Below are 54,331 nucleotides of genomic sequence, written 5' to 3' on the forward strand. Positions count from 1 at the left end.
CGCACCACAATCCCGGCGATGTGCAGGAGGAGGCCGAGACCGATCAGGGGCAGGGAAGCTGTGGCCAGGCCCTGGTTTCCAGTGGTGTTGCCGATCAGGTTCAGGATAATCCCGACGCCGATGAGGCCCATGGCGCCGAACACCAGGACTTTGTACGAGGTGGGCGCTGACTCCCAGAATTCTTTGAGCACCGTGACAGTCTACCGAGCAGGTTCAGAACAACGATTCCTGCACGGCCGGCACCTCCGAGTCAAAGTCCCCCAGGAGGATGGTCCGGGCAGCCAGCCGGCCAAGGTTCACCACAAACGCCGCGTCCGTTCCGGCCAGGCTGGCAAGGGCGTTTGTACCGCTCAGCGCGGTGATTCCGAAGCCGTGCTTTCCCTGCTCCAACGGATGGGGGTAGGTGTGGCGCGGCGTTGGGGCACAGAGCCCTGCCGCCTGCGCCGGCCGCACCCAGAGTTCGTCCACAATGCTGAAACCCTCGACGGCGGCCTGGCCCAGCAGCGTGCGGACCACGGCCGCGTGCCGCTCATTCACGGAGTCCACCACGGCCGCGGGCAACGGACCCGCGAGGGCTTCGGCCTTGGCGGCGGAGCGGACCTGCTGCGCCAGCCCGGCCTCGCGCGTCACCATATCCTCAAGGAGCCGCACCACCCGGCCGTCCTCCGCCCTGGCAACGTACCGCGCCACCACCGCTCCCTGTTCCGCGAGCCGGTTCCATTTCCTCAGGTGGGACGCTGTGCCCACCTTGCTGGCCCCACCGGCGAATGTGGCCACGTAAAGCCAGTGGTCCTGCAGAAGGTACGTGCGCAGCCCGTCCGGAACGCGGCCGCCCCGGTGGAAATCATGGATGAGGCGGGAATCGTCCAGCACAAAGCAGCGTTCGCACTGCTTGCCCTTCAGAGCCGGGGCGCTGGCCGGGCACAGGATGTGGTCGCGGCTGCTGGCTGAGTGGACCTTGTAGTGCCCCAGGCAGAACCTGCCGTGATCGGCCACCGCGAAACCGAGCCTGGCGCCCGCCGCGAGGCTGACCTCGCGGCGTTCCCCTGAAGGTGACTGGAGGCGCAGATCCGGGCTGCCACCGTCGTGCCCTGCCGTCCGCGCCGGGGCGCCATCCCAAAAGACCCCGTGAACCAGATAACGCGTATCGGTCACGGGGTCTCCTGTGCTTTGCGTAAACGGTGGCGCTACAGCGCCGGCTGCACGCCGAACGCCACGGCGAGCTTCATGATCTTTTCGGCGCGGCCCAGGCGGGGCAGGTCCGAGCCGTCACGGATGACACGGCCGTTGGCCTCGAAGTCGGCCATAAAGTCCGTGGCCCAGGCGACGTCCGACGGCGTGGGGCTGATGACCTCGTTGATGACGTTGGTCTGATCGATGGCCAGGCACAGCTTGCCGGTCATGCCCATCATCACGGTGATGCCGGTCTGCTCACGCAGGATGGGGTGGTTGGTGCCGACGGTGGGGCCGTCGATGGGGCCCGGCAGGTTGCCGACGCGGCTGGCAACTACCAGTTTCGCGCGCGGGTAGGCCATGGCCTCCGCGGTGGCGGCCATGCCGGTGTCGCGGCGGAAGTCGCCGGAACCGAAGGCCAGGCGGAACGCACCCTGGGCCTTGGCAATGTTGTTGGCTTCTTCGATGCCGAGCGCCGATTCGACCAGCGGGATGACGGGCGTCTTGCCGTCCATCCGGTGGAAGCTTTCGGTCACCTGGTCAGCTGATTCGGTCTTCGCGAGCATCACGCCGAGCAGCCCCGGAGTACCGCGAAGCCCTGCAAGGTCATCGGCCCAGAACGGGCTGGTGGCATCGTTGATGCGGACCCAGGCCTGGCCGCCGCCGCTGAGCCAGTTAATCACGTGACCGCGCGCCTCGTCCTTTTGCGACGGGTCCACGGCGTCCTCGATGTCCAGGATGATCGAGTCCGCGCGCGAAACAGCCGACTGGTCAAAAAGGTCGGTTTTCATCGCGTTGACCAGAAGCCACGAACGGGCGATCTCTGCTGGGATGTTGCGCTTGGGGCGTAGGGTCTCGGTGGCGGTGGGTGACGTCATGCTACTACCGTATCTGCCCGGGCACCGCCAGCGCTAAGCAATAGTGCCGGACGTGCCGAACAATACAGATGCGACCGGGTTACAACAGGCTCGGTTGCCGGGGTCGGGCCAGGTCAGTTGCCGGTGAGTTCCGCATAGAGCTTCCGGACGCGGGTGTTGATGTCGTCTCGGACAAGGCGCATACGTTCCTTGCCTTCGATGCCCCGGGTGGAAGGTTCGTCGGTTTCCCAGGTTTCGAAGCGGGTGCCCTCGCGGGGTTCAAGTTTGGCTTCGGTGCCCAAGACGATGACCACGTCGGCGGCGTCAAGCACGTCATCAGTGACGGGCTTGGGGTGCTCCCCCGTAATGTCGATGCCAAGTTCGTTGAGGGAGTCCACGGCCTCATTGTTCAGGCAGCTGCCCGGCTTGGTGCCCGCCGAGTGAACGGTGACACCGTCCCCGGCGAGGTCCCGCATGAGACCGGCCGCCAGTTGGGACTTGCCGCCGTTCTTGCTGCACACGAACAGGATACGGGGAGTCTTGGTGGTTTCGGTCATGAGTTGGTGGCTTCTTTCTGTTCTGCGGCCAGGAGGGAGCCGACAAGGGTTTTGATGCGCGCATGGATTTCGTCGCGGATGACCCGGACAGTGTCGAGGGTTTGTCCGGCGGGGTCGGTGAGGTCCCAGTCTTCGTAGCGTTTCCCGGGGTAAATGGGGCAGGAGTCCCCGCAGCCCATGGTGATGACGACGTCGGATGCCCGCACGACGTCGTCCGTGAGCGGCTTCGGATAGTCCTTGCCCAGGTCCAGACCCATTTCGGACATCACAGTCACCACGGTCGGATCCAGCTCAGATGCCGGCATGGACCCGGCGGAGCGAACCCGGATCCTGCCTTTGGCTTCAACGTTGAGCAGCGCGGCAGCCATCTGTGAACGGCCGGCGTTCTGCACGCAAACGAACAGGACCTCGGGAACCTCGGAAACGACCGACCCCTTGGATTTGGCCAGGGCGGACAGACGGTCGTTGGCGAAGTGCTCAGTGGTGGCCGGCAGATAGGCGCTGATCTTCGCGGTCCGGGCCAAGGCCGCGTAGGACTCGAAGACATAGCGTTCGACGGTTTCGACGGCGAAGATTCCGGTGAATCGCTCGGCGAGGCGGTCGCTGATCCGGTGCAGGATTGCAGTATTGTCCTGCAGTCCCAGTGCCGTTTTCTGGTGTTCGGTCATGGCAGTACTCCCTCGGCGTGCATCCGGAACGGTGAGTCGTGATGGTTGGTCAGTGTTCGCCGGAGCGGCCATGGACCAGCCCCGTGGGAAATCCAACGAGGACCGGTTCCGGTGCGGCGCAGCAGCCGCCCTCGGCCGAGCCCTCGAGGTCCACTGTTGAGGCCGCGGGGACGTCGCAGCTGGTGCCGCCGTCGGTGGAACATACCCCGGTTTCGGGAAGTTCCAGGTGAACAGTGTCCGCCGCGGCCTGGTCGCCGGCGAGGGCCGCTGCGACGGACCTGACCTGTTCGTAGCCAGTGGCCAGCAGGAAGGTCGGGGCACGTCCATAGGACTTCATGCCCACGATGTAGAAGTTTTTCTCCGGGTGGGCGAGCATCCTGGCGCCGTGCGGGGCGACCGTGCCGCACGAGTGGAATTCGGCGTCAATCAGGGGGCCCAGCTCGACAGGTGCTTCGACGGCTGGGTCAAGGTTGAGCCGGAGTTCGCGCAGGATGCCCAGGTCCGGGCGGAAGCCTGTGCAAGGGACGATGATGTCCGCCTCCAAGGTGCGCCCATCGACGGCTTCGACGCTCAGGTGCGTGTCCAGGGTCTTCAGCGAGGAGATGCCGAAACCGGTGTGCAGTCCGATGCTTCCGGCCTCCACGAGCCGGCGAAGCCGGGATCCGAGTTGGCCGCGGGCGGGCAGGCCATCGGCGTCTCCGCCGCCGTAGACCTTCTCGGCAGAGGCACCGCGCACGGCCCACAGGATGGTGGTTCCGGGTTCGTCCTTGGCGAGGTCTGCCAGATTGATCAGAGTGTTCGCGGCCGAGTGCCCGGCGCCGACCACAAGCACCCGGCGGTTCGCGAAGGAAGCGCGGTCCCGTCCCGTGACATCCGGCAGCGGAGAGGAGATCCGCGCCGCGGCCGTGTCCTCCCCGATGGCGGGCAGGCCGGAGGTTCCCAACGGATTGCGGGTGGACCAGGTGCCGGACGCGTCGACGACGGCTGCCACCGTGTGGTCGCGGATTTCGCCGCCGTCGTGTTCGACCCGGACGATGAAGGGCGCGGCGTCGCGGTCCCGGACGTGGGTTTTGTCCATGCCCTGGCGTGTCACTGCGAGGACCCGTGCACTTGTCTGGAGCCGGGAGGAAATCTCCGGTGTCGCGGCCAGCGGGGCGAGGTAGTGATCGATCAGTTCCCCGCCGTAAGCGAGCGCCGTCAGGCGGGGGGTCTCCCAGCCTGTGGGTTCCAGCAAACGCACGGCCGCGGCGTCGAGGTTGAACCGCCAGGGTGAGAACAGCCGGATGTGGCGCCACTGTTCAATGGCGGATCCCGCCGTCGGGCCGGCTTCGAAGATCAGTGGCTCGAGGCCGCGTTCGAGCAGGTGGGCCGCCGTGGCCAGTCCGATGGGACCGGCGCCAATGACTGCGACGGGAAGGTTCGTCACTGATTCCATGCTGTCCTCTTTTCATCCGTTGGTGTGCGGTTTGGGCGGGGTGCCTGCCGGTCCTCGTGGGACCGGCAGGCCGGGGCGGTGCTGTTCAGCAGCAGCCCAGATCGTCCTCGTCGCAGCAGCCCGTATCGGTGCAGCAATCCGTGTCCATCCAGCTCACCCCCTCCCCTGTCCCGGTGGTCAGGCGTGAATTGGTTCTTCGACCAGCGCCGTGGCGATGCTGTCCGCATCCTCGAGGGCGGCGAGGTAGCGTTCGGCGTCGAGGGCGGCTGCGCAGCCGGTGCCGGCGGCGGTGATCGCTTGGCGGTAGCGGTGGTCCACGGCGTCGCCGCAGGCGAAGACGCCGGTGAGGTTGGTGACAGTGGTGGGCGAGTCAACCTTGATGTAGCCCTCCGCGTCCAGGTCGACCTGCCCGGCGACGAGTTCGGTGCGGGGCAGGTGACCGATAGCAACGAAGATCCCCGTGGCAGCCTGCTCGCGGGTCTCCCCGGTGCGGGTGTCGGTGAGGGTGACGCCAGTGACCTTGGCATCGCCGTGAATGGCCGTGATGGCAGAGTTCCAGGCGAAGCTGATCTTGGGGTTGTCCTTGGCGCGCTGGGCCATGATGCGGGACGCGCGGAGTTCGCCCTTGCGTACGACGACGGTCACAGACCTTCCGAAGCGGGTCAGGAAGGTGGCCTCCTCCATGGCAGAATCTCCGCCGCCGACCACCATGATGTCCTGTTCGCGGAAGAAGAACCCGTCACAGGTGGCGCACCAGGACACGCCATGTCCGCTGAATTTCTTCTCCTCCGGCAGGCCCAGTTCTTTATAGGCAGAGCCGGTGGCCAGGATGACGGCGGGCGCCTCGTGTGTCTCGCCGGCTCCGGTGACCACTCGTTTCCGGTGACCTGCCAGGGAGACTTCAGTGACGTCGTCGAACACTATGCGGGCGCCGAACTTTTCGGCCTGCTCCTGCAGCCCGTCCATCAACTCGGGGCCCTGGACGCCGCCCGGGAAACCCGGGAAGTTCTCCACCTCGGTGGTGTTCATCAGCGCACCGCCAGCGGTGACCGAGCCGGCCAGGACCAGCGGGTTGAGTCCCGCGCGCGCGGCGTAAATGGCGGCCGTGTAGCCGGCAGGGCCAGAGCCGATGATGATCAACTGTTCGGTGCTCACTTAGGTCTCTCCTGTTGCTTGAAAATGCGCGGTATGGGTTACGTGGCGGCCGGGATCAGGGACTCGATGAGGCCTTCGATGCGGGTCTTGATCTCGTCCCGGATGGGGCGGACAGATTCGACGCCCTGACCGGCCGGATCCTCCAGGACCCAGTCTTCGTAGCGCTTGCCGGGAAAGTACGGGCATTCATCACCGCAGCCCATGGTGATCACCACGTCGGACTCCTTGACGGCCTCGGTGGTGAGGACCTTGGGGATCTCGGCAGACATGTCGATGCCAAGCTCGGCCATGGCCTCGACGGCTGACGGGTTGACCTTGTCCGCGGGCTGGGATCCGGCCGATCGGACCTCAATATCGCCCTTGCCCAGGGTGGTGAGGAAGGCGGCGGCCATCTGGGAGCGGCCGGCGTTGTGGACGCAGACGAACAGGACGGAGGGCTTCTTGGCGGTTTCGGTGCTCACGTGGTTTCTCCTGGATCAGCACATTGATAGCGATCGATATAGTGAGTATCGGGCTATAGATTGATGTTTGTCAATATTTGCATGGGGCGCATTAGGCAGCATGCAGGCGGGGTGCGAGCTCGCTGACGCGGAGAGCGATGTCCCCGAAGGCGTCCTCGAAGGCGTCCTCCGTGTTCAGCCTCAGTGGATCCGGAACGGACCAGTGGATCCCGCCGAGATTGGGGAGTTCCTCGTGCGCGTTGTCGCACACGGTGACAATGAAGTCTTCATCACTCGCCACCGCGTCCAGCCGGCGCGGGGCCAGGTCCGCCAGAGCAATGCCGTGGCGGCTGGCGACGTGAATGGCCCCAGGGGCTATGCGGTCCGCCGGATGCGTGCCCGCCGAGACGGAGGGAATCTCGCTGACCTGGCTCCAGAGTGCGGCAGCCAGCTGGGACCTGGCACTGTTCCGCGTGCAGACAAAAAGGAGGCGGCGGGCTCCGTGTTCGCGCCCGGGAGCCAGACCCTCCAGCGCCCCGGCGGCGAGCCGGATATAGCTGCGGCGCCTGTCCGCCTCTGAGCGGTGGCGGGTCGCCAGGCCAGCTCCTTCCAGAGTGCGCAGATGATGGGACAGCAGGTTCGACGGCATCCCAAGCTCTGCCTGCAGTTCCGTGGGGGAAAGATCCCCCAACGTCAGCAGGTCCACGATGCGCAACCGCGCAGGATCCGCCAGGGCCGCATGTTTGGCGACCCGCGCCCGAAAGACTTCAACTGGGTCAGTATTCATTGATTCAATTTTGACTGAGTTAAATTCTTGCGTCAAGCTGTTGGCATGACTTCTCAACAGCCGCCGTTGTGGCGCCGCGCCGTGGCCGAACTGCTCGGCACGGGCTTACTCGTTTCCATCGTGGTCGGTTCCGGAATTGCGGCACAACAGCTCTCCCCCCATGACGTCGGCCTGCAGCTGCTGCAGAACAGCACCGCCACGGTGTTAGGCCTGACGGTCCTGATCCTCATCTTCGGTCCCGTCAGCGGCGCACACTTCAACCCCGTGGTCTCGCTCGTGGACTGGCTCCTGGGCCGGCGCCGCGGAACCGGGTTGACCCTGCCTGAGCTGGGCACCTATGCGGTTGCACAAACCGTGGGTGCCATAGGCGGCAGCGTGCTCGCAAATGCCATGTTTGAGGTGGGCACTTCCATCTCCACCAAAGACCGCGCCACCACCGGACACCTCCTCGGTGAAGTGGTCGCGACCGCAGGTCTCGTCCTCCTGATCTTCGCCCTTGCCGCCACCAAACGGGGCGCTCTCGCGGCTCCGGCGGTGGGTGCCTACATCGGCGCTGCGTACTGGTTCACGTCCTCGACGTCGTTCGCGAACCCGTCCGTGACGATCGGCCGCATCTTCTCTGACACCTTCGCCGGCATCGCGCCGGGATCCGTTCCCGGCTTCGTCCTGGCGCAGCTGCTCGGGGCGGCCGCGGGCCTGGGGCTGCTGCTCATCCTGTTCCCTTCCGCCGCAAACAATGCGGACGACGTCGTTCTTCCGCACTCGTCGGAATCGGCCAACTCCTAAGACGTCGCCCGGCTGGCCGGGCGAGCCGGCCGTGCTGGGCAGGTAGGCGGGCAGGCAGGGCGGCCGGGCGGCAATTCAACCCTGTTGCCAACATATTGATGATGGTCAATATTCGGGCATAATGAATACATGAAACTGACTCCCGTACTCGACCAGGCCACGGATGACGCCTGCTGCACCCCGGCAGGGCCGCCTGCGCTGGGGGCCGAGGAGGCGAAGCAGAAAGCCCTGGTCTTCAAGGCGCTGGCCGATCCGAACCGGCTGCGGCTGCTCTCCATTGTCAAGGCCGACGCCTCCGGTGAAACCTGCGTGTGCGATCTGACGGCACCGCTGGACCTGGGCCAGCCCACGGTCTCCCACCACCTGAAAATCCTGGTCGGGGCCGGGCTGCTGCACCGCGAAAAGCGCGGCACATGGGCCTACTACTCCCTGGTACCCGGGGCCCTGGAGGAGACGGCAAGACTCGTGGCAACCCTGTGAGCGCGCCGGTACAGTCCTCCGTCACGCTACGTCCCATGCGCGACGGCGATTGGCCGGACGTCCAAAGGATCTACGGTGAAGGAATCGCCACCGGCCATGCCACCTTCGAATCGGAGGCACCCGGCTGGGAACAGTTCAACGACTCGAGACTTCCCGGCCACCGGCTCGTCGCCGAAACCGCAGAAGGCAGGATCCTCGCCTGGGCCGTAGTGTCCCCTGTCTCTGCCCGGCCCGTCTACTCCGGCGTGGTTGAACACTCCATCTATGTCTCAGCCGAAGCCCGCGGGCTCGGCCTGGGAGCCGCGCTGCTGCGTGCCTTGGCAGAATCCACAGAAGCAGCCGGAATCTGGACCATCCAGGCCAGCATTTTCCCGGAGAACGAGGCCAGCCTCAAACTCCACCTCGCGAACGGCTATGCAGTCGTCGGGCGCAGAGACCGCATCGCCAGGATGACCCACGGACCGCTGAGCGGGCAGTGGCGGGACACCATCCTGATCGAACGCCGCTCCTCCGCCACGTGAACGGCGGGACTGAACGGCCGGACTGAACGACGGCGGGGAGGCTGGGCCAACCAGATAAGACACATGTGGGACCCTGCGATGATAAATCCGTGACTATCGCTAAAACCGTTCTGCTCTTCATCCTCGCCGCAGCGGCAGAAATTGGTGGGGCCTGGCTCGTCTGGCAGTCCGTCCGCGAGGGCAAGGACTGGTGGTGGGCGGGCCTGGGAGTACTGGCCCTGGGAATCTACGGCTTCGCCGCGACCCTGCAGCCGGACGCCCACTTTGGCCGGATCCTCGCCGCCTACGGCGGCGTGTTCGTGGCGGGGTCGCTGGTCTGGGGCATGATCTTCGACGGGTTCCGGCCCGACCGGTGGGACGTCACCGGCTCCGTGATCTGCCTGCTGGGCGTGGCCGTAATCATGTTCGCACCGCGCAACGCGGCCTGAATCCCCGTTTGAAGACACACGCCAGACTGCCTTGCCGGCACCCCCACCCGTCGGTCTGTCGGGCGGGGATGCCGGGTTTCGACAAGCTCAACCATCGGGGTCAGGGGAGGTTACTGCCCCGCGCCGCAATCCACAGCCCGTACCAGTCGGCCCGGGTCATGACCTTCGCAACCCTGGCTGCGTCCGCGCATGCCGCGATCCTCGCCGGATTCACGGTGCCGATCACGGGCGCGATGCCGGCCGGGTGCTTCATCAGCCACCCCAGGAGGACAGCCTCCCCGGTGGTGTCGTACTGCCCGGCAAGCTCCGCAACCAACGCGGCCGCGGCAGTCTCCGCCGCCGTCGGGCTTTCCGGAACTGCCCCGGTGTACAGCCCCTGCGCCAGCGCACCGTAAGCCTGCACGGTGACGCCGTTGCTGCCGCAGTATTCCAGGGTCGCGTGCGGGAAGCTGTCGTCCGCCGACTCCGGATGGTTTACCAGGACCTGGCTCTCCAGCCAGGCCCGCTTCAGCAGGCTCATCTCCAGCTGGTTGGCCACCACCGGCACCTCCAGCCGTTCCTGCAAAGCCTCGATCTGCGCGCCGGACATGTTGGACACCCCAAGCGCCCGCACCTTGCCGTCGGCCAGCAGTTGCCCGACGGCGGACGCCACCTCCGCCAGGGCCGTCAGGGGATCCGGGCGGTGCAGCAGGAGGACGTCCACGTAGTCCGTCTGCAGCCTCTTCAGGCTGCCGTCCACCCGTTCCAGGATGGCTTCCTGGCTGAGGTCATAGTGGGTGGCCAGTCCGCGTTCATTGAGCCGGATCCCGCACTTGGTCTGAAGCCGGATCCGGTCACGCAAGCCCGGCGTTGACGCGAGGACTTCGCCGAACACCGCCTCGGACTTGCCGCTGCGGTAGATGTCAGCGTGGTCGAACAGCGTGATGCCGGCGTCCAGCGCGGCCTCGACGGCGGCAGCGGCTTCATCCACGTGTTGCACGTTATGCGGCTCATCGGTCCAGCTGCCTCCCAGTCCCATGCAGCCGTAGATGAGTTCCTGCATCAGCGCAGCCAGACGGTGCTGTTGGCGCCCAGTTTGCCGTCCACCAGCGGGGAGCTGCTCACCAGGACGGTACCTGCCGGCAGCTCGACAGCGGTGTCCCCGAAGTTGGTAACGGATTGCCAGCCTCCGGGGCGGCGGAAGTGCAGGACGTCAGGGGTACCGGTCTCCACCCATTCCAGCTCCTCCCCGGCCTGGAGTTCCCGGCGCAGCTTGAGGGCTGTGCGGTACAGCTCCAGGGTGGAGTTTTCGGTACCGTCCTGTGCCTCCACCGCGTACTGGCTGAACCAGTCCGGCTGCGGCAGGTGTGCACCGCCGTCGCCAAAGCCGAAGGAGGTCCCTTCAACCTTCCACGGCAGCGGCACGCGGCAGCCGTCGCGGCCCACTTCAACGCCCCTGTTGCGGAAGAACGCGGGGTCCTGGCGTTCGGCGTCCGGAATCTCCGCCACTTCCTGCAGGCCCAGTTCCTCGCCCTGGTACAGGTAGGCCGAGCCGGGCACAGCCAGCATGAGCAGGGTTGCGGCGCGGGCACGGCGCTCGCCAAGCTCTACGTCGAGTTCCTCCTTGGGGCCACCGGCCAGCAGCCAACCTTTGCCGTCCTGGCCTTTGGCGTGCTTCTTGCCAGCGGCTCCCTTCGATGCCTTGGGCAGGCCGTAGCGGGTGGCATGCCGGACGACGTCGTGGTTGGAGAATACCCAGGTGGAGGAAGCCCCCGTCGCGGCCGCCTCGGCGAGGTTGCGGGTGATGATTTCGCGGAAATCCTCGGCATCGAAGTCAGCCTGGAGCAGGTCGAAGTTGAAGGCCTGGCCCAGGCCCTCAGGGCTGGCGTAGCGGGCGCGGCGGGTGGCATGCACCCACGCTTCGGCGACGGCGGTGCGTGGCGGGTTGTACTCGTTGAAGACTTCGCGCCATTCGAGGTAGATGTCGTGGACATCGTCCCGGTCCCAGAAGGGGTGCGAACCGTCGTCGAACCCGTCCGTCCCCGAGTTGGCCTCGGTCAGCTCCACCTTGGAGAGCAGCGGCTCGGTGAGGTCCTTGGTGAGGGCGTGGGCCACATCCACGCGGAAGCCGTCCACGCCGCGGTCGGACCAGAAGCGCAGGGTCTTGAGGAAGTCGTCGCGGACCTCCCGGCTGGCCCAGTTCAGGTCCGGCTGTTCCTTGGCGAAGATGTGCATGTACCACTGGCCCGGCGTTCCGTCAGGTTCGGTGATGCGTTCCCAGGCCGGGCCGCCGAAGACGGAGTCCCAGTTCGAGGGCGGGAATTCGCCGTCGGGTCCCTTGCCGTCACGGAAGATGTAGCGCTCACGCGCGGCGGAGCCCTTCGGCGAGGCGAGCGCCTCCTTGAACCATTCGTGCCGGTTCGAGGAGTGGTTGGGGACGATATCAGCGATCAGCTTGATGCCGGCTGCGTGCAGCGCCGTCGCCATCTCGTCGAAGTCCGCCAGTGTGCCCAGCTTGGGGTCCACGTCGCGGTAGTCGTCCACATCGTAGCCGCCGTCAGCGAGGGCTGACGGGTAGAACGGGCTGAGCCATACGGCGTCGATCCCCAGTTCCTTCAGGTACGGGACCTTGGCCGTGATGCCCTTGATGTCACCCATGCCGTCACCGTTTGAATCGGAGAAGCTGCGCGGATAGATCTGGTAGACCGCGGCCTGGCGCCACCAGTTGGGATCGGCCAGACGGTCGGAATCGGACAGGGTTGCCAGAGTGGCAGTGGTGGACAAAGGATGATCCTTTTCTCTTGTTTGGATTGTTGTTTCTGAGTGGATTTATCTGGCTACTTAACAGCCCCGCGCATGACTCCGGACAGTACCCAACGTTGGGCCAGGATGTAAACCACCAGGGTGGGTGCCATGGCCATCAGGTAGGACGCGAACGCGAGGCTGTAGTTGGTGTTGAACTCGCCCTGGAATAGCATCTGGACCACGGGGAGGGTCTGGAGGGCGGGGTCGGCGATCATCATCTGCGGCAGCAGGAAGTCGTTCCACGAACCCAGGAAGGCGAAGATGCCCACCGTGGCGTTCATGGGGGCCAGCAGCGGGAAGATGATCTTCCGGAACACCTGCCAGGTGGTGGCGCCGTCCATCCGGGCCGATTCCTCCAGCTCCACCGGTATGGAGCGGACGAACGCGATGTACAGCAGCGCGTTGAACGAGATTCCGCCCAGCACGTGCAGGAAAACGACGCCGGCCGGGTTGTCCAGGCCAAGCAATGCCGTCTGCTTGATCAGCGGCAGGATGATCACCGGAAACGGGATGAACATGGCCGACAGAAGATACACAAAGGAGCCGCGGAAGAACCGGTGGTTCCAGTTCCGTGCGATGGCATAGGCCACCAGGGAGCTGCAGGCCAGCGAGCCAAGCACGCTGAAGACGGTAACAAAGGCCGTGGACATAAAGGCCCGGGGGAAGTTCGTAGCGACATACGCTGCGGCGAAGTTTTCCCAGTTCATCGGGTTGGGCCAGGCCAGGCCGGTCCCTGTGCCGATCTGGTCCGGGGACTTCAGCGCCATGGCCACGGTGAAGTACAGGGGCAGCAGGACTGTCAGGGAGGCCATCAGCATCAGGGCGGTGAGCCACCAGTTGACCCTGAAGCCTTCGCGGCTGGACCTTAGGTTCCTGCGGGCTGTCGCCTTCGTTGCAGCAAGTGCGGAGCGGGTGAGAGTTGATGAAGTCATTACAGGGATACCCCCCGGCGCTGGATGAGGCGCAGCTGGATGACGGAGATCAGCAAGGTGATCAGGAAGTAGATGACGGCATTGGCCATCTGGTAGGAATAGTCGCCGCCGGTGAAGCCGGAGAAGATGCGCATGGCCACGGACTGGGTTGCCATGCCCGGGCCGCCGCCGGTGAGGCCCACAATGATCTCGTAGGTCCCCAGGAAGCCCTTGAAGCCGAGGATCACGTTGATCACCAGGTAGCCGAGGATGAGCGGCAGTGTGAGGCTGAGGAACTGCCGCACGCTGCCTGCACCGTCCAGGTCCGCGGCTTCGTAGACCTCCGCGGGCACGCTCTGCAGGCCGGCCAGGTAGATGATGGTGGCACCGGGCGCTGCTTGCCACACGGTGACCAGCACGATGGCCAGCCAGGCGAGGTTTTCGTTGGCCAGGATGCTCGTGGCCAACGGCGTCACGCCGAACCGCTCAGCCAGGACCGGAAGGGTGTTGGAGAACAGGTAGTTGAACACGAAGGACACGATCAGGGCGGACAGCACCATGGGGATGAAGAATACGGTGCGGATGCCGGTGCGCCACTTGATTTTCGCGTTGAGGCCAAGCGCGATGGCCAGGGCCGCGACGTTGACCACCACCGTGGTGGTGAGGGCAAAGACGAACGTGAAGATGTACGACTGCAGGACAGCCGGGTCCTTGAAGATGTTGACGTAGTTGGACAGCCCGATGAACTTCCAGTCACCGTAGCCGGCGTAGTTGGTGAGGCTGAAGAACACACCCACCAGCGCCGGAAGGGTGATGAAGAAGGCGAAGAGTGCCAGGACCGGCACCACCATCCAGTAGTAGGTGGGGTCGATCCGGCCCTTGGACCGGACCGGTGGGGCTTTGGCAGGGTCGGTGCGCGAGGACGGGGCTGCCTCGGCCGCCAGGGAAGTTGTAGTCAAAGGGGCTCCTGCAATCGGGGTGGGCATCAGACCGCCGTCCGTTCTGCGACACGGCGCCATTCGTCGTCGAGCGCGGAGAGGAACTGGTCGCCGTTCTTGCCGTACACAAAGGACTGGATGTAGTTGTTCACCGGAACCGAAGGCGGGAAATAGGTGACGGCGCCCTGGAAATAACGGGCTTCCTTGATGGCGTCGTTGAGCCCGCTGATCTGCGGATTGGTCACTGCAGGGGCATCCTTGAGCGGAGAGAAGGCGGCGTTCTTCTCGTTGTAGGTGTTCACGACGGCAGGCTCCAGCAGGTAACCGACGAAGCGCCGCGCCGCTGCCATGTGCGGGGTGTTCCGCGTGATGGAGAGCGCCATGTCCACGTTCACCCGTGCCTTGGTCTCTTCTGGGTTGTTGGTGACGGGCAGCGGGAAGGTGCCCAGCCGGATCGCCGGATTGGCGGCGACAAGCTGGGACAGGGCCCACGGGCCCTGCAGATACATGGCTGCCTGGCCTTTGGCGAAGGCAGCATTTCCGTCCGCGTAGTTCTTGCTGGCGGCACCGCTCTGGGAAAAGGAAACGAGCTGGAGCATCTGGGGCAGCGCGGGCCCGAAGTTGGCGGTGAAGGATTCGGCGGCACTCGCCCTGATATCGGCGCCCTTGGCCTTGATCCTGGTGAAGAATTCCGCCGTGTCCAGCGAACCGCCGGAGACGTAGTCGAACATGCCCTGCGCCAAGGTCCAGGGGTCTTTGAACGTTCCGTAAATCGGCGTGATGCCGGCCGCTTTGAAGGTTTCGCAGGCTGCCACGAATTCATCCCAGCTGGTGGGGACGGCCAGACCGCTGGCTTCAAAGATGTCCCGGTTGTAGATGACGCCGGCTGCCGCCACGGAGAACGGCAGGGCGCTGGTCTCGTTGCCGTTGTACCGGCCCCAGGAGCTGATGAGCTCCTGCATCTCCGGGTTGATGGTGGAGGATGCCGGGAGGTCGGCGAGGTCGGCGAAGATTCCCTTCTTCACGAAGTCGGCTGTTGCCTGCGCGAAGCCTCGGGTCACGACGTCGGGCGGATCGTTCCGGACCAGGCCAGGGACGAAGTTTCCCTCGTTGAAGTCCTGGATCACCCGGATATCCGGATTGAGCGCCTCGAAGTCCTTGATCACCTGGTTGAAGTACTCGACAACTTCCGGCTTGTTCTGCATAAAACGCAGGGTGGTGACCCCGTCCTGCTGGCTGGCGTTGGCGCCGCAGCCAGTCAGGGGAAGGAAGGCGGCTGCTCCGGCCAGGCCGGCCACCCGGAACAGTGAGCGCCTGCTGGGCAGCGATACGGGCATTACGGCGTTCACAGGGCAGGGGCTGACGTACGGGAGAAACGGGGCCGCGGCTTGGGCGGGAGTGGGCAATGCTTCGGGATGCGGTTCACAGTTGCTCCTTTGCAAAGGCTGGGTGGGGCTGGGATGCCAGTGGTCGGCGGCCGTCCGGCCCATCTGGCTTGAAGTGTTTATTTGGAATCTAAATTTAGTTCCTCAAGTATTATGTGGTGCAGAGCACAGAGAGGTCAACACCCATGACTGAGATATCCATGGCAACGCCGCAGTTACTACGCCGAGTGAGTGCCGGAGCCGTCCTCGACTTCATGCGCGCCTCCGAAGCTGTGACGGTCACGGAAGTTATGGAAGCCACCGGGCTGACACGGGCCACGGCCATCTCAGTGTGCGAGGACCTCATGGACCGGGGCTGGATCCGCGAGCTGGAGAACCAGCGGGCCTTCGGTGGCTACCAGAAGGGCAGGCCGGCACGGCGGTTCGAGCTCAACGAACGCGCAGGCTACGTTTTGGGCATGGACGTAGGTGTCTCCAAAGCCACCGTTGTGGTGTCCGACCTTCGCGGAAAGGCACTCGGCAGGTCCAGCCAGCCCTTCTCGGCGGCGGACATCCCGGCGGAGGAACGTATCGCCGTGATCGACCGCACCGCCATGATGGCGCTCCACAGTGTGGGGGCCTCCCCCGAATCCGTTCTGGCGGTCTGCGCCGGCATTGCGGCGCCGGTGGACCGCAACGGCGTAGTGCTGGTGACGCAGCACTTCTGGGGACTGTTCGACGTCGGACTGAAGTCTGCGCTACGGGACCGGCGGGGCTGGACGGTGCTGCTGGAAAACGACGCCAACCTGGCCGCGCTGGGCGACCGCTGGCGCGGCGCCGCCGCCGGCGTGGACGACGTGGTGGTCATCCTCGCGAGTGAACGCCTAGGCTCGGGCGTGATCGACGGCGGACGGTTGCTGCACGGCCGCGGCGGAGGCGCCGGCGAGCTCGCCTTCCTCGACCTGGTAGCGGGAGTGGGAGATACCTACGGTATCGCCGCACTGGCCAGGAGATGGGCTGCAGATGCGCTCGCGGGCAAGGCCAAGACGTCGCTCCGGGACTACGCCGCCAGTGGCGCCGAAGCAGAGCACGTGTTCGCGGCCGCTGCCGACGGCGATGCCGTGGCGCTGAAGATCCTTGAACGGCTGGCCGACAGGATGGCCAGGGTTATCGGGTCCATCGCCACCTTGCTCAACCCCGAACTCGTGGTCATTGGCGGGGCGGTAGCCAACTCCGCCGGTGTGCTGCTCGAGCCGATCGCCAGGCACCTCAGGGAGTACACCGTCACTCCCCCGCGGGTGGCGGTCTCGCCGTTGGGGGATTCGATCGTGACCGTGGGAGCCGTCCGGTGCGCCCTCGACTACGTGGAGAAGAACACCCTGGACTTGGAGCTCACAGCGCCGGCCTGAGCCACCCCCGCATAGAGCGCGAACGTACACTTGAGGCCCCAAAACATCGTCGACTCAGGGCCTCAAGTGTACGTTCGCGCTCTGTTTGTTGCGCTCCGTCATTCCGGCATGATCATGGTCCGCAGGTCCAGCTGGCGCAACACCCTGTCCGCCACTTCGGGGTCCATGTCAGGTTCATTGCGGGCCAGCACAACTTCCTGCCGCGCCGCATCCAGGGCGATGGTCTGGACCGCGATGGCCAGGCCGCGGCCCCGGACGCGGAGATCGGCCACGCTTTCGTTCCGAAGACTGCCGTCCAGGAGTTCGGCGTGCAGGCGGCCCATTTTCTCCTTCACGAGTGCCACCTTTTCAGGCGGCAGGTCCTTCATGAGGTCGTGCTCCTTCAGGGCCGCCACGGCGGCAGCCTGCGCCCGCTGGGCCAGGACACGGGCGGCGTCACGCTCCTCGGTCCCGTCGTTGGAGGCATTCAGGACGCGCATCAGCCAGGGCAGTGTCAGTCCGGGCAGGACCAGCGTGGCCAGGAGGACGGCGCAGGCGATCACCAGCAGGTAGTCCCTGGCCGGGAACGGCGTCCCGTCAGCCAGGGTGAGCGGCAGCGCCAGCGCAAGCGCAAGGGTGGCCAGCCCGCGCATGCCGCACCAGGTCAGGATCAGGACTTCCTTGGCAGAGGTGGGATGCAGGGCGTTTTGGCGTTTCCGTCCGCCCAGGGCCAGGAGGGCCAGCCAGAGGAACCGGACCGCGAACACCAGCACGCACACCACCGCGGCCACGCCCAGCATGCCGAAGATATCCGTGCCCTCGTCCTGGATGACGTGCCTGATTTCCAGGCCGACCAGCCCGAAGGCCAGTCCCGTGACCAGCAGTTCCACCACGTCCCAGAAGGCAGTCCGCGTGACGCGTTCGGCCGCGTCCTGCGGCCGGGAATGCCGCTGCATCTCCAGGGCCGTGACCACCACGGCGATCACCCCGGAGGCATGGACTTCCTCGGCCAGGATGTAGGCGGCGAACGGCACCACGAGGGTTACCGCACTGCGCGCCACCATCGAGGCCACCAGCCTGGTGATGACGGCAGTCAGCCAGCCCATGGCTATGCCCGCCACCACGGCCACAGCAGCTCCGACGACAAACTTGAGGACGACGTCGGGCCCGATCTTCGTGCCACCCACCGCGGCGGCCACCGCTGCCTGAAAGATGACAATGGCGGCGGCGTCGTTGAAAAGGCCCTCGCTTTGCAGCACCGTAATGAGCCGCCGGGGCATATGGACACGGCCCGCGACAGACTCCACGGCAACAGGATCCGGCGGTGCCACCATGGCACCCAGAGCGATGGCAGCGGGAATGCCAATCCCGGGAATCATGAGCCAGGCGGCGCCCGCCACCACGGCCGTGGTGATGACCACCAGCGCGACCGCCAGCATGATGAGCGTCCGCCAGCGGACCCGGAAGACCGCCCAGGAGCTGCGCTGGGCAGTGGCGAACAGCAACGGTGGCAAGAAGATGGGCAGGATCAGCTCAGGGGCGATGTCCAGATCGGGGAACCCCGGGATGAAGGTGAGTCCCACTGCCAGGAGGAGCATCAGGACCGGGTACGGCAGGCGCAACCGGTCCCCCAGCCCGACAGCCACCACGGTGGCCAGCAGGAGTCCGATGATGAGTGCCAACTGATCCATGTGCCTGCTTCCCCAACGGAGGCGGCCTGTCCTGCCGTCCGGCCGGAGGCGCCTGCCGCCTGTTTCAGCTTATCGGGGCCAGCACCCTGATCCGGTCCCTTCGGCTATGGCTGCGGCTCAAGCGCCGCGGCGATAGGCAGGGTGCCGTCACGGAATTCGATGGTCTTCCCCGCCGTTTCGGGCAGGTCCAGCACGGCTGCTGCCACGCTTGCCGTGTTGCTGCGGGAGGTTGCCCCGCTGCCTTCCCGGCCCGGATCCACCTCGATAAGCCCGGTCCCCGGCTGGTCCGTCAGCGTTCCAGGGCCCAGGATGGTCCAGGCCAGTGTGGTGCCACGCAGGTATTCATCCGCCGCTGCCTTGGCGTCTGCGTAGGCAAAAAAGCTGTTTTCTGCCGGGACTCCATGGTCCGGTCCCGCACCCAGGTAGGACACCATGATGTACCGCCCGACGCCGGCCTCCGCCGCTGCATCCATCGACCGGATGGCTGCGTCCCGGTCCACCGCATACGTGCGTTCCGGGCTTCCTCCCCCGGCCCCGGCGGACCAGACCACGGCGTCATGGTCCCTGAGGGCGTCGGCGATTTCCGCCGTCGTCGAATTCTCAACGTCCAGGACCGACGGCGTGGCTCCGGTTGCAGCAACGTCTGCCGCATGGTCCGGGTTGCGGATGATCGACGTGACGGTGTGACCTTCGGTGGTAAGAAGCGCGGACAGATGGAGGGCCACTTTGCCGTGGCCGCCGATGATAACGATGCTGGTCATGTCCCCATTCTGCCCCTCGCGGCGGCGGGCCTGCGCATTTGCCGGCCTTATGTGGATAGCGGTCCTGGCTGGCGTCAGGAGAGCGTGCGGTAGCGGAGGTACACCACGCCGGTTCCGAACGTGCGCTGTTCAAGGAGTTCCAGCCGCAGGCCCAGCCCGTCCGGCAGGAAACGCAGGCCCCCTCCCACGGCCACCGGATTGAGGAACAGCAGGCATTCGTCCACCAGCCCGGCCCGGAGCGCGGCCGCGGCCAGGGTGGGTCCGCTGATGCTGATGTTTCGTTCGGTGGCTTTCTTCAGGTCCCTGACTGCATCGGCGTCGAAGGTCCGCACGATCCTGGTGTTGGCCGTGGATGCGGCGGTGAGCGTAGTGGAGTAGACAACCTTGTCTGCCCCTTGCCAGACCCGCGCAAAGTCCCGGATGTAGTCCGGCTGATCGGGAGTATCGAAGGTTTCCCACGCCGACATGACCTGGTACATGCGGCGGCCGAAAAGGTAGGTGCCCACACCGCGTTCGAGATCATTGACGAACGTATGGACTTCTTCGTCCGGCTCGCTCCAGCTGAAGTTGCCGTCCCGGTCCGCGACGTAACCGTCCAGGGACACGATTCCTGAGTAGATGAGCTGGCCCATGCGCCCCATTGTGGCGCCGTCGCCCGCCGTTGGATAGGCGCACCCCTCATTTGATGGCGAACTGCAGCGCCATGGTCCAGAGGTTGGCGGCGGTCAAGTAGATAGCCCACCCGGTCTCGCGGGCAACAGAAAAGCCCCCGGAATCTCGGGGATTCCGGGGGCTTAGCCTGTAGCGGTGGGGAGGCTCGATCTCCCGACCTCACGATTATGAGTCGTGCGCTCTAACCAACTGAGCTACACCGCCACGAATGAGAAAAACCTGCGTCAAGCCGGTCAAAAACCGCCTTGACACAGGCCCTCATCCAGAGCCCCCCACCGGAATCGATCCGGTGACCTCGTTCTTACCAAGAACGCGCTCTACCACTGAGCTAGGGGGGCAACGAGTAAATACTCTACCGGAAGATTTGGCCACCAACAAATCGGCTCCAGAACGGTGTCAAAGGCGCCGAAAGTGCCGGAAATACGGGCTTCCTGGGGCCTTCGGGCGGACCATGCACCGGCCCGGCGACGGATCCCTGAGGAGATGTGACCAAGCGAACATAAGCGGCCAAGTTAAAGCAGAACGGGCCGGCAGAAAGCCGGCCCGTTCCCAGTTCACGTTAGGAAGCAGTGGTTACCACTTGTTGCGGGGTTTGAAGCCGCCTTCGGTGCGCGGCTTGCGTGCCGCGTCCGTGCCCGCGCCGCGCTCGTTGCGGTCGCTGAAGGAGCGGCCGCCACGGTCAGCGGAGCTACGCTCGCCGTCGGTCTTGCGGAATTCCTTCTTGAACCCGCCGTTGCCCTTGAAGTTGCCACCACGGTCTCCGCCGCCGGCGCCACCGCCGGAGTAACCGCCGCGGTCGCCGCCGCCACGGTTGCCCTGGTAGCCGCCGCGGTCGCCGCCGCCACGGTTGCCCTGGTAACCGCCACGCTCGCCGCCGCGGTCGCTCGCTGGTGAACGGCCGTTGTCCAGCTCAAGGTGGATCAGCTCGCCGCCGATCCGGGTGCGGGACAGCGCCTTCAGCTGGTCGGCGCTGAGGTCCGCCGGGAGCTCCACGAGGGAGTGGTCGGCCCGAATGTCGATGCCGCCGATGTTGGCCGAGGAGATGCCGCCCTCGTTGGCAATGGCGCCCACGATGGAGCCCGGCATAACGCGCTGGCGGCGTCCGACGGCGATCCGGTAGGTGGCATTGCCTTCGGTGAGCGTACGGGTCGGGCCACGTGAGCCGAAGCCGTCCTTGGAGCGCTCGCGCTTCTGGAAATCAGGAGCTGCGGCCAGTTCCTTGACGAGCAGCGGCTGACCACCCTGGGCCATCACGGCCAGCGCAGCAGCGATCTCCGAGGCCGGCACGTTGTGCTCTTCCTCGTAGGAGGAGATGAGGTCGCGGAATGCTGCAACGTCCTCGGACTCGAGGGTCTCCGTGATGCGCTCGGCGAACTTGCCCAGGCGTAGCGTGTTGACGGTCTCGGCCGTGGGCAGGTGCATCTGCTCCACCGGCTGGCGGGTGGCCTTCTCGATGGAACGCAGCAGGTACTTCTCCCGCGGCGTCATGAACAGGATGGCGTCGCCGGAACGGCCTGCACGGCCGGTGCGGCCGATGCGGTGCACGTAGGACTCGGTGTCGTGCGGGATGTCGTAGTTGACCACGTGGCTGATGCGCTCAACGTCAAGGCCACGGGCCGCGACGTCGGTGGCCACCAGGATATCGATGCGGCCTTCCTTCAGCGCCTCGACAGTGCGTTCGCGCTGCTGCTGCGGGATGTCGCCGTTGATGGCGGCAGCCTGGAAGCCGCGGGCCTTCAGCTTGTCAGCCAGGTCCTCGGTGGCCATCTTGGTGCGCACGAAGGCGATGACGCCGTCGAACTCTTCAACCTCGAGGATGCGGGTCAGGGCGTCAAGCTTGTGCGGGCCCATAACCTGCAGGTACCGCTGGCGGGTGTTGGCGCCGGTGGTGGTCTTGGACTTGACCGAGATCTCGGCCGGGTTGTTCAGGTACTGCTTGGACATGCGGCGGATCTGGCTCGGCATGGTGGCCGAGAACAGCGCAACCTGGCGGTCCGACGGGGTCTGCTGGAAGATCTGCTCCACGTCTTCGGCGAAGCCCATGCGCAGCATTTCGTCAGCCTCGTCCAGCACCAGGTACTGGAGCTCGGACAGGTCCAGGGAACCCTTGGAGATGTGGTCGATCACACGGCCGGGAGTACCAACAACAACCTGGGCACCGCGGCGCAGGCCGGCGAGCTGGGGGCCGTAAGCGGAGCCACCGTAGACGGGGAGGACGGTGAAGTCATCGATGTGCTTGGCGTACGAGGTGAAGGCCTCGGCAACCTGGAGCGCGAGCTCGCGGGTCGGAGCCAGGACCAGGGCCTGGGTCTTGCGTGACGGGCCGTTGAGGTCGTGGAGTTCGGCCAGGCGGGACAGGGCCGGTACTGCGAATGCTGCAGTCTTACCGGTGCCGGTCTGGGCGAGGCCCACAACGTCGCGGCCTTCGAGCAGCAGCGGGATGGTTGCTGCCTGGATCGGGGAAGGCTTTTCGTAGCCGACATCCTGCAGGGCGGCGAGGACGCGGGCATCGATGCCGAGATCGGCGAACTTGACGCCCTCTTCTTCGGCTTCCTCAGCCTTGGCGGGCGCTTCTTCTGTCTTAGCTTCCTCGGCCTTGGCTACGGGAGCTTCTTCAACCTTGGCGGGGGCTTCGGCTTCAGTGACGGCGGGCTCTGCTGCGGGGGCAACGGCCTCGGTGAATTCGACGGCGACGGTTTCGACAGTTACTGCTTCAACGGTGGCGTCATTTTGATTTTCGGGCATAGGGAAATTTCCTCATCCATAGGGGGCCAGGCGGCACAACCCGAGGTGAGCGGAGCCGCAGTACAATGTGCCGTGGGTGCCGGGCATACATTGACCGGCCGGTCACTTAGAAGTCCGGCGCTTTCGCAATCCCGTGGCAGGACTTCCCGCTGCATCTCTTGGCTGCTATCTCAGCAGTCTGTACAGCGTTTTCTTTAGCCGGCTCTCCCTATGAAAATGCCCGCATCACATTAGCGGGCCCCAACACTTGCCAGTCCTGCCTCAAAAATTGGGCAGGAATAAGGGATTTCCGGAGTGGGGGATATTTCTAGTGTAGGGTACGGACCCGCTTTGCGGCTAATTGAACGTACGACGGCGGCGGTGAGCTTGCGCACATAGCTCCCCCGCCGGCCACTCCAGCTGGGCTGTTACCCTCGTGACCGCCGGATCAGGGCTTCGAATTTCTGGTCGAATTCGGGCTGCTGCAGGCGGATCTCGCCGTCGGCGTCGGCGTCCCGGAGGACTTCCATGGACTCCAGGTCTGGCTCGCTGAACCACTTGCCCACTGTGATGCCGTGCTTGGGCACAAAGACGCGGTGGATGTGGTCGCCGGCCTGGATGCTGCCAGTGCGGATCACCCTGAGATAGGCGCCCACGCGCCCGGCCTCCGTGAAGCGTTTGACGAAGTGGGGTTCGTCCAGGCGCCGTTGGAACGTGGCGCAGGGCGTGCGCGGGGAGGTGACTTCCAGCTCCACGTCCAGTCCGATCTTCCACCGCTCTCCGATGGTGGCCCCGGTAGTTTCGATGCCGGCCACGCGAAGATTCTCCCCGAACATGCCGGGTGGGAGATCCCGCTGGAGCTCGCCGGCCCAATAGTCCGCGTCGTCCTGGGAGTAAGCGTAGATGGCCTGGTCCTCCCCACCATGGCTGATCCGGTCCGCCTGGACATCGCCGTGCAGGCCCAGCCGGTGGACGCGGACCGGGCCCTCCACCGGGCGCTTGTCGATGGCCGTGACCCCCACACTTCCCTCAGTGGCGAGGAGCTGGTGGACGCGGCAGATGGCAAGCACAGATGCGGTTTCCATGGCTCAAGTGTAGGTTCCCGGGCCCGCATTGGGACTGGGCGGCGGGATGGGGACTTCTCCCCCGGTTTCGGGTCGCAGCCGGCCGGGGCAGCGGCTAGGCTGAACTCAGGATTGAGCTTTCGGCGACAGCTGCGCCCACATTCAGCATGGACTACCAAGGGGGGACGTCATGGATCCGGAAAAGGACCAAGGCAGCGGTCCGGACAAAGACCAGGCAAAGGACCAGGACACCGGTCAAGGCAAGGACCAGGGGGCGCAGAAGCCGCCGCCGTGGCAGGTTCCCAAGCCGGAACTGCGCCCTGAACTCCTGAACGAACCCCTTCCCACAGTTGATCCCTTCGCCCGTGACCGCGAGCGCCAGACCCATGATGCGGCCACGCGCAAGAAGCGTTCCCAGCGGCGGACAGTTGTGGTGGGTTTGGGCGTCACTGCCCTTTTGGCCGGCACCATCACCGCTGTCGTGGCCAGCAACCAGGATGAGGCCGACTACGCCCAGGTCTGTTTCAACGACGAAACCGGCGAGCGCGTGGAAGATACGCAGTGCAACAGTTCGGCCGGACGAAGCGGTGCACTCTACGCGTGGTACTTCTACTCCCGCGGCGCCAGCGTTCCCGGGGTGGGCCAGAACCGGTCCTCGTACCCGAGCTACACCAACACCATCCCCAGCGGCGCCAAGGCATCCACCGGGTACAGCACCAAAGGCGGAACGGTCAGCAGGGGCGGCTTTGGCAGCAGCTCCAAAGGCGGAAGCACGGGGGGCTAGGCGTGAAGCGGTTGTTATCGAAGCCCAGGCCTGATTGGAAGCAGAAGATCGAAGAGCAGGGCCTGGTCTTCTCCACCACCACCATGCCCGACGGCAAGAAGATCGAATACTGGAACGAGGCCGCCTACTACGAATTCACCATGGATGAGGTGGAGACGCTTGAGGTCACGGCCGAGGACATGCACAAGATGTGCCTGGAGGCAGCCAAGTTCCTGGCCACCGGCGCCATGGGGAACATCGGCATCGGCCCGCAGGCGCTGGAGCTCGCGGCTGAGTCGTTGCAGGCCGCCGACATGGATATCTATGGGCGCTTCGACTTCATCTATGACGGCCAGGACGGACCCGCCAAGATGCTGGAGTACAACGCCGACACCCCCACGGGCCTGATCGAGGCCGCCGTCGCGCAGTGGTTCTGGCTGCAGGACGTGTTCCCCGAAAAGGACCAGTGGAACGGCATCCACGAGGCCCTGATCCGGCAGTGGAAGAAAATGCAGTACCGCACCGGCATGAGCACCCTCCACATTGCCCATTCCGAGGCTGAGGAGTCCGGCGAGGACTGGATGACGGCCGGGTATATGCGGGACGTGGCCAGCCAGGCGGGCTGGACCACCGTCGGCATCAACATGTCCGATATTGGCTGGGATCCCAACCTGAACCGCTTTGTGGACATGGATAACTTCATGATCAGCACCATGTTCAAGCTGTATCCGTGGGAGCTGATGATGAAGGAGCCTTTCGGGCACCGGCTGCTGCAGCGCGCACACAATCCGCGCTGGGTGGAGCCTGCGTGGAAGATGCTGCTCTCCAACAAAGCCTTGCTGGCCGCGCTGTGGCACCTGTACCCGGACCACCCCAACCTGTTGCCCGCCTACCTCAACGAGCCCGGGCCCCTGAAGGAATGGGTGGCCAAGCCGCTGCACGGGCGCGAAGGCGACAACATCAAGATCCACGCCCCGGGCATCAGCCTGGAGCAGCCGGGCGGGTACGGCCGTGAGGGCTGGTGCTACCAGCAGTTCCACGCGCTGCCCGACTTCGACGGCAACCACCCCGTCCTTGGCCTCTGGGTGGTGGACGGGGAGTCCGTGGGTTGCGGGATCCGCGAATCGGACGGCCCCATCACCGACTACTTCTGCCGTTTTGTGCCCAACACCATCGACGCCGCGGCGCCGCTTTCGGCGGCGGCCCTGTCCAGCACATCCAGCAAATCAAACAAGGCAGGTATCGCCCTATGAGCCCCCTGACATCCCCGAGTCCGGTGACCGCATGAGTGCGGAGACGAGGACGGCGGGCGGCGCTTCCGGCGGACCCTCCGGCGGTGCCGTCCCCGCCAAAGGGCTCCGGGCGGGAATCCTGGACCTCGGCGACTCGGTCATGCTCGGCCTCGCGTCCACGGCGCCCGTGTATTCGCTGGCTGCCACGCTGGGCCTGATCGTGGCCGTCAACGGAAACTACACTCCGCTGATCCTGGTCCTCGGGTTCATCCCCGTCCTGTTCATCGCCTACGCCTTCCGGGAGCTCAACAGCGCCATGCCGGACTGCGGCACCACGTTCACCTGGTCCCGCCGGGCGTTCGGTCCGTGGGCGGGCTGGCTGGGCGGCTGGGGTGTTGCCCTGGCCGGCATCGTGGTCCTGGCCAACCTCGCCCAGGTGGCAGGGCAGTACCTGTGGCTGCTGATCGGCGACGGCTCACTGGCCGAAAACAAGGTGGTGGTCACAGCCACTGGCGTGCTGTTCATCGTTTTTATGACCCTGGTGAACTACCGGGGCATCCGGCTGGGCGAGCACGTCCAGCGGGTCCTCACCTACGTGCAGTACGTGGCGCTGGGAATTTTCGCACTGGCCATCATTGTGCGGATCGCGGGCGGGGCACCCGAAGGCCAGGCGTTCGATATTGAGTGGTTCAACCCGGCCGGCGCCTTTGCTGATCCGGGTGCCGTGGTGCACGGGTCACTTCTTGCCCTGTTCATCTACTGGGGCTGGGATACCTGCCTGGCCGTAAACGAAGAAACCGAAAACCCGACCACCACGCCAGGGCGCGGCGCCGTCATTTCAGCCTTTGTCCTGGTGGCCATCTACGTCTCGGTAGCCCTCCTCGTGATGATGTACGCCACGGTGGGGACCGAGGGCATCGGCCTGGGCAACGAAGCGAACCAGAGCGACGTCTTCCTGGCCATGAAGGACGTGGTCCTGGGTCCGTGGGGCTGGTTGATCGTGGTGGCCGTGCTGGCTTCGGTCCTGTCCTCCACGCAGACCACCATCCTGCCTACGGCCCGTGGAACCCTGTCGATGGGGGTGCACGGCGCGCTGCCGCCGAAGTTCGGCGAAGTCCACACCCGCAACCAGACCCCCGGATTCTCCACCCAGGTCATGGGCGCAGCGGCCGTGGTGTATTACGTGGCCATGAGCTTCCTCAGCGAGAACCTGCTCTCCGATTCCATCAGCGCCATCAGCCTGTTCATCGCGTTCTACTACGCGCTCACGGGCTTCGCGTGCTTCTGGTATTTCCGGGACACCTTCCGGGAATCGGCCCGCAACCTCTGGTTCCGCGGCATCCTTCCGCTGCTCGGGGCCCTGATCCTCACCGCTGCGTTCTTCATTTCCGCCGTCCAGATGTGGGATCCGGCCTACGGTGACACCCAGATCTTCGGCGTCGGCGGGGCATTTGTCAGCGGCGTGGTGCTCCTGGCCCTGGGCGTTGTCCTGGCCGTTGTCTGCCGGTTCCTGCCATCAACGCGGGAGTACTTCACCGGGAAGCCGGCGGCGGCGTCCGCCAGCTCGACGTCGGCCTAGGATACTCAGATGAGCGACGCTGATGTCACTGCCGACGTATCTGCCGCACCGGACCCTTCGGACATCCTGGCCCTTGATGCGCTGCTGAGCTCGGACGAGCTGGAAGTTCGGCAGAGAATCCGCGACTTCACCGACCAGCGGATCAAGCCAAACATCGCCCGCTGGTATGACGATGCGGTCTTTCCGCTGGAGCTCGCTCCCGAGCTCGGCGAGCTGGGCGTCCTGGGGATGCACCTTGAGGGGTATGGCTGCCCCGGCCGTTCCGCCGTCGAATACGGCCTGGCCGCGATGGAACTTGAGGCCGGCGATTCCGGGATCCGGACCTTCGTCTCGGTGCAGGGGTCCCTGGCCATGACGGCGATCCACAAATGGGGTTCGGAGGACCAGAAGCAGGAGTGGCTCCCCCGGATGGCCGCCGGCGAAGTGATCGGCTGCTTCGCACTGACCGAACCCACGGCGGGTTCCGATCCGTCCTCGATGACCACTTTTGCCCGCCGGGAGGGTACCGGGGACAACGCCGGCTGGGTCCTGGACGGCGCCAAGCGCTGGATCGGGCTGGCGTCCGTGGCCGGGGTGATGGTGGTGTGGGCCCAGACCGACGACGGCGTCCGCGGCTTCCTGGTTCCGGCCGGCACGCCCGGCGTGACCGCGACGCCCATCGTGCAGAAGCTCTCCATGCGCGCTTCCATCCAGTGTGACATAACGTTCGACGGCGTCCGGCTGGGTCCGGAGGCCATGCTGCCGGGGGCGATGGGCCTGCGCGGGCCGTTTACGTGCCTGAACGAGGCCCGCTACGGGATCGTCTGGGGTGCCATGGGCGCCGCGCGTGATTCCTACGAGGCCGCCCTGGCGTATTCGCAGGACCGGCTGCAGTTCGGCAAGCCGCTGGCCGGGTACCAGCTGACGCAGGAGAAGCTGGTGAACATGCTGCTGGAGATCCAGAAGGGCACCATGCTGGCCTACTACCTGGGGCGCCTCAAGGACGAAAGAAAACTGCGGCCCGAGCAGGTCTCGCTGGGCAAGCTGAACAACGTGCGCGAGGCCATAAAGATCGCCCGGGAAGCCCGCTCCATCCTCGGCGGCAACGGCATCACGCTGGACTATTCACCGCTCCGGCACGCTGCCAACCTGGAGTCCGTCCGCACCTACGAGGGTACCGACGAGGTCCACATGCTGGTCCTGGGCCAGCACATCACGGGCATCGGCGCGTTCCGGTAAACCCGTCCGGCCCTCCCAACTAGGTAGCACTAACTGTCGTTATGAGGGCTCATAACGACAGTTAGTGCTACCTAGTTGGGATCCTACGGCGGTTATTCGGGCAGGATGACCAGTTCGAGGTAGCCACGAAGGCACCCTGCCATGTCGACGCTGCCGGGCGCCAGCAGCCACTGTGTCTGGATCCCGTCCCACAGGGCAATCAACGATGCCGCGGCGGCTTCCGGCTCGACGCCGGGGCGAAGCCGCCCTTCCTGGGCGAGCTGAGTGAACCGCTGGGCGTAGCTCCGCCGCAGCCGTTCAAATCGTTCGGTGAAGAATTCGCGCCCCGGATGGCCGTCCGTGACGGATTCCGCGCACAGCACGGTGTACAACTCAATGACGCCAGGGACCTCTTCGTTGAAGCGTGCCTGGCGGATCACGGCGTCCACGAGCGTTTCCTCGGGATCGGGAGGCGTTGTGCCATCCCCGGATATCGAGTCGCGCCAATCGAGCACGGCAAGCAGCAGATCACTTTTCGACGGGAAGTAATGCAAGAGGCTCGTCTGGCTCATTCCGACGTGGTCTGCAACGTCCTGCAAGGAGCCGCCGCGGTACCCGCGGGCCGCAAAGACGGCGTGCGCGGCAACAAGGATGGCCTGCCGGCGTTCCGTGGACTTCGCATATGGTCCCCGCCGGGACGGGCGGCTCACCTCGTTTGTGGTCATGGCAAGTCAGTGTACAGGCGGATTTAGCAGACAGGATCAAAACTCGAGTGACTACTCGAATTTTGTGTTAGCCTTTCTCGTATCGGTCCCGGATGTGCTGGACCTCACAAACTTGCCATGGTGGTCCTGCAGCGTTTCTGGCGCTCGGGCTTACAGAAGGAGCAATCAAGTAATGTCCCAGTCCACAGCATCCGCGCGCACCGCCGATGTTTCCTACATCATCGACCGCGGACCAGGCTCGGGCTTGCGGACAGCCGCCCGTTCCTGGCTGCACAGCGATGCTCCCACCCAGTCACTCAACGGCAAGTGGCGCTTCCGGCTACTCCCCGGCGCACCCGGAACCCCCGGAGGCCGCGGCGTCCTGCCCGCCGGCGAGGCTGTGGAGGCCATCGCCGAGGAGACCTTCAATGACTCATCGTGGGACCAGATCGCCGTCCCGGCCCACTGGGTAATGGAAGGCGACGGTCGCTATGGGCGGCCCATCTATACGAATGTCCGTTTTCCTTTCCCCACCGATGCGCCCAACGTGCCCGACGAGAATCCCACCGGCGACTACCGGCGCACGTTCGAACTGCCGGAATCATGGACCGAAGCCGAGCGGATCCTGCTGCGGTTCGACGGCGTTGAATCGCGCTACAAGGTGTGGCTCAACGGCGTTCCGATCGGCGTCGGCGTCGGGAGCCGGCTGGCCCAGGAGTTCGACGTCACGGACGCGGTGCGTCCGGGATCGAACGTGCTGGCCGTGCGGGTGCATCAGTGGTCGGCGTCAAGCTACGTCGAAGACCAGGACCAGTGGTGGCTGCCCGGCATCTTCCGCGACGTGACGCTTCAGGCACGGCCGGCAGGCGGCATCGACGACGTCTGGCTACGCACCTCGTTCAGCGGCTCCGGTGATTCCGGCGCCGGCACGATTGACCCTGAAATCACGGCTACCAGCGAAGCCTTCCCGGTGACGCTGTCCGTGCCGGAGCTGGGCGTCAACGTCACGTGGAACTCGGCGGCGGACGTTGCACCGGTGGCGATCGACGCCGTCGAACCGTGGTCCGCCGAGATCCCGCGACTGTACGACGCAACGGTGAGCAGCGCAGCCGAAACGCTCTCCCTCCGACTGGGGTTCCGCACGGTGGAAATCGTGGGCGACCGCTTCCTGGTGAACGGCCGACGGGTGGTGTTCCACGGCATGAACCGGCATGAGACCCATCCCGACCGAGGCCGTGTCTTCGACGAAGAGTTTGCCCGCGCCGATCTGGCCCTCATGAAGCAGTTCAACATCAATGCGATCCGCACCAGCCACTATCCCCCCCATCCGCGGCTTCTGGACCTGGCCGATGAAATGGGTTTCTGGGTGGTACTTGAGTGCGACCTCGAAACCCACGGCTTCACCGCCCAGCAGTGGGCCGGAAATCCCAGCGACGATCCCGCCTGGCGCGAAGCCTTTGTGGACCGCATCGAGCGCACTATTGAGCGCGACAAGAACCATCCCTCCATCGTTATGTGGTCGCTCGGCAACGAGGCCGGCACGGGAGCCAACCTCGCAGCCATGGCCGCGTGGGCCCATGCCCGTGACACCGGACGCCCCGTGCACTATGAGGGTGACTACAGCGGCGCCTACACCGACGTCTATTCGCGGATGTACTCCTCCGTGCCCGAGACCGAGGCGATCGGACGCGACGATTCCGGCGCGCTGCTGCTGGGCTGTTCCGCCGCCGAGTCGGCACGCCAACGGACCAAACCCTTCATCCTGTGCGAGTACGTCCACGCGATGGGCAACGGCCCCGGTGCCATCGACCAATATGAGGACCTCGTTGACCGCTACCCCCGGCTGCACGGTGGTTTCGTCTGGGAATGGCGTGACCACGGCATCCGCACACGCACGGAAGACGGCACCGAGTTCTTCGCGTATGGCGGGGATTTCAACGAAGTCATCCACGACGGCAACTTCGTCATGGACGGGATGGTCCTCTCCGATTCGACGCCGAGCCCGGGATTGTTCGAATACAAGCAGATCGTCGCGCCGATCCGTTTGGGCTTCGGCACCGAGGTGCCCGACGGAACGGCCTCCGACGGCGGTACCCGGCGATTCGTGACGGTCGCCAATCTGCGGCACTCGGCGGATGCGTCCGACGTCGTGTTCCAGTGGCGGACGGAGGTGGATGGGGTCAGCAGCGACTCGGGCGAACTGGCAGTGGCCGGAACGTCGGGCAAGGCCCTTGCGGCCGGCGAATCGGTGACCCTCGCACTACCGGAGTTCGCAGTCCCGCGTAACGGCGAGCACTGGCTCACCGTCGAAGCCGTTCTCCGCAAGAACACGGAGTGGGCTCCGGCCGGGCACGTGATTTCAGCGGCCCAGCTGGATCTCTCGGCGCCCGCGCCGTCAGTTCAGGCACCGCGCCCGCTGGCTTCTGCGGGCCGGACCGGCTCCCTGAAGAGCGAGTCTGCGGGTGCCGAATCCTTCGGATCCGGAACGGTGAACCTCGGGACCGCCGTTTTCGAGGAGGGACGCCTTCTGTCGCTTGGCGGCTTGTCGGTAGCCGGTCCCCGTTTGGAGCTCTGGCGCGCACCGACGGACAACGACGGCGGAGCGGGCCGCGGCAGTTACGACCTCGGCGACCCCTGGCTGAACAACGGAAACGGGGTGTCAGCCCCGGCTTCGGCCTCTGTGTGGCGGGACGCAGGCCTGGACCGCCTGACTGCCCGCGTGGAAAAAGTCGCGGCGAACAACGAATCCGTAGTGGTCCGGACGCGCTACGCGCCGGCGGACAGCGCCGACTCCGTGACGGTCGAAGAGCAGTGGCAGCTCGCGGACGGGGAGCTGTGGCTGCGACTGGACATCGTTCCCAGTGCCGGCTGGGACATGATCTGGCCGCGCATCGGGGTCAGGTTCGATCTGCCCGGCTCCGTGGACGGCGCCTCCTGGTTTGGTACCGGGCCCCGGGAATCGTATCCGGACAGCATGCGCGCCGCACTGATCGGTCGGTACTCGACCGCAATCGACGACCTCACCGTTGGGTACGCGAAGCCCCAGGAGAGCGGGCACCGCAGTGCGGTGCGTTCACTCGAGCTGAACAACGCGGGTGCGCCGTGGCTGAGAATCGAGACCGTGGCGGATGCCCGCGGGCGCCGGCCCGGTTTCACCCTGGCCCGTCACACCGCGCAGGAGGTCGGCGCCGCGGCCCATCCCCACGAGTTGCCTTCCAGTGAGCACAGCTACCTCTACCTGGACGCTGCCCAGCACGGATTGGGTTCACGGGCCTGCGGCCCGGACGTCTGGCCGGACTTCGCGCTTCGACCGGAGGCCCGCACCCTGACGCTGCGCATCGGGACTGCCGGGTAGCCGCCGAGATGGCATTTCGTGGCAAGGTCCGGCGCCGCGACTGCTGCGAAGTGCCATCTCGCGTTCCGGTGGTGGGTCAGGCAACCCCGGCGCGGACAGCCTCCTTGGCAGGGGCGTCCTTGCGGATGGTCGCGCTGATCACGGCGGCGATGGTGCACATGGCCGCCGCGCCGAACCAGGCATAGGTGTACTGGCCGGTGGCGTCCCGGATGACGCCGGCGCCGAGGGCAGCAGCGGCCGCGCCCAGCTGGTGGGCCGCGAACACCCACCCGAACACCACGCTGCCATCCGCGCCGAACGTTTTCCGGCAGATGGCCGCGGTGGGCGGCACCGTGGCCACCCAGTCCAGGCCGTAGATCACCACAAAAACGATCATGCTCGGCTGGACGGTGGCGCTCAGGAGCAGCGGCAGCACCAGCAGCCCGATCCCCCGGAACTGGTAGTAGACCGCCAACAGGATTTTGGGGTTGTAACGGTCGGTCAGCCAGCCGGAGGCGATGGTGCCCACGATGTCGAAGATCCCGACGACGGCGAGCAGCCCGGCCGCGGTGGTTTCGGGCATACCGTGGTCGTGGGCAGAGGGGATGAAGTGGGTGCCGATCAGCCCGTTCGTGGTGGCGCCGCAGATCGCAAAACCCGCCACCAACGCCCAGAACGTCCGCACCTTGCTTGCCCGCTTGAGCACCTGGAGGGCGCGCACAGCGGCGTTGCTGCTGCGCCCGCTGTCCACGGCGTCTGCTTCCGCAGCCGGGGACGCAGCCGTTCCCTCCTCAGGTGCCGTTTCACCGTAAGGCAAGGCGCCGACGTCGGCCGGTGAGTTCTTGAGGAACTTCAGCACCAGCGGCACCACCGCCAGCGCGCCGGCGGCGATCAGCAGCGATGCCTGCCGCCAGCCCGGGTCCTGGGCCAGCATCGCGATGAACGGCAGGAAGACCAGCTGGCCGGCGGCGCTGCCGGCGGTGAGGATGCCGATCACCAGGCCCCGGCTCTTGGAGAACCAGGTGTTGGCGATGGTGGCGGCGAAGACGAGCGCCATGGACCCTGTGCCGAGTCCAATCAAAAGGCCCCAGGTCAGGAGGATCTGCCAGGACTGGTTGACCAGCACCGTGAGCGCGCTGCCCGCGCCGATCAGCACCAGGGCGGTGGCGGTGACGGCCCGGATCCCGAACCTTTCCATCAGGGCCGCGGCGAAGGGGGCAGTCAGGCCAAACAGCACCAGGTTGATGCTGACGGCTGCGGACAGAACGGTGGTGGACCAGCCGAACTCCTGCTGCAGGGGCACCATCAGGACGCCCGGGGCGGCACGGAATCCGGCAGCTCCCACGAGGGCCAGGAAGGCGACGGCCGCAACGATCCAGGCGGGGTGCAGGCGCCGGCGCCGGGTTGTTTCGGTGGCGCTCATGCGGCGGTGGCCAGTTGCACGGGAGCATCCGTCCGGGTGAGGCTGTGCCAGCTGGTGTTGGCGGCCGTCAGCCGCTCCCCGCAGCCTGTGCACGTGTCCGCGGAGCTGGTCCGCTGGCCGCAGCCGGAATGGATGACATACATGTGGGCCCGGTCCGAGGGCGCCGGGAGGTGCTTTTCCGCCCACAAAACCACGGCGTTCAGGACCGGGAGGGCGTCCTCACCCTTCGGGGTCAGGACGTACTCCTGGCGGGGGCGGCCGCCGTCGTCGTACGCCTGCTTCTCGAGCAGCCCCGACTCCATGAGGCCCGCCAGGCGCCTGGTGAGCACCGAGTCCGCCACGGCGAGCCGGGACCTCATGGCGTCGAAACGCCCGTTGCCGAAGAAGACCTCGCGGAGCACCAGCATGCTCCAGGGGTCACCCAAAATGTCGAGACCGCGTGCCATGCTGCAGTTGCGCTGGGACCAGTCGGAGCGGAGTACCATAAGGGCACCCTAGCTAACTTCCTTGAAGAAAGCCAGGGTGCCCTTGATTGGAAAGTTGCTACTTGAGGAAGCTGAAAGCCCGCTCCAGGTCGGCGATGAGGTCTTCCACGTCTTCGATGCCGCAGGAGAGCCGGATCAGGTTGACGGGAACAGCCAGTTCCGTCCCCTTGACAGATGCGTGCGTCATCTCCGAGGGGTAGTTCATCAGAGACTCAATGCCGCCCAGGGATTCCGCCAGGGTGAACACCGACGTGTTTTCCGCGACCGTGCGGGCCGCCGCCTCGCCGCCCTTGAACTGGACGGACACCATGCCGCCGAACTTCTTCATCTGCTTCTTTGCCAGCTCATGGCCGGGGTGGGAGGGCAGGCCCGGGTACAGGACGGCCTCCACCTCGGGACGCTCCAGCAGCCATTCGGCCACGGCCTGGCCGTTGTCGCTGTGCCGGTCCATGCGCACGCCGAGGGTCTTCAGGCCGCGGGTGGTGAGGAACGCGTCCATGGGGCCGGACACTGCGCCCACCGCGAACTGGATAAAGCCGATCTTCTCCGCGAGCTCCGCGTCCTTGACCACAATGGCACCGCCCACTACGTCGGAGTGTCCGCCGATGTACTTGGTGGTGGAGTGAACCACGACGTCGGCACCCAAGGCGAGGGGGATCTGCAGGTAGGGCGACGCGAAGGTGTTGTCCACCACGAGGAGGGCCCCGGCGTCGTGCGCTACCGCAGCGAGCGCCGCAATATCGGTGATCTTCATCAGTGGGTTGGACGGAGTCTCCACCCAGACGAACCGGGTCTTGTTCGCGGCCACGGCTTTGCGCACTGCGTCCAGGTCCGCCATGTCCACGGGGGTGTTGCCGATCCCCCAGTCGCCGAGCACGCTGTTGATGAGCCGGTACGTGCCGCCGTAGGCGTCGTTGCCGAGCACAATGTGGTCGCCGGGCCTGGTCAGCGCCCGGATCAGGGAGTCCTCCGCCGCGAGGCCGGAGCTGAAGGAGTAGGCGTGGGTTCCGCCTTCGAGGGCCGCGAGCTGCTCCTGCAGGGCGTCACGGGTGGGGTTGGTGCCGCGGCCGTATTCGTAACCGTCGCGGAGGCCGCCGATGCCGTCCTGGGCGTAGGTGGAGCTGAAGTGCACCGGCGGAACCACAGCGCCGGTGCGGGGCTCGAAGGCCTGGCCGGCGTGGACGGCGCGCGTGTTGAAACCCTGGTTTTCTGCAGACATGGAGTTCCTTTAGCTAGTTGCTGAGGTAGGCGAGTAGGTCGTGGCGGGTGAGGATTCCCACGGGAGCACCGACGAACGTCACCATCACGGTGTCCACGTCGGAGAGCAGCTCGCGGGCTGCGGAGATGGTTTCCAGTGAGCCGATGACAGGCAGGCGGGGCCCCATGTGTTCGGAGATTTTGTCCGTCAGCTTGGCCTCGCCGCGGAACAGCTTGGAGGTCAGGGTGCGTTCGTCAACGGCGCCGAGGACCTCGCCCATCACCACGGGCGGTTCCTGCGAGAGGACCGGGATGTGGCTGACGCCGAACTCGTTCATGATGGTGATGACGTCGCGGACCGTCTCGTTGGGGTGGATGTGCACCAGGTCCGGGAGTTCGCCGTTCTTGGTTTTGATGACCTCGCCCACTGACGCTTCTTCGCCGCCGGAGAGGAAGCCGTAGGAACGCATCCACTGGTCGTTGAAGATCTTGGCCAGGTAGCCGCGGCCGGAGTCCGGGAGGATGACCACCACCACGGCGCTTTCGGGGAGGTTGCGGGCGGTCTGCAGTGCAGCCACCACGGCCATGCCGGACGAGCCGCCCACCAGCAGCCCTTCCTCGCGGGCCAGCCGCCGGGTCATGGCGAAGGAATCGGCGTCGGTGACGGCGATGACCTCGTCCGGAACGGATTTGTCGTAGTTGGCCGGCCACATGTCCTCGCCGACGCCCTCCACGAAGTACGGGCGCCCGGTGCCGCCGGAGTAGACCGAACCCGCGGGGTCCGCCCCGATGATCCTGACCCGGCCGCCGTCGGACTCCGAACGGCCCGCCGAGATCTCCTTGAGGAAACGGCCGGTGCCGGTGATGGTGCCGCCGGTGCCGGCGCCGATCACGCAGTGCGTCACCGTGCCGTCCGTGTCCTGCCAGATCTCCGGTCCTGTGGACTCGTAGTGGCTGCCTGGGGCGGCAGGGTTGGAGAACTGGTCAGGCTTGTACGCGCCCGGAATTTCCGTGACCAGGCGGTCCGAGACGCTGTAGTAGCTCTGCGGGCTGTCCGGGGCCACGGACGTGGGGGTGACCACTACTTCGGCGCCATACGCCTGAAGCACGGCGCGCTTGTCCTCGCCCACCTTGTCCGGCACCACGAAGATGCATTTGTAGCCCTTTTGCTGGGCCACGAGCGCCAGGCCCACCCCGGTGTTGCCCGACGTCGGCTCAATGATGGTCCCGCCGGGAAGGAGCTTGCCGGTCCGTTCGGCCTCTTCGATCATTTTCACCGCGATGCGGTCCTTGATGGAGCCGCCCGGATTGATGTATTCCAGCTTGACGAGGACAGTGGCTTTGAGGCCTTCCGTCACGTGGTTGAGCTTGATGAGCGGCGTGTTTCCGATGAGGTCCAGGACGGACTGCGCGTACTTCATAGGTACAAAGTTACCGCCTGCCGCCACAGGTCCTGCCCGGGGCTCAGCTGCCCGCCGAGGAATCTGTCTGCCACAGGCCCAGAACGTTGCCTTCGGTGTCCGTGAAATAGGCGTAGTAGCCCATGCCGGGAACGGCGTCCTTGGCCTGGGCCACCGAACCGCCGGCGGATTCGACCTGCGCGAGGGCGGCGTCCACGTCCTCCACGTCGACGGTGATGATGGGGGTCTTGAGGTTCTCCGTGCGGGGGAACAGGGCCCCGTTGATCGCTCCGGGCGTGCTGGGCATGCCTGTCTGTTCGTCCGACGGCGTGGTGATGGCGCTGGTGTAGTCCATCCCCTGCATGGGGATCAGGTTCCAATTAAACGCTGTTTGGTAGAAGGTGTTGGCGCGTTCTTTGTTTTCCGTGGGGATCTCGAAATGCACAACTCCAGCCACTGCATGCTCCTTTGAATGCGAGGGGAAGGCACGGACGCCCCGCGCCACACGATGGAGTCTAGTCCTGGCATCTGCGGTCTGAAAGGCGCTCTGGAAGCTGCGTTGTCAGCCCACCGTGGGACCATGAGTACATGACCATTCTTGACGCTCCGGCCCGGCTTGCCGCCGCCGCGGATGCGTCCCTGCGGTGGCATCCGGACGGCCCGTACAGCCTGCACCAGACGCTGGGCACGCTCCTGCGGGGCACCGGAGATCCCTCGTTTTCGTCCGGGCCGGGCTGGTTCTGGACAGCATTTACGACGCCGGACGGCCCGGTTACGCTGCGCCTCACCACCGCGGCGGACGGGACTGTTGATGCCCAGGCCTGGGGTCCCGGTTCCGCCGCCGGACTCGCCGAGGTGCCGCGCCTCCTGGGTGCGGAGGACGACTGGTCGGCTTTTGACGAACCGGCCTTCCACGCGACGCTCCCCCGGCTGGTCCGTGACGCCCGACGCCGGAACCTGGCAGTCCGACTTCCCTCCACCGGGCGCGTGGTTGATTGCCTCGTGCCCACCATCCTCGAGCAGAAGGTCACTGTCATCGAGGCCCGGCGCGGCTACCGGTACCTGATGTACCGGTTCGGCTCACCCGCTCCGGCGGCCGGAACCTCCGCGCCGGAAGGGCTGCGCCTCCAGCCCACCCCCGAGCAGTGGCTGCGCATCCCCTCCTGGGAATGGCACCAGGCCGGCGTAGGACCCCAGCGTTCGGCGACCGTCATGCGGGCCCTGCGATCCGCCGTCGCGCTTGAACGCCTGGCCGCCTTGCCGGCCGTGGAGGCGGCAGCAAAGCTGCAGGTGATTCCCGGTATCGGGGTGTGGACCGCGGCCGAAGTGGTGCAGCGGACCCACGGCTGCCCGGACTCCATCGCCGTGGGCGACTACCACCTCGCCGCGTATGTGGGTGCCGCCCTCACCGGCCGCCGCACGGACGACGCCGGCATGCTGACCCTGCTTGAACCGTGGACCGGGCACCGGCAGCGGGTGGTCCGGATGATCGGGCTGAGCGGTTTCCGCAAACCGACGTTCGGGCCGCGGATGACCATCCAGGACCACCGCCGGCACTGACCACCCAAACCAACGCGGGGTCACTTGTCGCCCGATAATCGGGGTTTATCGGGCGAAAAGTGACCCCGCGTCGGTGTTGCGGCGGGCCCGGTGGGTTCTGGCGATGAGCCCCTGATTGGATATAGCGTGGCGCCATGGAGCCCGTACCAGAGCCCCGGATTTGGCGAATTCTCTGGAGTCACCCATGATCCACACGGACAAGCTGACCAAAACTTTCGTCGTGAAGAAGGAAACGGTAGAAGCCGTCAAGGGAGTCGACATCAATGTTGCCCCGGGCGAGCTTGTGGCTTGCCTTGGCCCGAACGGCGCCGGCACGTCCACCACCCTGCGGATGCTGACCACATTGCTGCGGCCAACCTCGGGCACGGCCACCGTGGCAGGGGTGGACGTCTCCGCGGACCCCGCCGGCGTGCGAGCCCGGATCGGCTACATCGGCCAGGGCAACGGCGGCGGCCACAGCCGATCTGATTTCCGAACGCGTGATCGTCATCGACCACGGCCAGATCATCGCCGATGACACGGCAGCCCGGCTCAAGGCCAACCTCGCCGGCGACCTTCTCGCGGTCGAAGTGGCGGCGGATTCGGCCCCCGGCGTGCGCGGGCTCCTGGGCCGTGCCGCCGCGGGCGGTGAGGTCAATGAATTTGCCTACGACGGCGTGGTCCGCTTCCGCCTGCGGCTCACCGAAGGCGCACGGCTGGCGCCGGCGCTGCTGCAACAAATGCACGACGCCGGCGCTCCCGCCCAGTCCCTGGAGCTGAAACCGCCCACCCTGGACGAAGTGTTTCTGGAACTGACCGGCCGCAACCTGCGGGAAGGAGCAAACCGCTGATGACTGTGCAAAGCCCTCCGGATGTCAGGAGGAAACCCAGCCTCGGCCAGGTCCTTCGCGACACGAAGTACGTGTTCTGGCGCGAAATGCTGCTGCCGCTCCGGGATCCGTTCTCGTTGGTTTTTTCGTTGCTCCAGCCGCTCGTGTTCCTGGGACTCTTCGGCCCCCTGCTCGCGCGGCGGTGGGGGCGCCGGGATTTGGGGGCCAGTCCACCCTCCAGTGGTTCCTGCCCGGCGTCGTGGTCATGATTGCCCTGTTCGGCACGTCCATGACCGGCTCCAACCTCCAGTACGAACTGATGACCGGTTCGTACGAAAGGATCTTGGCCACACCCCTGTCCCGCTCTTCCCTGATGATCGGGCGGGCGCTGAAGGAGTGGGCTCCGCTGGTGGTGCAGGGGCTGTTGATCGCCCTGGTCTGCATCCCCTTCGGTTTTGTTTTCTACCCGCTGCACGTGCTGTTCGGCCTGGTCATCCTGGGCATTTTCGGCATCGGGCTGGGAGCCCTCTCCTACGCGCTGGCGCTCGTCTCGCAGAACAAGGAGTGGATCTTCTGGGGCGTGCAGCAGACGCTGCTCTTCCCGCTGATGATCCTCTCCGGCATCATGCTGCCCATCGAGGCCGGGCCAGAGTGGATGAAGACTGACAGCCTCTTCAACCACCTGACCTACCTGGTCAACGCCGAGCGGGAACTATTCGCCGGCGGCGTCGGGACCGACACGCTCCTGGGCCTCCTCGCCGCATCGGTGACGGCCGCCGTCGGGCTCGTTGTGGGCGTGCGGGCCATCAACCGCAACATCTGCTAACGCCCGCCCTGATGCATCGCGGGGTCACTTTTCGCCCGATAAACCTCGATTATCGGGCAAGGAGTGACCCCGCGTTGCTCTAGGAGCGGCGGACTCGTTTGATTCTGGCGATGGGCTCCTGGAATCCGTCGGCGAGGTCGTCTGCGTTCGGCTTGAAGTAGGACCACCCAGCGTTGAGGAAGAATTCGTCTCGGCGATTATCGCGTGACTGCTGTTCCCTTGATCGGTGGTGCGCGCCGTCGTACTGCACCGCGATCCGGTACTTTCGGTAACCAAGGTCCGCTGCGGGCGACCTCGGATTGTCGGGATCAAGCCGGAGCTGCAATTCGGGTTCAGGCAGGTGCGCGTCCACTAGCGCCAGCCGAAGGAACGTTTCCGGGAACGAATCTGACCCTACTTGCATCTCATCCAACGCCAGCCGCGCCTTTTCGACGCCTTTCATGTTGGGATGCTGCCGGATCAAGAGGCGCAGGCCTTCTTTATAGGCAAACGGCACGCTGCGGAACTCAAACTCCGGCCGTGGAGTGCGGATCAGTTGGTCTCCCATGGCCACGAGATATCGCAAGGGCAGCTCGTGGGCCAGGTCGAGCCACGTCCGGGCGGGCCCGCTGACCCTGATCCCGTCAATCTCCACGACTTCGCCCGGAATCGCATGGACGCGGTGACCGATGATGCCGGCCCGGCGAACCCGGGGCAATCCGTGCGGCTTGCTGAGGTGGACGCGCGGCTCCAGGCCCAGCCAGGGAGGAAGGCCCAAATCGAAGAAAACCGCCGCCGTCTCGTGGGAAACCCAAGCGTCCGGGGTGGCGGCGCAAAGCACGCGGGCCCGATCAATCAGCGAAACGTCCCGGCCGGCGTGCGCGCGAATCAGACGCCCGGCGCCAACCAGGTCCTTCGCGTGCAAACGCTTTGGTCCAACTCCCAGGGCCCGTGCCTGATAGACCGTGAAAGGACCCTTGGCGAGATCCTCGGGGAGCGGCTTCGCAGTAACCATGGCACCAGTTTGCACTCTCCCAGGAATACCTTCAGAAGTTATCCACAGGACAACCTCACACCCAGCAACGCGGGGTCACTCCCTGCCCAAAGAACCCGGATTATCGGGCGAAAAGTGACCCCGCGTTGCTTGTCAGAGGCCCAGCCTGGCCACGGCTTCCTCGCGCATCTCCACTTTGCGGATCTTCCCGGAAACGGTCATGGGAAAGCTTTCCCGGACGTCCACGTAACGCGGGATCTTGTAGTGGGCCAGCTTGCCCCGGCAGAAATCCGCAATTGAAGCCGCGTCCAGCGGTTCCGCGCCCGGCTTGAGGATGATGCAGGCCATCAGTTCCTCGCCGTACCTGGCATCGGGAACCCCGATCACCTGCACGTCCTGGATGGAGGGGTGGCTGTACAGGAACTCCTCGATCTCGCGCGGGTAGATGTTTTCGCCGCCGCGGATCACCAGGTCCTTGATCCGGCCTTCGATCACCACGTAGCCCTCGTCGTCCATGCGGGCGAGGTCACCGGTGTGCATCCAGCGGTGGGCGTCGATGGCTTCCGCGGTCTTGTCCGGCTGGGCCCAGTACCCGGCCATCACTGCGTAACCCCGAGTGCACAGCTCGCCGATCTCGCCGCGCTCCAGCACCTCGCCGGTGCCAGGGTCCACGATCTGGCTCTCCAGGCTTGGCATGGTGCGGCCCACGGTCTCGGTGCGGTGCTGCAGGGTGTCACCGTTCCGCGTCATGGTGGACACCGGGGAGGTCTCGGTCATGCCGTAGCAAATAGCCACATCCACCATGTGCATCTCCAAGATCACCCGCTTCATCACGTCGATGGGGCACACCGATCCCGCCATGACACCGGTCCGGAGCGTGGCCAGGTCATAGGAGGCAAAGTCCGGCAGCGCAAGCTCGGCGATGAACATGGTGGGCACGCCGTACAGCGACGTCCCGCCGAAGTCCTGGACCGCCTCCAGCGCGGCCGCCGGCGTGAAGCCGCGGCCGGGGATGATGGTGGCCGCACCATGGCTGAGGGCGGCCAGGTTTCCGATCACCATCCCGAAGCAGTGGTAGAACGGCACCGGAATCACCACCCGGTCGTGCTCGGTGTAGCCCAGCAGTTCACCAATGGAGTAGCCGTTGTTCAGGATGTTGTGGTGCGTCAGCGTCGCGCCCTTGGGGAAACCCGTGGTCCCGGACGTGTACTGCAGGTTGATGGGATCGTGCGGGTCCAGCTCCGCCATCCGCGCCTTCAGGCCGGAATGCCCGACGGCGTCAGCCCGCTTGAGCAGCTCGGCGTACGTCAGTTCCCCGTCACGTTGGGGGTCACCGGCGTCGAGCCCGTCCATGCCGTAATCCGGCAGGAACACCAGTTCCCGCATGTCCGGACAGCCGGCGAGCGCCTGCCGCGCCATCCCCACATAGTCGCTGTTCCGGTCCGACGGTGCCGTGAACAGCATCCGCATGCCGTTCTGCTTCACCACAAACTCCAGCTCGTGGCTCCGGTAGGCCGGGTTCACATTGACCAGGATGGCGCCTGCCTTCGCGGTGGCGTACTGCAGCAGCGTCCACTCGGCGCAGTTCGGGCTCCAGATGCCCACCCGGTCCCCCTTGGCCACGCCCGAGGCGAGGAGCGCACGCGCGAGGCGATCGACGTCGTCGTTCATTTTTGTGTAGCTCCAGCGTCGGGCGTCAGCGCCCGGAACCGGCGCGGCCTCGATCAGCGCGTCGTGGAAGGGGAACCGGGCCACTACCCGCTCGAAGTTCCGGCCGATGGTTTCCTCGAGGAGCAGGACGTCAGTGTCCCCGGCTGTGTAAGCGCGCATGCTGGCACGCTACCGTCTGGCCCCCCGCAATGAAAGCGCAATAGGAGGGTGTCCGCGCGTAAACAGGGCGGGCCTGCAGGCCGGGTCCCGGTATTGTGAAATCCATGAGTGCACCCATCGACCTGCAGGCAACGTTCATCCCCAACGACGGCGAGTTCTTCCGTGTGAAGCTCGCCCTGGAAATCGCCATCGACGAGGTGGTCAACGAAGCCGGCTGCATCCGCTACGAGCTGACCGAAGCCACCGAAGAGAAGCTGGTCCTCACCGAACAATGGGAATCCGAGGAACTGCTTGCCAAGCACTCCAAGGGCACCGCCGTCCAGGACCTGAACGAATCCCTGAGCGCGCTGCTGGCCGAACCCGTGCAGCTGGTTCGCCTGTAACCTTCCGCAAACCACAACGCGGGGTCACATTTCGCCCAAAGAACCGAAGTTATTGGGCGAAATGTGACCCCGCGTTGTTTTAAGAAGGGACTACGCCTCGGGAATCTGCGTGCCGTCCTGCGGGCCCGACGTCTTTCCGGCGGTGGCCGGGTTGCCTTCCGCAGCGGCTGCGGCTTCTGCCTGCGAGCGCGCCACGTGAGCGTGGACTTCGTCCATGTCGAGGGCCTTCACCGCGTCAACAACCTGCTCCAGCTGCTGGGCGTTCAGGGCACCCGGCTGGGAGAAGACCAGGACCTTTTCGCGGAAGGCCATCAGCGTTGGGATGGACGTAATTCCGGCCTCGGCGGCGAGCTGCTGCTGCGCCTCGGTGTCCACCTTCGTGAACAGGACGTCGGAATGCTTCTCGGACACGGCCTTGTACGTGGGCCCGAACTGCTTGCAGGGACCGCACCATTCAGCCCAGAAGTCCACCAGGACAATGTCGTTGCCTTCGATGGTCGATGCGAACTGTTCACCTGTGATATCTACGGTAGCCATGCCTTCAACGGTACGCGAGGCGCCGGCGGATGTCCCGGCCAGGTGGGCCCTGTTCGCTCCCCGCGTCATCGGGAACAGGGGCGCGGGACCGTGTACACCGGGCATTGCGGGGCCTACCCTTGGGGTGATCATCCGCTGGCAGCCGCAAACAGGAGGTTTCATGAACCAGGCAATCTCCACCCACTCCCTGACCAAAAAATTCGGCCGGCGCGAGGTGCTCCACGGGGTGGATTTTGCCGTCGAGGCAGGCTCCGTTTTCGGCATGATCGGCCCCAACGGCGCTGGCAAAACCACCACCATGCGCTGCCTGCTGGACATCATCCGCCCGGACTCCGGCGAGGTCCGCGTCCTCGGCGAGGACCCCCGGGCGGGCGGCCCGGAGCTCCGCCGGCGGATCGGTTACCTCCCGGGCGAGCTGTTCCTCGAGGGCCGCGTCACGGGCCGGACGCTCCTGGCGCACTACCAGGCCATCAGCGGCCCGGTGGCCGCGGGCAGGATCGATGGCCTGGCCGAACGGCTTGGACTAGACCTGGACCGCCATACGCGCAAGCTGTCCAAGGGCAACAAACAGAAGCTGGGCCTGGTCCAGGCGTTTATGCATGATCCCGAGCTCCTGGTGCTCGATGAGCCCACCAGCGGCCTGGATCCGCTGGTCCAGCAGGAATTCCATGCGATGGTCCGCGAGGCGCAGCACAGGGGCCAGACCATCTTCCTCAGCTCCCACGTCCTCAGCGAGGTCCAGCAGACAGCAGACACGGTGGCGATCCTCCGGGATGGCCGGATCATCGCCGTCGAGTCCGTTACCGGGCTTCGGGAAGGCGCGGTGCGCAGGGTCCGGTTCACCGCGAACGGAATAACAGCGCACGACGCCGGCGCGCTGCTGGGTGGCGTGCCCGGCGTCGGGCACGTGGAGGTGCTGGAGTCCGGCGGCAGCATCACCCTTTCAGCCACCGTGGAGGGGGCCATCCAGCCGCTGGTCAGGGCCCTCGGAACGCTGGAACTGACGGACCTCGTGCTCGAGGAACCGGATCTTGAGGAGTCGGTGCTCAAGATGTATTCAACTCCCGCAGAAGCGAACCCCGCAGTGCCCGGCACCAAGGAGGCCGCGCGATGAGCACCACCACCTTGCCGCTGTTCCGCCGGGCTTTCTTTGACTCGTGGCGCTCCACGGTGGCGTGGGCCGCCGGGCTGGCCGGCGCCACGTTCCTCTACCTGCCGCTGTACCCGTCCATCGGCGGGAGCGCGCAGATGCAGGACATGATCGATGCCCTGCCGGCCGAGATGACGAAGGCCCTGAACTACGACCAGATTGCCACCGGTCCCGGGTATACGCAGGCCACACTGTTCGGGCTGATCGGTTTCCTGCTCATGACCATCGCTTCTGTCGGCTGGGGTGCGGCCGCTGTGGGCGGCGACGAGGAATCCGGCCAGCTGGAGCTGACCCTCGCCCACGGGGTGACCCGGGTCCAGGTGGTGCTCGAACGCGCGCTCTCGCTTTTACTGCGCGTGGTGCTGCTCGCGGCCCTGGTCTTTGTGCTGGTCCGGCTGCTCAATGATTCGGCCCAGCTGGCCATCCGGCCCGAGAACCTCTTCGGCGCAGCAGTGCTGTTTGCCGGGCTGGCACTGCTGAGCGGAACGGCCGCACTGTGCGCCGGGGCCATGTCCGGCAGGCGGACGTACGGGCTGGCCGCGGGAGCCGCCGTCGGCGTTCTTGGTTACGTCTTCAACGCCGTTGGCCGGCAGAGTGCGGACGTGGAGTGGCTGCTGGACCTGAGTCCCTACCACTGGGCCTACGGGAATTCTCCGGTGGTCAACGGTGCGGACTGGGCGGCGGCCGGGTGGCTCTGGGGAATTTCGGCAGCTCTCGTGGCCGTGGCCGCGGTCGCCGTGAACAGGCGCGACGTCGGCACGTAGGTTTCCGGGCTGCCGGCGGCAGGGTGAGGCGGTCAGGCGCGGCCGTGATCCGCGGTCAGGCGCGGTTATCCCGGGTGAGGCTGTCCCACAGATGCGGTGCAGGCGTCCGGCTGCCGGGCAGGGCGTTGGTCTCGCGCCATTCGTGGATCCATTCGGGCAGCACCAGATCTGCCGGGGGCTGCCCGAACTCGCGCAGGATCTCCTCCTGGCTCACGGGTTTGCCCTTGCTGACCAGGCGGGTGGCGATGTAGGCACGCGCGTAAATCTCGCCGTCGGACACCATGCGCTGCTCAAAGTAGATCGCCTTGGCATCCAGGCCGATGATCTTTGTTTCGATGGTGTACTGCTGCCACAGCTGCAGCGACTTCCGGAAGGCGATGGTCTCCCCCGCCGCCACCGGGGTCCAGCCGCGCCGGCGCATCGTCTTCCACACGCCGCTGCGGACCATCAGGTCGAACCGGCCCAGGTCCATGAGGGAAAAGTACATGCCGTTGTTGACGTGCATGGCGATGTCGATGTCGGTGGGCAGAACACGCAGCGGCAGGGACGACGGGTCCCAGATGGTCAGTGCGGGGCGGCGCGCGGACGTGAACAGCATCAGGAGGGTTCGCAGAAGCAGGTGCATGCTCCAATGTTACCCGGCAGTAACTTGCTGACAAGTCCGCAGAAACAGGGCAGCCACGTAGGATGTGGCGCATGACGCAACAACGCTACCGGGACCTGGCCGAGTGGCCGCTGATGGGGACGGCACTGGTTTTCCTGGCGGCCTATGCGTGGCAGGTGATTGGCCGGGTCGAGGGCAGCGGCGCGGAATGGCTTGAGACGCTGATGTGGCTGACGTGGGGTATCTTCGCCCTGGATTACGTCACGAACCTGTGGCTGGCCCGGGAGCGCCGCCGCTGGTTCCTCTGGAACCTGCACGAACTCCTGATCGTTGCCCTTCCGTTCTTCCGGCCGCTGCGTCTGCTCCGGCTGGTCACGCTGCTTTCGGTCCTGCACCGGACCATCGGCGAAACCCTCAGGGGCCGCGTGGTCACGTACGTGGCCGGGTCGGCGGCGCTCCTGGTACTTGTCGGCGCGCTGGCGGTGCTCGACGTTGAACAGTCTGCCCCGGACGCCAAGATCCTGACGTTCGGCGACGCCCTGTGGTGGGCCATCGCCACCATCACCACCGTGGGGTACGGCGATATGTACCCTGTGACGCCGATCGGCAGGATGGTTGCCGCGGCCCTCATGATGAGCGGCATCGCCGTGCTGGGTGTGGTCACGGCATCCATCGCCTCCTGGCTGGTCCAGCGCGTTGAGGAGTCCACGGAAGCTGCCGCGGAGTCCATCGAGGAACCCTTGCGTGCAGAACTGGCCGGCCTGGTCAGGGAGATCGCTGCGCTGCGGCGCGAGGTGGCCGAGCTCAAGGACCGGCCCACCTTGTAGAAATGCCCGACGGGCCGGGCGGCTCGACACCGAGTAGCCCCTCCAGAACAGCGAGTAGATGCTTTCGCGGGGCCAAGTATTCGGCGGCGAAAATCAGGTAACGCCTACTGGTGCAGCGCCTGTCGCCGCTTCCTAGACTCAAATTCGTAAGGCCAAACAAAGTTGCCGGCGCATCCTCCGAGCTGGGGTGGATGATGCCGCTTCATAGTGGAACATCCGTATCTTCTGGGTATGCGGGGGTTCCCATCATGCGCTTCCGTGCGCGGTTCCGTTCAAAGACGGGACCGCGCGGCGCATCACACCTCGATCCGTCCCGCATATGTAGTTTGCGGCGGCCTTGCCGCCTCAGCTGCGGGGCCGACCTGCGACGGGCCACCCATGTACCAGTTGAGTCCAAAAATTCCCGAACCCCCCCGCCGAAATTTCGAAACCGACGTGCCTCGGGTCGAACTCGTGCCTGGCCGCCTGCCGATCAGCAACAAGCTGTGGGCAGGCATGGCCACAGCCGCCGTGATTTCCGCTTTCGGCGTCGGCGCGCTGGCCGGCCCTGTCCCCACGGCAGAGCTGTCGGTGCCCCCGGGAGCCATCACGACGGCGGCCTCTCCAGTTGTGCGGGTTGCCCGGCCTTTGGCCGCGGTGCCATTGGATGCGCCCTATGTTGGGTCCGTTGACTTTGACGGTGCGGCAGCCGGCACCGCGCAGCCGGAAGTCGCAGCTGCGGCGCCCGCGACCCCGGCCGAGGCTCCCCCGCCACCAGCCCCCGAGCCTGCTCCGGCACCCGCGGGCGACACCAACCTATACACAGTGGTTCCCGGCGACACGGTGGGTGGGATTGCGGCCAGGTATGGCGTTGACACGAACGCGATGCTGGCCGCGAACGGGCTGGGCCTCTACAGCATCATCGTCCCGGGCCAAACGCTGAAGCTGACGGGACCCGCCGTCGAAGTTTCCGCTCCAGCCCCGGCGCCGGCCGCGGCTGCACCCGTGGCAGCTTCACCGGCCTACGTCCCTGCCCCGGCTCCAGTCCAGGCCGCACCCGCTGTCCGCACCATCTATGTCGCGGGCGCTGGCGGACAGTCCATGGTGGACGCCTGCATCGGGCCAATCCATTTCACACCCAACGACGGCTACTCGCTCTTCATCACGGAGCATGACTTCTGCGGCGGGTGGGCGCGCTTCTCCGGCATTGGCGTGGGCGAGACCATCAGCATCCCGGGCTACGGGACGTACACCGCGACAGCCAGGGGCCAGGTCCCCAACCCGGGAACCACCAACGACGTCATAGCTGTTTTCGGCGGGTTCCCCCGGGCCATCCTGCAGACCTGCATCCCCGGGACCAACCAGATGCTGCTGATCGCGCTGAACTAGGCTCCGGCCCAGTTCGCGGGCCTGGCCGTGTTCGTGGTCCGGCATTTCAGAAGCTTGTTCGCGGTTCCGAACCTTCAAGGCAAGGAGCCGCGAACAAGGCCATGCGGGAATCAACCAGATTATGCAGACATCGGGTGGCGTTCGGAAATGTGCTCCACCAGTTCGCCCACGCGCTCCTCGGTGTAGTTGCGCGCAATATCGCCCTGGCTGATGATGCCGACCATCTTGTGGTCGACTATGACCGGGAGCCTCCGGACCTGGTGCCGCTCCATGATTTCGATGGCTGCGTCAACACTGGCATCGGCGTCAACCCAGTAGGGCTTGCCGATGGCCAGTTCGCTGGCCAGCATCTCGCGGGGATCAAGGCCGGCAGCAACGCACCTCAGCACGATGTCGCGGTCGGTGATCATGCCCTTCAACTTGCCGTCATCGCCGCAGATCGGCAGCGATCCACAATCCAGATCCAACATCATCCGAGCGGCATCTGCGAGGGACTGATGCTCCTTAATACACTGTGCATCCGTGGTCATAAATTCACGTACAACGCTCATTGGTTCTCCTTCATCGAGTGATATATCGACGCAAGGCATCGGGGACATATGCGCCGATGGTGCCAGCCTACGCCGGGGTAAACGCTGATGTCGACGACGGTTTCTTGGCTGACGTCCGGCGCTGCTTTTCCCCCGCTCCGTGGTCCAACCCCCCGGTAACGCCGGGGGGAACGGACCATGCGGCGGGGAAAACCTGAAGGCCCGCCGGGGAGTTGCGGACCAGCCAGACTCCGGGACTCGCGGCCTCCGGGCACAAAGTCTTCGGGTACAAAAAAGCCTCCGGAACCTGGTGGTTCCGGAGGCCTTTCCTTGGGTGGCAGATGAGGGATTCGAACCCCCGTAGGCGTTGCCAGCTGATTTACAGTCAGCCCCCTTTGGCCGCTCGGGTAATCTGCCGAACTTCAAAAGAAGATCACCCCCGGCTGCAGTGGTCAGAACGTCCGTTTCCGGGCCGTTCCGCTTCCAGTAACCGCGGGCAAGACAACTTTACAGAACTTCTGCCGAAACATCGAATCGAGCCGCCAAGCGGTTCGAAAGCAGCCCAAAAGGCCCGCAATTCAGAGGATTTCGATGGCGGATCAGGCGTCGCCGAGAATCCGTCCGGCCAGCCTTGCCTCGAACTTGATGGCCTGCTCCTCGGTGATCTGGTTCAGCTGGACCGCCCGCAGCAGATCCTCACTCACACCGTCCATGCGGGCCGCGGCGTCCGGGACAGGGCTGAAGATGATGGAGGCGGCGATGGCTGCTGCGGCAACTGAGGTTGCGGCGGTGGCCACGGCACCGGCGGCTGCGGCGGTGGTTCGGGTGACGTAACGGACGGCGGTGCGTGGCATGGTGTTCCCTTTCGAGCTACTTCCGACTCGTTCAACTCTCCATCGCCCGGCTTCGTTCCCGCAGTGCGTCCGCTATGAGGGAACTGTGAATCCGGAAACATGCCGAATCCACAACGGCGCCCCAACCGCCACAGCGCCACAGCCGGGCGATCCGTATTAGGCTGGAATGCAGAGATCCACGCCCTGCAGAGCCAATTACAGGGCACCACCGGCACAAGGAGAATCATGGCAGGCGAGTCAACGTTCGACGTCGTAAGCAAAGTGGACAAGCAGGAAGTGGCCAACGCACTGAACCAGGCACAGAAAGAACTGGTCCAGCGCTACGACTTCAAGGGCGTCGGCGCCGAGGTCGAATTCAGCGGCGAGAAGATCCTCATGAAGGCGAACTCAGAGGAACGCGTCCTGGCCGTGCTGGACGTCCTCCAGTCCAAGCTGATCCGCCGCGGCATCTCCCTGAAGTCCCTGGACACCGGCGAGCCGTACCCGTCCGGCAAGGAATTCCGCCTGGAAGCCTCCATCAAGGAAGGCATTGAGCAGGACCTGGCCAAGAAGATCAACAAACTGATCCGCGACGAGGGCCCCAAGGGCGTCAAATCCCAGATCCAGGGCGACGAACTCCGCGTCTCATCCAAGTCCCGCGATGACCTGCAGGCCGTCATGGCACTGCTGAAAGACTTTGACGAGGCAGACCTGCAGTTCGTCAACTTCCGCAGCTAGCCAACCAAGCCCTCGTTTTCGAGGCGCAAAAATCCTGCCGCTGACAAAAAACGCCGGCGCTACCTGAGTACGGGCCGCGCCTGCGTTTTTGCGTGTCCCGCGTGATTTTCAACGTCACCAATGAGCATGCCACTGCGCAGAAAGTACGACGTCGGCGCCCCTGTCGGTCAGCTTTCCTCAGGTCAGCGGCCGGCCGGCAATCCGTTCCAGCCGGGCGATCCGTTCCTTCATCGGCGGGTGGGTGGCGAACAGCTTGGTCATCGCCCCGCCGCGGAAGGGATTGGCGATCATCAGGTGCGAGGTGTTGACCAGCTTCTGCTCCTGCGGCAGCGGCGCGATGCGCACCCCCTGCTCAATCTTGCGCAGGGCGGAGGCGAGCGCCAGCGGATCGCCGGTGAGCTCCGAGCCGTCCTCGTCGGCGTCGTACTCGCGGGTCCTGGAGATGGCGAGCTGGATCAGGGACGCCGCGAACGGCGCCAAAAGTGCCATCGCCAGCATGGCCAGCGGGTTGGAGTTGCGCCGGTCGCCGCCGAAAAACAGCAACATCTGGCCCACGGACGTGATGACGCCGGCTACCGCGGCCGCCACCGAGGACGTGAGGATGTCGCGGTTGTACACGTGCATCAGCTCGTGCCCCAGGACCCCGCGCAGCTCCCGGGCATCGAGCAGCTGCAGGATCCCCTCGGTGCAGCACACGGCGGCGTTTTTGGGGTTCCGGCCGGTGGCGAATGCGTTCGGGTTCATGGTGGGTGAGAGGTAGATGCGCGGCATCGGCTGGTTCGCCCGGACCGAGAGTTCCCGGACAATCTGGTAGAGCTGTGGCGCCTGGGCTTCCGTGACGGGGTAGGCCTGCATGGAACGGATGGCGATCTTGTCGCTGTTCCAGTAGCCGTAGGCCGTGGTGGCCACGCCGATCAGGGCCATGATCCAGATGGGCGCTGCACTGCGGGTATTGATCCCGATCAGGCCGCCCAGGCCCAGGAGCACCGCCCACAGAACGCCAAAGAGCGCCGCAGTTTTCAGGCCGTTGTAATGCTTGTGCACGTCCACTCCTCCACGTCGCCCTGACAAAGTCACCCCCACACCGCAGGGTCCTACGGCACCGGGTCGCGGGCATCGTACTTCCGGAAGCCCGGCTGCAGCTGTGCCGCCAGCCAGGCCACCGCGATGCACAAAACCCCGCCCAGAAGCAGGACCCAGCCCTCACTCAAAATCTTAGTCCCGGCGCCTGCCAGCAGGTCACCCACGCGCGGGCCGCCGGCCACCACCACAACGAAAACCCCCTGGAGCCGCCCGCGCAGGTGGTCCGGCGCAGCGGCCTGCAGGATGGTGTTGCGGAAGACGGCACTGATGGAGTCCGCGATTCCAGCCAGCGCGCAGCACAAAGCTGCCGGGACCAGCCAAACTGTGGCCCCGCCGTCGTCCGTCCGTCCTGCCAGGAGCACCACCACGCCGAAGCCGGCAATCGAGGCGCCCCAGCCCATCACCGACCACACCACCGCACTTCCCTGCCACCGGACATGGCCCAGCGGCCCGGAAAAGAGGCCAGCCAGGAACGCGCCCACCGCGCTCGAGGCGAGCAGGATGCCCACCGTGGCTTCGCCGCCGCCGATCATCAGGGCAGCGATGGCCGGCATCAGCGCGCGGGGCTGGGCGAGGATCATGGCCACGAGGTCGATGATGAAGGTCATCCGCAGGTTGGGCCGGGTGCCCAGGAACCGGAACCCTTCGACGACGGACCGGATCCCGGCCCGCCCGGCAGTTCCCGAAGGCGGCATGGACGGCAGCCTGAACACCGCCCAGAGAACAAACGCGAAGCTGATGAAGTCGATGGTGTACGTCCAGCCGAAGCCCACCCACGCCACCAGGACGCCCGCCAGCAGGGGGCCCACTGTCAAGGCCAGACCGAACGACATCATGCTGAGCGCGTTGGCCGCGGGAAGCAGTTCCTTGCGGATAAGCGTGGGGATGATGGCACTGCGTGCCGGCTGGTTGATGGCCTGGGCACCGCTTTGCAGCGCCACCAGGAGGTAGAGGACCCAGACGTTTCCCAGCTGCAGCCAGGACTGCAGCGCGATCAGGCCCGTGGTCAGCCACAGGACAGAGGTTGCCAGGAGCGCCACCGAGCGGCGGTTGTGGGAATCGGCAATGGACCCGCCCAGCAGGCCGCCGAACACCAGCGGCACCAGCGCAAAAACGCCCAGCAGGCCCACATAGAAACTGTCCTGCGTGAGCCGATACACCTCCAGGCTCACGGCCACCAGCGTTAGCTGGCTTCCCACGGCCGAAACGGCGGAACCCAGCCAGAGCCGGCGGAAGGCCGGGCTCTCCCGGAGCGGTGTGATATCGGCCAGCAGTTTCCCCACCCTGCAACCCTAATGGGGCGGCGGTGTCCTGTTCTGTCACACGCTTGGTATCCTCAGGCGGGGGAAAGGAGTTGGCTTATGAATGTGTCCAGGCGGCTGCTTTTTGCCTCGGCTTTCTGGGAGGTCGCCCGGCCCCGGACTGCCCTGAACGCCGGCCATCTCCTGATCCGGCTCACGAACCCGGCTACGGCATTCGATCTCCGCTCGGCCGCTGACTGGCTGCGCTGCCACAACATGGCCCGGCAGGCACTCGCCGATGTTCTGGGTGCCACCCGCTGCACCGTGGTGTTTGCGCACCAGTGGCACCCTATCGGAGCGGCCATCGGCGAACCGGAGGTGGAATCCTCCACCCCCACCTTCCACATGTTCGGGCGCTGGGACGCCGAACCGGTCACGCCCGGCGAACAGCTGCGCCTTCCCATTCAGCGCCGGGTGCCGGCCGCAGCCGAAGAGCTCAAAGAGTACGACGGCGGCCTCCGCACCGCCCTGCGCCAGCTGGCTTTGGAGCGCCCGGCAGAGCCCGTCCCGCCGGCGGACGGCGCCCTCCCGGAACTCACTGCCAGTGCTCCGTGGGTCAAGGCCGGAGCGCACCATACGGTCCTCTCCCCGGCGTTGCCGCCGGCGCCGGGCGGAACCGGCCTGACACCTGGTCACCTGCTGGCGCTCGCCGCGGCCGTCCAGGGCCTGACGGACCGCCCCGGCGTGACCGGGCTGAGCTGTGTGGTGCCGGAGCCCGGACCCGACGGACTGAAAGTCCACGCCATGGGCCGCTCGGCAGGAGAATCCCTCAACCCCATGCAGGAATTCCTGGATCTGCCGCAGGTAAGCCAAGCCTTATTGTGATCCACTCATAATAAGTGTTTCAATAGAGGCATGACAGAACACTTTGGCGGCCACGATGCATGGGCTGCTGCCCTGCGCGCCCACGGCCGCCGGGTGACCAAGCAGCGGCTCGCTGTGCTGACCGCCGTCGAACATCACCCGCATTCCCCCGCGGAGAGCATCCTGGCCGCGGCGCGCACCGAACTTCCCGAGCTGACCGCGCAGTCGGTTTACGTGGTCCTCGGCGACCTGACCGACCTGCACATGTTGCGCCGCTTCGAGCCGCCGCATTCCCCCGCCCTGTATGAGACCCGCGTCGGTGACAACCACCACCACGCCATCTGCATCAGCTGCGGCCGGGTGGAGGACGTCGAATGCGCCGTCGGACACGCGCCGTGCCTCACCCCGCACTGGGATGAGAACTCAAAGCCGATGACCATCCAGATCGCCGACGTGATGTACCAGGGCATCTGCCAGGACTGCCAGGCGTCCCAAAAACTTCCTTCTGATAGT

54 protein-coding genes, 3 tRNA genes and 1 pseudogene (2 of these 58 running past the window's edge) are annotated in these 54,331 nt (G+C 65.7%); 22 read left to right on the forward strand and 36 right to left on the reverse strand.

The window, feature by feature from the left end; genetic code table 11:
• The 9 genes from ACZY0Q_RS07115 to ACZY0Q_RS07155 form a co-directional block, all read right to left on the reverse strand.
• A protein-coding gene (locus ACZY0Q_RS07115; RefSeq protein ID WP_463915436.1) for a DUF3188 domain-containing protein crosses the window boundary here: on the reverse strand, positions 1-191 show its 5' portion. Its footprint begins 34 nt before the window's first position; only the first 191 of its 225 coding nucleotides appear in the window; the start codon lies at positions 189-191; its stop codon lies beyond the left edge, outside the window.
• A 22-nt stretch (positions 192-213) separates the two neighbouring features.
• Positions 214-1,155 carry a DUF2797 domain-containing protein gene (locus ACZY0Q_RS07120; RefSeq protein ID WP_463915437.1) on the reverse strand — a complete coding sequence of 314 codons (942 nt, stop codon included), beginning with the start codon at positions 1,153-1,155 and terminating at the stop codon, positions 214-216.
• Between the two features lie 32 nt (positions 1,156-1,187).
• A complete protein-coding gene (locus ACZY0Q_RS07125; RefSeq protein WP_463915438.1) occupies positions 1,188-2,051 on the reverse strand; it encodes an HpcH/HpaI aldolase/citrate lyase family protein in 864 nt (287 codons plus the stop codon).
• A 113-nt stretch (positions 2,052-2,164) separates the two neighbouring features.
• Complete coding sequence (locus ACZY0Q_RS07130) at positions 2,165-2,587, reverse strand: arsenate-mycothiol transferase ArsC (protein ID WP_463915439.1); 423 nt, start codon at positions 2,585-2,587, stop codon at positions 2,165-2,167.
• Positions 2,584-3,255, reverse strand: a complete 672-nt coding sequence (locus ACZY0Q_RS07135) for an arsenate reductase ArsC (RefSeq protein WP_463915440.1) — start codon at positions 3,253-3,255, stop codon at positions 2,584-2,586. The genes ACZY0Q_RS07130 and ACZY0Q_RS07135 overlap by 4 nt, the downstream gene beginning before the upstream one ends.
• A 49-nt stretch (positions 3,256-3,304) precedes the next feature.
• The gene (locus ACZY0Q_RS07140; protein ID WP_463915441.1) at positions 3,305-4,690 is read right to left on the reverse strand and encodes an FAD-dependent oxidoreductase; all 1,386 of its coding nucleotides are present in this window, start codon (positions 4,688-4,690) and stop codon (positions 3,305-3,307) included.
• A 177-nt stretch (positions 4,691-4,867) separates the two neighbouring features.
• Complete coding sequence (trxB, locus tag ACZY0Q_RS07145) at positions 4,868-5,845, reverse strand: thioredoxin-disulfide reductase (RefSeq protein ID WP_463915442.1); 978 nt, start codon at positions 5,843-5,845, stop codon at positions 4,868-4,870.
• Positions 5,846-5,883: 38 nt separating this feature from the next.
• The gene (locus ACZY0Q_RS07150; protein ID WP_463915443.1) at positions 5,884-6,306 is read right to left on the reverse strand and encodes an arsenate reductase ArsC; all 423 of its coding nucleotides are present in this window, start codon (positions 6,304-6,306) and stop codon (positions 5,884-5,886) included.
• Positions 6,307-6,397: 91 nt separating this feature from the next.
• Positions 6,398-7,072, reverse strand: a complete 675-nt coding sequence (locus ACZY0Q_RS07155; RefSeq protein ID WP_463915445.1) for an arsenate reductase/protein-tyrosine-phosphatase family protein — start codon at positions 7,070-7,072, stop codon at positions 6,398-6,400.
• A gap of 45 nt (positions 7,073-7,117) precedes the next feature.
• Here ACZY0Q_RS07155 and ACZY0Q_RS07160 point away from each other — a divergent pair, with 45 nt between their 5' ends.
• The 4 genes from ACZY0Q_RS07160 (at position 7,118) to ACZY0Q_RS07175 (ending at position 9,287) form a co-directional block, all read left to right on the forward strand.
• Positions 7,118-7,858 carry an aquaporin gene (locus ACZY0Q_RS07160; RefSeq protein WP_463915447.1) on the forward strand — a complete coding sequence of 247 codons (741 nt, stop codon included), beginning with the start codon at positions 7,118-7,120 and terminating at the stop codon, positions 7,856-7,858.
• Positions 7,859-7,987: 129 nt separating this feature from the next.
• A complete protein-coding gene (locus ACZY0Q_RS07165; RefSeq protein WP_463915449.1) occupies positions 7,988-8,338 on the forward strand; it encodes an ArsR/SmtB family transcription factor in 351 nt (116 codons plus the stop codon).
• Between the two features lie 35 nt (positions 8,339-8,373).
• Positions 8,374-8,859 carry an N-acetyltransferase family protein gene (locus ACZY0Q_RS07170; protein ID WP_463915450.1) on the forward strand — a complete coding sequence of 162 codons (486 nt, stop codon included), beginning with the start codon at positions 8,374-8,376 and terminating at the stop codon, positions 8,857-8,859.
• 89 nt (positions 8,860-8,948) lie between these two features.
• Positions 8,949-9,287: a YnfA family protein gene (locus tag ACZY0Q_RS07175; protein ID WP_463915451.1), complete on the forward strand. Its 339-nt coding sequence runs from the start codon at positions 8,949-8,951 to the stop codon at positions 9,285-9,287.
• A 100-nt stretch (positions 9,288-9,387) separates the two neighbouring features.
• On the opposite strand, the gene ACZY0Q_RS07180 is transcribed toward ACZY0Q_RS07175, so the two are convergent.
• From ACZY0Q_RS07180 to ACZY0Q_RS07200, 5 genes are read right to left on the reverse strand one after another with little or no spacing between them, the layout of a single operon-like run.
• On the reverse strand, positions 9,388-10,329 hold the full coding sequence (locus tag ACZY0Q_RS07180; protein WP_463915452.1) for an aldo/keto reductase: 942 nt from the start codon (positions 10,327-10,329) through the stop codon (positions 9,388-9,390).
• Positions 10,329-12,050, reverse strand: coding sequence for a glycoside hydrolase family 13 protein (locus ACZY0Q_RS07185; protein WP_463915453.1), 1,722 nt, complete (start codon positions 12,048-12,050; stop codon positions 10,329-10,331). The genes ACZY0Q_RS07180 and ACZY0Q_RS07185 overlap by 1 nt, the downstream gene beginning before the upstream one ends.
• 53 nt (positions 12,051-12,103) lie before the next feature.
• A complete protein-coding gene (locus ACZY0Q_RS07190; RefSeq protein WP_463915454.1) occupies positions 12,104-13,003 on the reverse strand; it encodes a carbohydrate ABC transporter permease in 900 nt (299 codons plus the stop codon).
• Positions 13,003-13,941 carry a carbohydrate ABC transporter permease gene (locus ACZY0Q_RS07195; RefSeq protein ID WP_463915455.1) on the reverse strand — a complete coding sequence of 313 codons (939 nt, stop codon included), beginning with the start codon at positions 13,939-13,941 and terminating at the stop codon, positions 13,003-13,005. The genes ACZY0Q_RS07190 and ACZY0Q_RS07195 overlap by 1 nt, the downstream gene beginning before the upstream one ends.
• A 26-nt stretch (positions 13,942-13,967) precedes the next feature.
• On the reverse strand, positions 13,968-15,269 hold the full coding sequence (locus tag ACZY0Q_RS07200; RefSeq protein WP_463915456.1) for an ABC transporter substrate-binding protein: 1,302 nt from the start codon (positions 15,267-15,269) through the stop codon (positions 13,968-13,970).
• 221 nt (positions 15,270-15,490) lie between these two features.
• Between ACZY0Q_RS07200 and ACZY0Q_RS07205 the strand changes: the two genes are divergently transcribed.
• Positions 15,491-16,693: an ROK family protein gene (locus tag ACZY0Q_RS07205; RefSeq protein ID WP_463915458.1), complete on the forward strand. Its 1,203-nt coding sequence runs from the start codon at positions 15,491-15,493 to the stop codon at positions 16,691-16,693.
• Between the two features lie 98 nt (positions 16,694-16,791).
• On the opposite strand, the gene ACZY0Q_RS07210 is transcribed toward ACZY0Q_RS07205, so the two are convergent.
• The 7 genes from ACZY0Q_RS07210 to ACZY0Q_RS07240 form a co-directional block, all read right to left on the reverse strand.
• The gene (locus ACZY0Q_RS07210) at positions 16,792-18,363 is read right to left on the reverse strand and encodes a Na+/H+ antiporter (protein WP_463915460.1); all 1,572 of its coding nucleotides are present in this window, start codon (positions 18,361-18,363) and stop codon (positions 16,792-16,794) included.
• A 104-nt stretch (positions 18,364-18,467) separates the two neighbouring features.
• On the reverse strand, positions 18,468-19,124 hold the full coding sequence (locus tag ACZY0Q_RS07215; protein ID WP_463915461.1) for an SDR family oxidoreductase: 657 nt from the start codon (positions 19,122-19,124) through the stop codon (positions 18,468-18,470).
• A 74-nt stretch (positions 19,125-19,198) separates the two neighbouring features.
• The gene (locus ACZY0Q_RS07220) at positions 19,199-19,756 is read right to left on the reverse strand and encodes a dihydrofolate reductase family protein (protein WP_463915462.1); all 558 of its coding nucleotides are present in this window, start codon (positions 19,754-19,756) and stop codon (positions 19,199-19,201) included.
• Between the two features lie 170 nt (positions 19,757-19,926).
• Positions 19,927-20,000, reverse strand: a tRNA-Met gene (locus ACZY0Q_RS07225).
• Between the two features lie 62 nt (positions 20,001-20,062).
• Positions 20,063-20,134 (reverse strand) — tRNA-Thr (locus ACZY0Q_RS07230).
• 235 nt (positions 20,135-20,369) lie between these two features.
• Complete coding sequence (locus ACZY0Q_RS07235; RefSeq protein ID WP_463915463.1) at positions 20,370-22,541, reverse strand: DEAD/DEAH box helicase; 2,172 nt, start codon at positions 22,539-22,541, stop codon at positions 20,370-20,372.
• 407 nt (positions 22,542-22,948) lie between these two features.
• The gene (locus ACZY0Q_RS07240) at positions 22,949-23,605 is read right to left on the reverse strand and encodes an MOSC domain-containing protein (RefSeq protein WP_463915464.1); all 657 of its coding nucleotides are present in this window, start codon (positions 23,603-23,605) and stop codon (positions 22,949-22,951) included.
• A gap of 169 nt (positions 23,606-23,774) precedes the next feature.
• Here ACZY0Q_RS07240 and ACZY0Q_RS07245 point away from each other — a divergent pair, with 169 nt between their 5' ends.
• The 4 genes from ACZY0Q_RS07245 to ACZY0Q_RS07260 are packed head-to-tail and all read left to right on the forward strand — an operon-like array spanning position 23,775 to position 28,376.
• On the forward strand, positions 23,775-24,368 hold the full coding sequence (locus ACZY0Q_RS07245) for a Tat pathway signal protein (RefSeq protein WP_463915465.1): 594 nt from the start codon (positions 23,775-23,777) through the stop codon (positions 24,366-24,368).
• A 2-nt stretch (positions 24,369-24,370) separates the two neighbouring features.
• Positions 24,371-25,600, forward strand: a complete 1,230-nt coding sequence (locus tag ACZY0Q_RS07250; RefSeq protein ID WP_463915466.1) for a glutathionylspermidine synthase family protein — start codon at positions 24,371-24,373, stop codon at positions 25,598-25,600.
• Positions 25,601-25,631: 31 nt separating this feature from the next.
• Positions 25,632-27,158, forward strand: a complete 1,527-nt coding sequence (locus ACZY0Q_RS07255) for an APC family permease (RefSeq protein ID WP_463915467.1) — start codon at positions 25,632-25,634, stop codon at positions 27,156-27,158.
• Positions 27,159-27,167: 9 nt separating this feature from the next.
• Positions 27,168-28,376 (forward strand): acyl-CoA dehydrogenase family protein, encoded by a 1,209-nt coding sequence (locus ACZY0Q_RS07260; RefSeq protein WP_463915469.1) that lies wholly within the window; start codon positions 27,168-27,170, stop codon positions 28,374-28,376.
• A gap of 92 nt (positions 28,377-28,468) precedes the next feature.
• Here the strand turns inward: ACZY0Q_RS07260 and ACZY0Q_RS07265 are convergent, their stop codons facing one another.
• Positions 28,469-29,080: a TetR/AcrR family transcriptional regulator gene (locus ACZY0Q_RS07265; RefSeq protein ID WP_463915470.1), complete on the reverse strand. Its 612-nt coding sequence runs from the start codon at positions 29,078-29,080 to the stop codon at positions 28,469-28,471.
• Between the two features lie 172 nt (positions 29,081-29,252).
• On the opposite strand from ACZY0Q_RS07265, the gene ACZY0Q_RS07270 reads away from it, so the two are divergent.
• Positions 29,253-32,414 (forward strand): glycoside hydrolase family 2 TIM barrel-domain containing protein, encoded by a 3,162-nt coding sequence (locus tag ACZY0Q_RS07270; protein WP_463915471.1) that lies wholly within the window; start codon positions 29,253-29,255, stop codon positions 32,412-32,414.
• A 76-nt stretch (positions 32,415-32,490) separates the two neighbouring features.
• On the opposite strand, the gene ACZY0Q_RS07275 is transcribed toward ACZY0Q_RS07270, so the two are convergent.
• From ACZY0Q_RS07275 to ACZY0Q_RS07295, 5 genes are read right to left on the reverse strand one after another with little or no spacing between them, the layout of a single operon-like run.
• A complete protein-coding gene (locus tag ACZY0Q_RS07275; RefSeq protein WP_463915472.1) occupies positions 32,491-33,816 on the reverse strand; it encodes an MFS transporter in 1,326 nt (441 codons plus the stop codon).
• Entirely contained in the window at positions 33,813-34,301 is a 489-nt protein-coding gene (locus ACZY0Q_RS07280) for a winged helix-turn-helix transcriptional regulator (RefSeq protein WP_463915473.1), read from the reverse strand. Before ACZY0Q_RS07280 ends, ACZY0Q_RS07275 begins: the two co-directional genes overlap by 4 nt.
• A gap of 58 nt (positions 34,302-34,359) precedes the next feature.
• Positions 34,360-35,520 (reverse strand): cystathionine gamma-synthase, encoded by a 1,161-nt coding sequence (locus ACZY0Q_RS07285; protein WP_463915474.1) that lies wholly within the window; start codon positions 35,518-35,520, stop codon positions 34,360-34,362.
• Between the two features lie 13 nt (positions 35,521-35,533).
• Positions 35,534-36,919, reverse strand: a complete 1,386-nt coding sequence (locus ACZY0Q_RS07290) for a cystathionine beta-synthase (RefSeq protein WP_463915475.1) — start codon at positions 36,917-36,919, stop codon at positions 35,534-35,536.
• A gap of 43 nt (positions 36,920-36,962) precedes the next feature.
• Complete coding sequence (locus tag ACZY0Q_RS07295) at positions 36,963-37,355, reverse strand: VOC family protein (RefSeq protein ID WP_463915476.1); 393 nt, start codon at positions 37,353-37,355, stop codon at positions 36,963-36,965.
• Positions 37,356-37,486: 131 nt separating this feature from the next.
• Here ACZY0Q_RS07295 and ACZY0Q_RS07300 point away from each other — a divergent pair, with 131 nt between their 5' ends.
• The 4 genes and pseudogenes from ACZY0Q_RS07300 (at position 37,487) to ACZY0Q_RS07315 (ending at position 40,093) form a co-directional block, all read left to right on the forward strand.
• On the forward strand, positions 37,487-38,458 hold the full coding sequence (locus ACZY0Q_RS07300) for a DNA-3-methyladenine glycosylase family protein (protein WP_463915477.1): 972 nt from the start codon (positions 37,487-37,489) through the stop codon (positions 38,456-38,458).
• Positions 38,459-38,642: 184 nt separating this feature from the next.
• Positions 38,643-38,975: an ATP-binding cassette domain-containing protein gene (locus ACZY0Q_RS07305; RefSeq protein WP_463915478.1), complete on the forward strand. Its 333-nt coding sequence runs from the start codon at positions 38,643-38,645 to the stop codon at positions 38,973-38,975.
• Positions 38,938-39,288, forward strand: a complete 351-nt coding sequence (locus tag ACZY0Q_RS07310) for an ATP-binding protein DrrA1-3 family domain-containing protein (RefSeq protein ID WP_463915480.1) — start codon at positions 38,938-38,940, stop codon at positions 39,286-39,288. The genes ACZY0Q_RS07305 and ACZY0Q_RS07310 overlap by 38 nt, the downstream gene beginning before the upstream one ends.
• A pseudogene (locus ACZY0Q_RS07315) lies at positions 39,288-40,093 on the forward strand (ABC transporter permease). Before ACZY0Q_RS07310 ends, ACZY0Q_RS07315 begins: the two are co-directional and overlap by 1 nt.
• 79 nt (positions 40,094-40,172) lie before the next feature.
• On the opposite strand, the gene ACZY0Q_RS07320 reads toward ACZY0Q_RS07315, so the two are convergent.
• A complete protein-coding gene (locus ACZY0Q_RS07320) occupies positions 40,173-41,087 on the reverse strand; it encodes a hypothetical protein (protein WP_463915481.1) in 915 nt (304 codons plus the stop codon).
• 132 nt (positions 41,088-41,219) lie between these two features.
• Positions 41,220-42,896 (reverse strand): AMP-binding protein, encoded by a 1,677-nt coding sequence (locus tag ACZY0Q_RS07325; RefSeq protein ID WP_463915482.1) that lies wholly within the window; start codon positions 42,894-42,896, stop codon positions 41,220-41,222.
• Positions 42,897-43,000: 104 nt separating this feature from the next.
• Here ACZY0Q_RS07325 and ACZY0Q_RS07330 point away from each other — a divergent pair, with 104 nt between their 5' ends.
• Positions 43,001-43,279, forward strand: coding sequence for a putative quinol monooxygenase (locus ACZY0Q_RS07330; protein ID WP_463915484.1), 279 nt, complete (start codon positions 43,001-43,003; stop codon positions 43,277-43,279).
• 90 nt (positions 43,280-43,369) lie between these two features.
• Here the strand turns inward: ACZY0Q_RS07330 and trxA are convergent, their stop codons facing one another.
• On the reverse strand, positions 43,370-43,816 hold the full coding sequence (trxA, locus tag ACZY0Q_RS07335) for a thioredoxin (protein ID WP_463915485.1): 447 nt from the start codon (positions 43,814-43,816) through the stop codon (positions 43,370-43,372).
• Positions 43,817-43,976: 160 nt separating this feature from the next.
• On the opposite strand from trxA, the gene ACZY0Q_RS07340 reads away from it, so the two are divergent.
• Both ACZY0Q_RS07340 and ACZY0Q_RS07345 read left to right on the forward strand, forming a co-directional pair.
• Positions 43,977-44,930, forward strand: a complete 954-nt coding sequence (locus ACZY0Q_RS07340; RefSeq protein ID WP_463915486.1) for an ABC transporter ATP-binding protein — start codon at positions 43,977-43,979, stop codon at positions 44,928-44,930.
• Positions 44,927-45,730 carry an ABC transporter permease subunit gene (locus ACZY0Q_RS07345; protein WP_463915488.1) on the forward strand — a complete coding sequence of 268 codons (804 nt, stop codon included), beginning with the start codon at positions 44,927-44,929 and terminating at the stop codon, positions 45,728-45,730. The genes ACZY0Q_RS07340 and ACZY0Q_RS07345 overlap by 4 nt, the downstream gene beginning before the upstream one ends.
• Positions 45,731-45,785: 55 nt before the next feature.
• Here the strand turns inward: ACZY0Q_RS07345 and ACZY0Q_RS07350 are convergent, their stop codons facing one another.
• Positions 45,786-46,355 (reverse strand): acyl-CoA thioesterase, encoded by a 570-nt coding sequence (locus ACZY0Q_RS07350; RefSeq protein WP_463915489.1) that lies wholly within the window; start codon positions 46,353-46,355, stop codon positions 45,786-45,788.
• Between the two features lie 71 nt (positions 46,356-46,426).
• Between ACZY0Q_RS07350 and ACZY0Q_RS07355 the strand changes: the two genes are divergently transcribed.
• A complete protein-coding gene (locus ACZY0Q_RS07355) occupies positions 46,427-47,161 on the forward strand; it encodes a potassium channel family protein (protein ID WP_463915491.1) in 735 nt (244 codons plus the stop codon).
• A 378-nt stretch (positions 47,162-47,539) separates the two neighbouring features.
• A complete protein-coding gene (locus ACZY0Q_RS07360; protein WP_463915493.1) occupies positions 47,540-48,529 on the forward strand; it encodes a LysM peptidoglycan-binding domain-containing protein in 990 nt (329 codons plus the stop codon).
• Between the two features lie 119 nt (positions 48,530-48,648).
• Here the strand turns inward: ACZY0Q_RS07360 and ACZY0Q_RS07365 are convergent, their stop codons facing one another.
• The 3 genes from ACZY0Q_RS07365 to ACZY0Q_RS07375 all read right to left on the reverse strand — a co-directional run bounded on the left by ACZY0Q_RS07365 (position 48,649) and on the right by ACZY0Q_RS07375 (position 49,913).
• Positions 48,649-49,080: a CBS domain-containing protein gene (locus ACZY0Q_RS07365; RefSeq protein ID WP_463915494.1), complete on the reverse strand. Its 432-nt coding sequence runs from the start codon at positions 49,078-49,080 to the stop codon at positions 48,649-48,651.
• 314 nt (positions 49,081-49,394) lie between these two features.
• A tRNA-Tyr gene (locus tag ACZY0Q_RS07370) sits at positions 49,395-49,476 on the reverse strand.
• A 182-nt stretch (positions 49,477-49,658) separates the two neighbouring features.
• A complete protein-coding gene (locus ACZY0Q_RS07375; protein WP_463915496.1) occupies positions 49,659-49,913 on the reverse strand; it encodes a hypothetical protein in 255 nt (84 codons plus the stop codon).
• A 225-nt stretch (positions 49,914-50,138) separates the two neighbouring features.
• Between ACZY0Q_RS07375 and ACZY0Q_RS07380 the strand changes: the two genes are divergently transcribed.
• Positions 50,139-50,630, forward strand: coding sequence for a YajQ family cyclic di-GMP-binding protein (locus ACZY0Q_RS07380; protein ID WP_463915498.1), 492 nt, complete (start codon positions 50,139-50,141; stop codon positions 50,628-50,630).
• A gap of 177 nt (positions 50,631-50,807) precedes the next feature.
• On the opposite strand, the gene htpX is transcribed toward ACZY0Q_RS07380, so the two are convergent.
• Both htpX and ACZY0Q_RS07390 read right to left on the reverse strand, forming a co-directional pair.
• Positions 50,808-51,674: a zinc metalloprotease HtpX gene (gene htpX, locus ACZY0Q_RS07385; protein ID WP_463915500.1), complete on the reverse strand. Its 867-nt coding sequence runs from the start codon at positions 51,672-51,674 to the stop codon at positions 50,808-50,810.
• Between the two features lie 50 nt (positions 51,675-51,724).
• Positions 51,725-52,996 carry an MFS transporter gene (locus tag ACZY0Q_RS07390; RefSeq protein ID WP_463915501.1) on the reverse strand — a complete coding sequence of 424 codons (1,272 nt, stop codon included), beginning with the start codon at positions 52,994-52,996 and terminating at the stop codon, positions 51,725-51,727.
• Positions 52,997-53,074: 78 nt separating this feature from the next.
• Between ACZY0Q_RS07390 and ACZY0Q_RS07395 the strand changes: the two genes are divergently transcribed.
• Both ACZY0Q_RS07395 and ACZY0Q_RS07400 read left to right on the forward strand, forming a co-directional pair.
• On the forward strand, positions 53,075-53,839 hold the full coding sequence (locus ACZY0Q_RS07395; RefSeq protein WP_463915504.1) for a hypothetical protein: 765 nt from the start codon (positions 53,075-53,077) through the stop codon (positions 53,837-53,839).
• Between the two features lie 30 nt (positions 53,840-53,869).
• Positions 53,870-54,331, forward strand: partial view of a Fur family transcriptional regulator gene (locus ACZY0Q_RS07400; protein ID WP_463915506.1) — the 5' portion only. The gene runs 24 nt beyond the window's last position; the window shows 462 of its 486 coding nt (coding positions 1-462); its start codon is at positions 53,870-53,872; its stop codon lies beyond the right edge, outside the window.

The organism is Pseudarthrobacter lactosi, assembly GCF_055412785.1.

What these genes read in the sequence shown, in the direction of transcription:
- ACZY0Q_RS07125 (WP_463915438.1), bottom strand. Translation starts at nt 2,051, where the DNA reads ATGACGTCACCCACCGCCACCGAGACCCTACGCCCCAAGCGCAACATC.
- ACZY0Q_RS07130 (WP_463915439.1), bottom strand. Translation starts at nt 2,587, where the DNA reads ATGACCGAAACCACCAAGACTCCCCGTATCCTGTTCGTGTGCAGCAAG.
- ACZY0Q_RS07135 (WP_463915440.1), bottom strand. Translation starts at nt 3,255, where the DNA reads ATGACCGAACACCAGAAAACGGCACTGGGACTGCAGGACAATACTGCA.
- ACZY0Q_RS07140 (WP_463915441.1), bottom strand. Translation starts at nt 4,690, where the DNA reads ATGGAATCAGTGACGAACCTTCCCGTCGCAGTCATTGGCGCCGGTCCC.
- ACZY0Q_RS07155 (WP_463915445.1), bottom strand. Translation starts at nt 7,072, where the DNA reads ATGAATACTGACCCAGTTGAAGTCTTTCGGGCGCGGGTCGCCAAACAT.
- ACZY0Q_RS07160 (WP_463915447.1), top strand. Translation starts at nt 7,118, where the DNA reads ATGACTTCTCAACAGCCGCCGTTGTGGCGCCGCGCCGTGGCCGAACTG.
- ACZY0Q_RS07165 (WP_463915449.1), top strand. Translation starts at nt 7,988, where the DNA reads ATGAAACTGACTCCCGTACTCGACCAGGCCACGGATGACGCCTGCTGC.
- ACZY0Q_RS07170 (WP_463915450.1), top strand. Translation starts at nt 8,374, where the DNA reads ATGCGCGACGGCGATTGGCCGGACGTCCAAAGGATCTACGGTGAAGGA.
- ACZY0Q_RS07180 (WP_463915452.1), bottom strand. Translation starts at nt 10,329, where the DNA reads ATGCAGGAACTCATCTACGGCTGCATGGGACTGGGAGGCAGCTGGACC.
- ACZY0Q_RS07190 (WP_463915454.1), bottom strand. Translation starts at nt 13,003, where the DNA reads ATGACTTCATCAACTCTCACCCGCTCCGCACTTGCTGCAACGAAGGCG.
- ACZY0Q_RS07205 (WP_463915458.1), top strand. Translation starts at nt 15,491, where the DNA reads ATGACTGAGATATCCATGGCAACGCCGCAGTTACTACGCCGAGTGAGT.
- ACZY0Q_RS07210 (WP_463915460.1), bottom strand. Translation starts at nt 18,363, where the DNA reads ATGGATCAGTTGGCACTCATCATCGGACTCCTGCTGGCCACCGTGGTG.
- ACZY0Q_RS07215 (WP_463915461.1), bottom strand. Translation starts at nt 19,124, where the DNA reads ATGACCAGCATCGTTATCATCGGCGGCCACGGCAAAGTGGCCCTCCAT.
- ACZY0Q_RS07220 (WP_463915462.1), bottom strand. Translation starts at nt 19,756, where the DNA reads ATGGGCCAGCTCATCTACTCAGGAATCGTGTCCCTGGACGGTTACGTC.
- ACZY0Q_RS07235 (WP_463915463.1), bottom strand. Translation starts at nt 22,541, where the DNA reads ATGCCCGAAAATCAAAATGACGCCACCGTTGAAGCAGTAACTGTCGAA.
- ACZY0Q_RS07240 (WP_463915464.1), bottom strand. Translation starts at nt 23,605, where the DNA reads ATGGAAACCGCATCTGTGCTTGCCATCTGCCGCGTCCACCAGCTCCTC.
- ACZY0Q_RS07245 (WP_463915465.1), top strand. Translation starts at nt 23,775, where the DNA reads ATGGATCCGGAAAAGGACCAAGGCAGCGGTCCGGACAAAGACCAGGCA.
- ACZY0Q_RS07255 (WP_463915467.1), top strand. Translation starts at nt 25,632, where the DNA reads ATGAGTGCGGAGACGAGGACGGCGGGCGGCGCTTCCGGCGGACCCTCC.
- ACZY0Q_RS07260 (WP_463915469.1), top strand. Translation starts at nt 27,168, where the DNA reads ATGAGCGACGCTGATGTCACTGCCGACGTATCTGCCGCACCGGACCCT.
- ACZY0Q_RS07265 (WP_463915470.1), bottom strand. Translation starts at nt 29,080, where the DNA reads ATGACCACAAACGAGGTGAGCCGCCCGTCCCGGCGGGGACCATATGCG.
- ACZY0Q_RS07270 (WP_463915471.1), top strand. Translation starts at nt 29,253, where the DNA reads ATGTCCCAGTCCACAGCATCCGCGCGCACCGCCGATGTTTCCTACATC.
- ACZY0Q_RS07275 (WP_463915472.1), bottom strand. Translation starts at nt 33,816, where the DNA reads ATGAGCGCCACCGAAACAACCCGGCGCCGGCGCCTGCACCCCGCCTGG.
- ACZY0Q_RS07280 (WP_463915473.1), bottom strand. Translation starts at nt 34,301, where the DNA reads ATGGTACTCCGCTCCGACTGGTCCCAGCGCAACTGCAGCATGGCACGC.
- ACZY0Q_RS07285 (WP_463915474.1), bottom strand. Translation starts at nt 35,520, where the DNA reads ATGTCTGCAGAAAACCAGGGTTTCAACACGCGCGCCGTCCACGCCGGC.
- ACZY0Q_RS07290 (WP_463915475.1), bottom strand. Translation starts at nt 36,919, where the DNA reads ATGAAGTACGCGCAGTCCGTCCTGGACCTCATCGGAAACACGCCGCTC.
- ACZY0Q_RS07300 (WP_463915477.1), top strand. Translation starts at nt 37,487, where the DNA reads ATGACCATTCTTGACGCTCCGGCCCGGCTTGCCGCCGCCGCGGATGCG.
- ACZY0Q_RS07305 (WP_463915478.1), top strand. Translation starts at nt 38,643, where the DNA reads ATGATCCACACGGACAAGCTGACCAAAACTTTCGTCGTGAAGAAGGAA.
- ACZY0Q_RS07320 (WP_463915481.1), bottom strand. Translation starts at nt 41,087, where the DNA reads ATGGTTACTGCGAAGCCGCTCCCCGAGGATCTCGCCAAGGGTCCTTTC.
- ACZY0Q_RS07325 (WP_463915482.1), bottom strand. Translation starts at nt 42,896, where the DNA reads ATGCGCGCTTACACAGCCGGGGACACTGACGTCCTGCTCCTCGAGGAA.
- ACZY0Q_RS07330 (WP_463915484.1), top strand. Translation starts at nt 43,001, where the DNA reads ATGAGTGCACCCATCGACCTGCAGGCAACGTTCATCCCCAACGACGGC.
- trxA (WP_463915485.1), bottom strand. Translation starts at nt 43,816, where the DNA reads ATGGCTACCGTAGATATCACAGGTGAACAGTTCGCATCGACCATCGAA.
- ACZY0Q_RS07340 (WP_463915486.1), top strand. Translation starts at nt 43,977, where the DNA reads ATGAACCAGGCAATCTCCACCCACTCCCTGACCAAAAAATTCGGCCGG.
- ACZY0Q_RS07345 (WP_463915488.1), top strand. Translation starts at nt 44,927, where the DNA reads ATGAGCACCACCACCTTGCCGCTGTTCCGCCGGGCTTTCTTTGACTCG.
- ACZY0Q_RS07350 (WP_463915489.1), bottom strand. Translation starts at nt 46,355, where the DNA reads ATGCACCTGCTTCTGCGAACCCTCCTGATGCTGTTCACGTCCGCGCGC.
- ACZY0Q_RS07355 (WP_463915491.1), top strand. Translation starts at nt 46,427, where the DNA reads ATGACGCAACAACGCTACCGGGACCTGGCCGAGTGGCCGCTGATGGGG.
- ACZY0Q_RS07360 (WP_463915493.1), top strand. Translation starts at nt 47,540, where the DNA reads ATGTACCAGTTGAGTCCAAAAATTCCCGAACCCCCCCGCCGAAATTTC.
- ACZY0Q_RS07365 (WP_463915494.1), bottom strand. Translation starts at nt 49,080, where the DNA reads ATGAGCGTTGTACGTGAATTTATGACCACGGATGCACAGTGTATTAAG.
- ACZY0Q_RS07375 (WP_463915496.1), bottom strand. Translation starts at nt 49,913, where the DNA reads ATGCCACGCACCGCCGTCCGTTACGTCACCCGAACCACCGCCGCAGCC.
- ACZY0Q_RS07380 (WP_463915498.1), top strand. Translation starts at nt 50,139, where the DNA reads ATGGCAGGCGAGTCAACGTTCGACGTCGTAAGCAAAGTGGACAAGCAG.
- ACZY0Q_RS07395 (WP_463915504.1), top strand. Translation starts at nt 53,075, where the DNA reads ATGAATGTGTCCAGGCGGCTGCTTTTTGCCTCGGCTTTCTGGGAGGTC.